The organism is Pseudoalteromonas sp. 2CM37A, assembly GCF_023161885.1.
Taxonomy (GTDB): Bacteria; Pseudomonadota; Gammaproteobacteria; order Enterobacterales; family Alteromonadaceae; genus Pseudoalteromonas; species Pseudoalteromonas atlantica.
This window is the reverse complement of the sequence record NZ_JALNTJ010000005.1, coordinates 173,015-230,685: the sequence shown is the minus strand read 5'-3', so window position 1 is coordinate 230,685 and position 57,671 is coordinate 173,015. Positions and strand designations below refer to the sequence as shown.

Genomic DNA, 57,671 nt, shown 5'->3' with positions numbered 1-57,671 from the left:
GCGTTGCAGTGCCTGATGCCAGTAAAATGGCATCGGCTGCTTGCATGGCTAGTTTTGACTGACCATCGAGTAGGTTTACATTTAAATTTGGTGCAGTGGCATTTAAAATTTCACTAAATTGCGCTTTGCGTTTTTCGTTAACCAGCGGTACCACTATTTTAAGGTCTGGGTTTTGCGCTTGTAACTGCGCAGCTGTATTTATATAGGTTTCGCTGAGTAAGCCTACTTCTGAGCCACGGCTACCTGGCAGTAAAGCCAGTACTTTGTCGTCGGTATTTAGGCCAAGTTCTTGGCGAGCTTGGCTATCGTCGTGCTCAAGCGCTATATCGTCAGCTAAGGTGTGTCCTACAAATGTACACGGTACTTGGTGCTTATCGTAAAATTCTTTTTCAAATGGCAGCAAAGCAAGCACTAAATTTGTGGCAGCACTAATGGTATGAATGCGTTTTTCGCGCCACGCCCAAACCGACGGGCTTACGTATTGAATGGTTTTAATACCGGCATCTTTTAAAGGCTTTTCTACGCGTAGATTAAAATCGGGCGCATCAATACCAATAAATACATCGGGTGGGTTATCTTTAAAGTGCTGCACCAGCTGCTTACGTATTTTAAGTAAACGCGGCAAACGCCCTAATACTTCAACCAGCCCCATTACCGAGAGCTCGTCCATGTCGTAAAGCGTTTTACAGCCTTGCGCCTGCATTTTTGGCCCTGCAATGCCTTCAAATATGGCATCTGGAAAGTGCGTTTTAAGTGCTTTAATTAAGCCTTCGCCTAAAATATCGCCCGACAGCTCACCTGCCACAATACCAATACGTAGTTGTTTTTTCTCTTTATTCATTCGACTTTATTTATCAGGCGTTCATAGCGGTTAGTTTACCGTGTTTTAATGTTTGGTTAAACGCTTTAAATTAACGATTATTTGTAACTAATTTAGTACCAAACGATTGTTTGTATTTCATACTGATGTAGCATGGTGAATATATATTAACTTTTTCTAATATGTTTATTGACAAAAATTGTGCAAACGTAAATAATATTCCAAACTTTCAGTAATTACTGAAAGTTCATTAATTTTAACTTTGCCAATTATTAATTGCCTTGTTAACCCGTCACCCTCAAGGAGCCAAAAATGATAGATGAAACCTTTGTGGATCTATCGCGATTACAGTTTGCTGTTACCGCACTCTTCCATTTCTTATTCGTACCTTTAACCATAGGTATGACCTGGATTTTAGTTATTATGGAATCGGTTTATGTTATGACCGGTCGCGAAATTTATCGTGATATGGCTAAATTTTGGGGAAAGTTATTTGGTATTAACTTTGCTATTGGGGTGGCAACGGGCCTGACCATGGAGTTTGAGTTTGGTACTAACTGGTCTTATTACTCGCATTACGTAGGCGATGTATTTGGTGCCCCGCTCGCTATTGAAGGCTTAATGGCGTTCTTTTTAGAGTCGACCTTTGTGGGTATGTTCTTTTTAGGCTGGGATAGGTTAACTAAGCGCCAACATTTGGGCGCTACATTTTTAATGGCGCTAGGTACTAATATGTCGGCGCTGTGGATTTTGATTGCTAATGGTTGGATGCAAAATCCGGTAGGGGCAGAATTTAACTATCAAACTATGCGTATGGAAATGACCAGCTTTGCAGAGCTTGTATTTAACCCTGTGGCGCAGGTTAAGTTTATTCATACGGTATCGGCAGGTTACGTAGCCGCTTCTATGTTTGTACTGGGCATTAGTAGCTGGTACATATTAAAAGGCCGTGATTTAGCCTTTGCTAAGCGCTCGTTCTCGGTGGCATCGGGCTTTGGTTTAGCATCCATATTGTGTGTCATTTTATTAGGTGACGAATCAGGCTACGAAGTAGGCGAAGTTCAAAAAGTAAAACTTGCCACCATAGAAGCTGAGTGGCATACCGAAGAAGCACCCGCTGCGTTTACCGCGCTTGGTTTTCCTGACTCAGATGAGCAGGTAACGCATGCAGCAGTAAAAATACCTTACGCACTGGGTATTATTGCTACCCGCTCTTTAGATGAGCAAGTTGTTGGTATTTCTGATTTAGAGAAAAAACACGAGGTACGCATTCGTAACGGCATGATAGCGTACGAATACCTCCAAAAGCTAAGAAATGGCGATGACAGCGAAGAAAACATAGCTAAATTTGATTCTCTTAAAGCCGATTTAGGTTATGGCTTGCTGCTTAAGCGCTATACCCCCAATGTGGTAGATGCCACAGAGGAGCACATTCAAATGGCAGTTAAAGACTCGTTCCCTAAAGTGGGGCCTATGTTTTGGTCATTTAGGATAATGGTGGCCTGTGGTGTAGCTATGCTGGCCGTGTTTGTATTGGCATTTTATTACAACGCACACCGTATCATCGAGCAAAAACGTTGGCTACTTTGGGCTGCAGTATTAAGTATTCCACTACCATGGATTGCAATAGAATTTGGTTGGATCGTTGCTGAATATGGTCGCCAGCCTTGGGCTATATCAGAAATATTACCGACCTTTTTAGCCACCTCGTCACTGACGGTAAACGATATTTTAATTAGCTTAACTGGGTTTATTATTTTTTACACTGGCCTTGCCATTGTAGAAGGTTGGTTAATGGTGCGCTTTATTAAACAAGGCCCAAGCTCGTTACATACAGGTAAGTATCACTTTGAGTTGCCAAACAAAGCAGATAAAGACGCAGGAGAGCAATTATGATTTTTGATTATGAAACATTAAAAATGCTGTGGTGGTTGCTCATTGGCGTACTGCTAATAGGCTTTGCAATTACCGATGGCATGGATATGGGCGTAGCGATGCTGCTTCGCCTAGTTGGTAAAACAGACTCAGAGCGCCGCACGGTAATCAACACCATTGGCGCCCACTGGGACGGTAACCAAGTATGGTTTATTACCGCAGGCGGCGCTTTATTTGCAGCGTGGCCTATGGTGTATGCCGCTGCATTTTCGGGCTTTTACTTTGCTATGATGCTGGTCTTGTTTGCGTTATTTTTTAGACCTTTAGGTTTTGATTACCGCTCAAAAATAGACTCTAAACGCTGGCGTAATAACTGGGATTGGGGCTTGTTTGCAGGCAGCGCCATTCCGGCTTTAGTATTTGGTGTGGCATTTGGTAACTTATTTTTAGGTGTACCGTTTAATATTGATAACTTACTGCGTGTAAGTTACCAAGGCTCGTTTTTTGGCTTACTCAACCCATTTGGCCTACTGGCAGGTTTAATTAGTATCACTATGTTAATTGCCCATGCAGGCATGTGGCTACAACTGCGCACAGCAGATGCCGTTGCAGCGCGCTCAGCGCAATATGGCCGCTACGCATTAGTGGTATTTATTGTACTGTTTGCGGCTGCGGGTTTTTGGGTGGCAAACATAAATGGCTACCAAATTGTTTCTATGCCTGATACGCAAAGCCATGCAGATCCGTTGGCAAAAGTTGTAAGCACAGCGCAAGGTGCGTGGCTTAATAATTACAGCGAGCGCCCATGGACAATGACCTTCCCTATTTTAGGCTTTGTTATGGCACTCAGTGCTTTACTGTTCTCTAAACTAAACAAGCCAGCACTTGGGCTTATTTCAACCAGCATTATGTTAATTGGCGTTATTATGACGGCGGGTGTGTCGCTGTTCCCATTTATTATGCCATCTGTTAATAACCCAGATATTAGCTTAACTATTTGGGATGCGGTGTCGAGCCACAGAACGCTTAATATTATGTTTGTTGCTGTTGTTATATTTATTCCGTTAATTTTGGCCTACACCACCTGGTGTTACGTAAAAATGTGGCGCAGAGTAACGGTAGACGAAATTGAAAACAACACGCACGGTAGCTACTAAGGAGACTAAATTATGTGGTATTTCGCTTGGATTTTAGGTGTACTTTTAGCCTGTACCTTAGGTGTTATAAATGTAATGTGGTACGAGTTTCATCAAAATAAAAACAGCATAGCTGATGATGAACAACCGATGCACGATTTACTAAACGAAGCTAACAACACAAAAGATGACGACTAATCCCCGACCAAATCGCGCGCAGCAGCAATCTCTGCGCGCTTTTTTAAAACGGCAAAGTAAGCCTGCGGGTGCATGGTTAAAGTTAAGTATTGCACTGGGCACATTTAACGCTATTTTAATGATTGCAGGCGCCTATTTACTGGCACAAACTATTCATAATGTGATGTTTGAAGGCGCAAGCCTTAACCAAGTAACCCATTTACTTTGGCCACTTGCGGGTATTATTTTACTCAGAGCCCTGTTTTTAGCTATCAGTGAAAGGCTCAGTGCTTATGCGGCACTTAAAATAAAGTCGGCTATGCGCCAAACCTTATTAACCAAATTAACGCAACTTGGCCCAAGTTATATTGAACAACACGGCCAAGGAGCCACGCTTAACACCGTGCACGATGGCGTTGAAGCACTGCACGACTACTACGCTAAATACTTGCCAGGCGTTGCTTATAGCGCGCTTATTCCGCTGGCAATATTGGTGGTTATTTTTCCAACCGACTATAAAGCAGGCTTAATATTTTTATTAACCGCCCCGCTTATTCCGTTTTTTATGATTTTGGTGGGCTCAAAGGCCGAGGCGTTAAATCAAAAAAGATGGCAGCAACTGGCCGTACTAGGTAATTACTTTTTTGACCGCGTACAAGGTTTAACACAACTTAAATTGTTTAACGCAACGCAAAAAGAGCTTAAACAAATAGCCAAAATTTCTGATGACTTTAGGCATGCTACGCTCGGTGTTTTAAAAATTGCCTTTTTATCATCATTTGCGCTGGAATTTTTAGCCACAATTAGTGTGGCACTGGTAGCGGTAATCATTGGTTTTAGACTGTTTTTTGGCACGCTTGATTTTGCAACCGGCTTTGTTGTTTTACTACTTGCCCCAGAATTTTACTTACCCCTGCGCCAATTAGGCAGCCACTACCATGCCCGTTTGCAAGGTATAAGCGCAGCGGCCGATATGGTCACTATTTTGAATGCCCCACTTCCTGAGCAATCACTGCAACATGAAACAAAGTTTGAGGAGCATATAAGCTCAATAAACATAAACAACTTAAACTTTACCTACCCAAGCAGTAACGAAGGCATAAAAAATATAAACCTTACGCTACCCGCTAAAGGGTTAGTGGCAGTAGTAGGTGCTAGTGGCTCAGGTAAAAGTACTTTATTTGATTGTTTATTAGGATTTCATCCGCAGGTGATTGAACAAATAAGCATTAATAATAAACCACTTGATGCTACAAGCATGAGTACATTACAAAACGCAATTGCGTGGATCCCACAAACCCCAACGCTTTTTTATCAAAGCATTAGCGATAACATAAAAATAGCCAAGCCAGCCGCTACGCAACTAGAGCTTGAGCAAGCGGCACACCAAGCGGGCGCCTTAGATTTTATAAAGACGTTAGAGAATGGGTTCGACACCCTGATAGGTGAGCAAGGTGAAGGGCTCTCTGGCGGTCAAAAGCAGCGTATAGCCCTTGCACGGGCGTTTTTAAAACAAGCGCCTATTTTAGTGCTTGACGAACCGACAGCCCACCTTGATAGCCAAACCGAGCAGCTTATTCAGCAGGCTATAAATAATTACGCTAAAAACCACTTAGTGTTGGTCATTGCCCACCGCCTAAATACGGTGAAAAACGCAAGCAATATCCTTGTTATGCAAAATGGCGAAATAGCACAGCAAGGGACTTACAGCCAACTTGAGCAGCAACAAGGCGCATTTAAATCACTCCTTAATTTACAAGCGCAAGGAGCAAACAATGACTAATTTTATTAGGCTATTAAAGCTTTGCCGCCCCCATTATAAAGCCATGCTACTGGGTACTTTTTTAGCGACGTTAACGTTACTTGCAAACGTGGGCTTATTAGCTATATCGGGGTGGTTTTTAGCCTCAATGGCGGCAGCAGGTATCGCAGGCGTACAAATGAATTACTTTACACCTGCAGGAACCATTCGATTTTTAGCGATTGTACGAACTGCATCACGCTATGGTGAGCGCTTAGTAACACATAACGCGACGTTTTTATTGCTTAGTGAAATACGTGTTAATATGTTTGCCACGCTAAGTAAGCTAAACAATGTAGATTTAGCAATGAGCCGCAGCGCCGATTTAGTTAACCGCTTACAAAATGATGTGGATGCGCTTGATAAGTTTTACTTAAACATATTACTGCCAATGCTGGTAGCGATGTTGAGTGTGCCCATAATTATGGTGTTTATGACGGCTTATAACGCCAACGTTGCGCTTATTTGTTTTATGGGCATTTTACTAATTGGTATTGTTTTACCTGCGCTGTTAAGTGCTAAATTAAATAAAAATAGCCATAAAGAAACACAGCTCAGTGCACAACTTAGAGCAGAGCTTTCTGACACCCTAACCGGCCTTAGAGAGCTGAGTATTTATCAGGCACGTGCTGGGCAAATTTCAAAATGTAATGAACTAAACGAGCAATATAACCAACAACTTTATAGTCGCCATAAAGCACTCGCAAATAGCGACGGTTTAAGTTTGCTGGTTGTGCAGCTAGCTATGCTTGGCGCCATAGTCACTATTGTGCCTTTGGTTTACAGCGGCGCTATGGTCAATGTTGAGCTTGCTATGTTAAGCCTATTTGTATTAGCAAGCTTTGAAACTGTATTGCTGTTGCCCAATGCATTTATAGAGCTGCCCACTGTACTCAAAGCCGCTGAGCGACTATTTACACTGGAAGATAAAGTCACAGCGCAAGAAGCTAATAGCGCTGAGTTAATTGAGATGCAGTTTGATAAAAACAATACAACTTTGGCGCTTAATAACATTGGCTATAAATACCAGGAGCACAGTGCTTTAACTAATATCAGCTTTACCCTTAAAGCACAGCAAAAAGTAGCGATTGTAGGCAGAAGCGGCAGTGGTAAAAGCACCTTGGTTAATTTACTTACCGGTTTATGGCCAGTGCAGCAAGGCAGTATTAGGCTAAGCGATGAAAATAACGCAGAAGAACTCCACGCACTAAGCAGCAACACCCGCGCAAGCGTTATTAATATACTCGCGCAGCAGCATCATATTTTTGATGGCACATTAAGTGAAAACTTACGCTATGCAAAGCCAAGCGCCACAAAAGAAGAAATGCTTGAAGCCATTAACCTTGCACAGCTAAAACCTTGGCTTAATGAGCTACAAGATGGTTTAAAAACTCGTTTAGGCACAGGGGGGAGAAGTGTTTCTCAGGGCCAATCAAGGCGCATAGCCATTGCGCAAGCTTTATTACAAAACCCAGCCATTTTAGTCCTTGATGAGCCTACTGAAGGGCTTGATAACCAATCTAAGCAAACGGTAATGAGCGCTATTATGCAGGTAATGAGTAACGCAAGCGTACTTACCATTACCCACGACCCTGCTCTTTTAGCGCAAATGGATAACATTATTTGGCTAGAAAATGGCAGCCTTGTAGCGCAAGGCACTCATAAAGAGCTTAGCGAAACATATACCGATTATGTTGCCTTAACGACTCGGTTTTAAATAACTTGAACTCTGGTTAAGAGATTTACTACCCAACTGAATATTAATGAAACTTAATCCTGCTTTTCTCTAGCTAGAAATTTTAAGTGGAAACAAGGCGAATTTACGCGTCGATAGCTAGCCTATTGCAAGAAAATTCAACGCAGTTAGCGCTAAAAATAGCTGCTTGAGATAGATATATTATCCAGAGATCAAGTTAATCATTTAAAACGCTGATTGATACATCTATAACGCCGACTTTAGGGTCGGCAATTTTTTTAAACATACCTAACGATAAATCAATAACCCGCCCTCTAACGTACGGGCCTCTATCGTTTATTCTCACGATCACCGATTTGTTATTTGCCAAGTTTGTAACCTTCACTTTTGTACCAAAGGGTAATTCTAAATGCGCAGCAGTGGATGCATTTTGGCTAAATGTTTCGCCGTTTGCTGTTGTGCGACCATGGTATTTATTAGCGTAATAAGAGGCTTTACCTAACTGAGTACGCTCGCCATTAGCAGAGGTAACTATAGGTTGGCTGCTACACGCAGCTAAAATTGATAAAAAACTGAGGGTAAAAATTAACTTAGTAAAAGACATAGATGCGCTTTAATTATAAAAATTCGCGCAAAGGTTAACCTTACGTGGCTGAGTGTGTACTGAATTAAAATATTTTATAGGCAATAAAAAACCACCGTCGATTACTCTTAGGTGGTTTTTTTAAAAGCATAAAGCGCTTATCTTACGATACCGCGCTCAGAGCTTTTCACAAAATCAATCATGGTTTGTACTGCAGGATACTTAGCGGCATCTTCACTAAGTGAGGCAATCGCTTCGTCTACACTTAAGCTCTTACGATAAAACGCTTTATAAGCACGGCGTACAGCCATAATTTCGTCGCTTTCAAAGCCACGACGCTTCATACCTTCTTTATTGGTCGCAGCAGGGCCTGCTGGCATACCAATGGTGGTTACAAACGGCGGTACGTCTTTATTAACGCCTGAGTACATGCCAATAAATGCGTGATCACCAATTTTACAAAATTGATGCACACCTGAGTTACCACCTAAAATAACCCAATCGCCTACATGCACGTGGCCTGCAACGCTTGCGTTATTAGCAAATATAACGTTATTACCAATTACGGCATCGTGAGCAACGTGGGTATACGCCATAAATAAGTTATTGCTACCAATTTTAGTCACACCTTGGTCTTGAATAGTACCACGGTGAATGGTTGCACACTCACGTATAACGTTGTTATCGCCCATAATAAGAGTGGTTGGTTCGTTGTTATATTTTTTGTCTTGGCAGGCTTCGCCTACTGACGCAAATTGAAAAATATGATTGCCAGAACCAATAGTAGATGGCCCTTTAATAACAACGTGAGACTCAATAATACAGTCATCACCGATCACAACATCATTGCCAATATAGCTATATGGACCAACTGAGACATTGTTGCCTAGTTTAGCGCCAGGTTCGATTATTGCTGTAGAATGGATCACTATTAAAACTCTCTTCTCGCACACATAATTTCGGCACTACATACAACCTTGCCGTCGACTCTTGCTTCAGCGGCAAATTTCCATATATTGCGACGCTCTTTTAAAAACTCTACATGCAAATGCAGTGTATCGCCCGGTATAACTGGCTGTTTAAAACGTGCGTTATCGACTGCAGCAAATAAGTAAAGCTCGTTATCGCTACGGTTTTCTACTGTTTTAAATCCTAATAAACCGGTGGCTTGCGCCATGGCTTCTAATATTAGCACACCAGGGAAAATTGGCTGATTTGGAAAGTGGCCAGTAAAAATAGGCTCGTTAACCGATACATTTTTAATCGCATGCAGTGACTCACCAGGCGTAAAGTCAATTACACGATCAATTAAAAGCATCGGGTAGCGGTGTGGTAATAAACTTAAAATTTCTTGAATATCAAGGCTATTTAATTCGTTTGCCAAAATAGCATCCTTATTAGTGTTCAACGTTATGACTTAGCCAATGCTTCAAGCGCTTTAAGACGTGATTTCATGTCTGAAAGATTACGCAAGTGGGCAATTGATTTACGCCATTCTTTATTAGTTGTATGGGGCATACCAGATGAGTAAATACCCGGCTCGGTGATCGATTTAGTCACCATACTCATGCCGGTAATTATAACACCATCACATACTGACATGTGACCATTAATTGCGGTCATGCCACCTATTTGGCAGTTTTTACCAATGGTTACACTACCTGCTAGTACAGTACAGCCTGCAATTGCAGTACCCGAGTTAACTTCAACGTTGTGTGCTATTTGACATTGGTTATCGATGATCACATTACTATGAATAATCGTGTTATCGAGTGCGCCACGGTCAATTGTTGTGCTTGCGCCCACTTCAACCTTGTCGCCGATAATCACAGAGCCTAGCTGAGGAATTTTAACCCACTGTCCGCGCTCGTTTGCATAGCCAAATCCATCACTGCCAACCACACTGTTTGCTTGAAATAAACAATCAGCGCCAATTTCAACATCGTGATAAATAGTCACACTCGGCCAAAGCTTTGTGCCAGAACCTATTTTAACACGTTCACCGATGAAACTGTTCGGACCAATTTGTGCGTTATCACCAATTACAGCACCGGCTTCTATAACTACATTTGCGCCAATAGCAGCACTTGAACTTACCGTTGCACTTGGGTGAATAGTCGCACTAGCGTGTATACCTTGCTGCGCCGCTTGCGGGGTTGTATCCATAAATTGTGCAAGCTTTGCGTAGCTCACATACGGATTTCCAACAATGATTTTTGCGCCACTAAAATACGGTGCATCGGCTTTGCTAAGAATAACAGCGCTGGCTTGTGTGGTTTCAAGCTGCGTACGATATTTTGAGTTCGCTAAAAATGCAATATGCCCAGAACGGGCATTTGCAAGTGTAGCTATTTTTGTAATTTCTAAAGCGCCATCACCTTGAAGTTCGGCGCCTAGAAGTTCCGCAATGTGCGAAAGCGTATAATTTTGCATAGAGTGATTATTTCTTACTAACTGCTGATACAACTTTGCTTGAAAGATCAGTTACTTCTTTAGGGTTAAAGTAAATAGTAGTGTCTTTAACTTTAACTTCATCGAAGTCGCCATCTTTAGCAATTTCTTCAATTGTTTTAATAATTAAACCCTGAACTTTAGCAAGCTCTTGGTTTTGACGTGCTTTGATTTCTTGCTCTAAAGGACGACCTTTTTCAGCAAGGTTTTGTTGCATGCCTTGGATTTTATCACGTAGTGCATCTTTTTGAGCTTGGCTCATTGTAGTGCTTTCACGCTTAAATTTTTCTGCTTCAAAGCGAATGTCGCCTTGTAGTTTTTCAAGCTCTTGACGACGCTCAGCAAACTCAGTTTGTAAAGACTGCTCAATTTTAGCCATTTGAGGAATTTGCTTGTAGATCTCTTGCATATCAACAATGCCTACTTTGTGGGCAAATGCACTTGCAGAGGTGCCCATCATCAATGTTGCTAACACGGCTACTGCTGTTGATTTAAATAATTTTTTCACAAAAAACTCCTTTAGAAAGTGTTACTAATATTAAAGCTGATGGTCTTTGTATCGTCATCTTCTTCTTTTTGCAATGGATACGCAAAACTAATCAGCATTGGACCCATTGGAGAGATCCATTGTAAAGATAAACCGGTTGATACCCTAAAGCGCATTGGATCAGAGTAATCATCTAACTTAGCACGCTCATCTGGCGCTAAGTTTTGGAAACGGTCAACGTTAAATTCAGTATCCCATACGTTGGCAGCATCTACAAAGAAACTGGTACGTACAGAGCTGGTGTTTTCTTCATCTAAGAACGGCGTAGGTACAATTAGCTCCATACCTGCAACCGCTTTTGCATTACCACCAATACGCCCTTGTGGTACTAAAATATCAAACTCATCAGAGCCACCAATGCTACCTGTTGTAGTACCATCAGCACCTGGCGTACCAGGGATTGATAAAGGAACACGTGATACCGCACGCGGTAATATTGTATTACGGTCAAAGCCACGTAGTTCCATTTCTGTTATACGGAAGTACTCTTGGAATGGCAGTGTTTGCTCATAACCGTTTGTTGAGCCATAACCATTACCGTAACCTAGCGCTGCACGTGTTGAGAACACCCAACGGTGGTCATTCGATATTGGCCAGTAAAAACGCGAATCGTAGTTCAGTTTAAAATACTGAAGATCAGAGTTAGGCGTTGTGGCTGTTAAATTTAATGTTTGGCGCGAACCCGCTGTTGGGAATAAACCACGGTTAACTGTGATACGCGACCAACCAACACTTAGCTCATATTTAGTAAAGTCAAAGCCAGCATCTGGGTTTTCTTCATCTAAGAAGGTTTCGCGTAGTACACGTGTTTGTTCGTACTCGGCAATTTCTGAAAGTTCTTCTTGAATCCAACGTACGCCAAAGTTAACACGGTTTACCGCATCAATTGGGAAACCAATATTAGTGCCAATGCCGTAACTTGTTGATTTATAATCTACTAAGCTAAACTTACTGGCATCGTAGTTGTTGTAAAAAATACTGCTGCCTTGCGATACACCATCTGGCGTAAAGTAAGGGTCGGTGTACGACAAGCTAATGCTTTCAGAACCAGTAGAGGTATTTAAGTTTAAGCCAATTTGATTACCCGTACCTAAAAAGTTAGATTCGGTCACACCAATATTAAACTGAAGCCCTGCGTATGATCCATACGCTAAGCCCGCGTTAAAGCTACCGGCCGATTGCTCTTTTACTGTAAAATCTACGTCTACTTGGTCATCTACACCTGGTACTGGTACTACGTTAAAATCAACAGTTTCCATGTACGGTAAACGTTGAATTTGCAGCTTTGAGCGCTCAAGGTTTTGATTAGATAACCATGCACCTTCAAGTTGTGTCATTTCGCGGCGAAGTACTTCATCAGCTGTATTTTGGTTACCACCAACGATGATACGACGTACGTACACACGCTTGCCCGGATTTACCGACAGCGTAAGTTGCACTTCTTGTTTTTCATCATCAATTTCTGGAATTGTGCGTACTTCGGCATTGGCATAACCAAAGCGCGCTAAGTAGCTTTTGATAAATTCTTCAGATGAGGTCACCACTGAGCCATTGTAAAGCTCGCCGGCGCGAAGTGGGATAACGCTTTTGATTAGCTCTTCTCGGCCAAGTAAATCACCGATAAAGTCAAAACCTTTAACTGTGTACTTAACACCTTCTGTTAAGTTAGCAGTTACATACACAGATTCGCGCTCAGGACTTACTGATACTTGCGTAGAGTCAATATTAAAACGTAAGTAACCGCGGTCTAAGTAAAAGCTGCGAATTTTTTCTAAATCGCCTTCAATGGTTTGTTTTTGGTAACGGTCGCTACCCATAAACTGCCACCACGGTAAATCTTGTTGCGATTCAGCAAGCTTTAAAAGCTCTTCGTTAGAGAATAATTCGTTACCCACTAAGTTGATTTGACGAATAGAGGCGGCTTCGCCTTCGTCAAATTCTAGCTTAAGCTTTACACGGTTACGTGGCAGCTTAGTTACGCTAATATCAACGGTGGCATTGTATTTACCAATACTGTGGAAAAACTCAACCAACCCTTTTTCGATATTATCGATAACGGTTTTATCAAGCGGTTCACCTTGGCGAATATCTTGCTGATCGAGTGATTCGTTAAGCTGCTCGTCTTTTATATCTTTATTGCCTTCAAACTCAATAAAGCTAATAGTAGGACGCTCAGTCACTTTAAAAATAACGTTATTACCATCGCGTAACGCTTTGATGTTGTCAAAGTGACCTGAACGATAAAGTGACTTTATTGTTTTTGAAATCGTATAGTCATCAACGTTATCGCCCACATTGATAGGAACATGCGTTAGTGCTGCACCAAGTGCTACACGTTGCAAACCTTCAATTTTTAAATCTTCAACAATAAAGGAGTTTTGGCCCAGGGCTGCAAAACTTGCACCCAATAAACTTGAAACTGCCAAATGTTTTTTTATAGCCATTTTATTATCTTTATCCTTTACAACTGTATTACCGCTTAACATCAAAACTAATAATTAGTGATGCTTACAATCGTGTTCTAATTAGTAATTGTCACGCTGTAACTACAAACGCGATACATCATTGAACAAAGCGAAACATGTTAAAAATATGAGCAGCAAGGCGCCCACTTTAAAACCAAATTCTTGTGTCTTTTCAGAGACCGGCTTTTTACGGAAAAGTTCAATTATGTAATACATTAAGTGTCCACCATCAAGCACTGGCAGAGGTAATAAATTAAATACACCCAAGTTAACGCTTATTAGCGCTAAAAAGCTTAAAAAGGAGACTAGCCCGTAGCTTACGCTAGTTCCTGCACCAACTGCAATGCCCACAGGGCCACTTAAATTTTTAACCGAAACCTGACCTGTAATTAAATTACCAATCATGTCAAAGCTAAGCGTTATAAGGCGCCAGGTCTCTTGGGTACCACGAGCAATACTATCAAGCGGACCAAAGCTTCGGGTTTCAACATAGCCCTCAGGCCAAGGTTGAACAACCGGCGCAACACCTAAAAACCCTTGTTCAATACCGTGCTCATTAATGCGCGATTTAGGCGTTACTGTTACGCTATTTATACTATCTTGTCTTTTTACACTAAATTGTAAAGATTTGTTAGCCGATTGCGTAATAAGATTAACTAATTGCTGCCAATCGCTTATTGTTTCACCATTTACAGCGATAATCGTATCGTTAATCTGCAAATTAGCCAGTTCGGCTGCTGAATTTTTAGTAATAGCCGCAATGGTTAATGTGGCTTGCGGTCTAAACGGTACAATACCCAACGAACTCAGTGGCGGCACGTCTTGCTGATCGAGCTTCCAACCCTCTACGTTAAGCATTTTTGTTTGCTCTTGGTAGTTTTCGTTACGCACTACTACGGGCACGCTTTGCTCACCTAAGCTCGACATAAGTGCAAAAGTTGCATCTTGCCAGGTGGCAATCGTATCATCACCAATTTTAATAATTTGTTCAGAGGGCATAATGCCCGCCTGCTCTGCTCTGCTACCTTCGGTAATGCTACCCACTACAGGTTTTACCGATTGCACGCCCACCATGTACATAGCCGCCAACGCCACAATAGCAAATAAAAAATTAGCTAGCGGGCCGGCTGCCACTATGGCTATACGGGCCTGAACCGATTTAGCGTTAAATGACAAATGGCGCTCATTTTCTGGCACTTCATCCACGCGTTCATCAAGCATTTTAACGTAGCCACCCAGCGGAATAGCGGCAATTACGTATTCTGTATTGTATTTATCGTGCCACTTTAAAAGCGGTTTACCAAAACCAATCGAAAAGCGCAGCACTTTAACACCCATTTTACGGGCCACCCAAAAGTGCCCATATTCATGAATAGCAACTAAAATGCCGAGCGCTAAAATAAACGAGCCAAGATTCCAAAAAAAATCTAACATATTAATGAGTCACTTTTGTTATTAGGTCCGCTGCACGTTGGCGGGCTTGTTGGTCACACGCTAATATTTCATCTAGGCTTTGTACGTTAGTGAATGTGGCCGCATCAAGCGTTTGTGCATTAATTTTATAAATGTCAGTAAAGCCAATTTGGCCTTTTAAAAATGCCGCAACCGCTATTTCGTTTGCTGCATTTACCGTTGTGGTTGCGCCTTGCCCTGCGCTGCACGCATCAATAGCGAGTTGTAAATTTGGATAACGCGCAAAATCAGGCTTTGTGAACGAAAAATCACAAATATCCGAAAAGTTGAGTGGTTTTACACCGGCGTTAATTCGATCTGGGTAAGCGAGTGCATGTGCAATAGGCGTGCGCATATCGGGGTTACCCATTTGCGCTAAAATGGAGCCATCGTGGTATTGCACCATAGAATGAATAATACTTTGCGGGTGGATCACCACATCAATATCGCTGGTGTCACAATTAAACAGCCATTTAGCTTCGATAAATTCAAGCCCTTTGTTCATCATGGTGGCTGAATCTACCGATATTTTTTGCCCCATAGACCAATTAGGGTGAGCGACGGCTTCACTAACCGTAACCTCTTTTAAGGTATTTATATCGCGCGTTAAAAATGGCCCACCAGAGCCGGTAAGCAATATTTTACTTACGCCATGCTCTTGTAAATTTTGATCAGCGTTTGCGTTTTGAAGTGAATGAGGTAAGCACTGAAAAATAGCGTTATGCTCGCTATCAATAGGCAACAACGTGGCTTTATGCTGTTTTACTTTATCAATAAACAACTGCCCTGACATAACCAACGATTCTTTATTGGCAAGCAGTACTTTTTTACCTGCTTCAACGGCGCTTAGTGTAGGCAGTAAACCGGCAGCGCCAACAATAGCTGACATGACGGTATCGACATCGGGATGCGCACATAAATCGCTCATAGCCTGCTGTGAATGCATTACTAAGGTTTGGCATGGCGTATTATTTAAATACGATGATAATTGCTCTGCAGCGCTTTGTGTGGCCATAACCGCATATAACGGTTCGTGCTCAATACATAGCTCAGCCATTTTTTTTGCATTGTGGCCTGCAGTGAGGGCAAACACGTTAAATAGCGCTTTATTTCGCGCTATAACATCCAATGTACTTAACCCAATTGAACCTGTAGCGCCTAAAATAACAAGTTGTTGCTGTTGGCTCATAAACTCAAGGTCCATGCATAGCACATTACAAACATTGGGGCTGCTGCGGTTAAGCTGTCAATTCTATCTAAAATACCGCCGTGGCCGGGTAAACAGCGACCACTGTCTTTTAGGCCGGCTTCACGTTTAAACATGCTTTCAAGTAAATCACCGACAGCCGAAAATAAAGCTATAAAGGCGGTCATTACGGCATAAATAGGCCATACAGCAAAATCCACACCGGTAAAATGACAAAAAGCTAAAACAAATATAATTGATGCAACCACACCGCCTGCTAGGCCTTCGATGGTTTTATTTGGGCTCACCTTTGGCATGAGCTTGTGCTTACCAAAACTTTTACCTGTAAAATAAGCCCCTACATCTGCACTCCATACAATACCAAGTACCACTAAAATCAGTACCGAGCCAAAGTGCGTAGATTCAGCGTATTGCGCGCTACGTAAGGTATTGAGTGCAAGCCAAAGTGGAATTAAAGTAAGCAGCCCGGCAATGCCGCGCATTACCAAGCCTTCGTTCCATGCTTTGGCCATGGCTGGGTAGCGCCAAATTAAATAACTGGCCACAATCCACCAAGCAAACGAGAGCGTAAATAAGTAATTTGCATCCCCGACCAGCTGGCCGTTTTGCCATAGTGATTCAATCGGCCAATGTAAATTTAGCAGCGCCAATAACGCGCCAATTAACACCACAAACGCACCACGTTTTAATTTTGTGCATAGGCCCATAAAAGCAGACCACTCCCACGCGCCAAGTAAAACAATAATACCGGCAAAATAACTAAACAATGTTAGTGGAGTATAAAAAACCAAGGCTAGCGCTAACGGCGCTAATACAACCGAGGTTAAAATTCGTTGTTTTAACAAAATAGTGACCCTTATTCTATTTTAGGTATGCGCGAGTAATTGTTTTATTTGTTCACCCGTACAACCAAAACGTCGCTCTCTGGCAACGTAACACGCAATGGCCTCAGCAAATGCTGCTTCGTTAAAATCAGGCCAAAGAGTTTCGGTAAAGTAAAGTTCCGCATAAGCAGCTTGCCATAGTAAAAAATTACTAATACGAACATCACCACCCGTGCGAATTAGTAAATCCGGCTCCGCTTGGTCTGCCATGCTCATATGCTGTGCTAAGCGCTCTTCTGTAACATCCTCTGCCTTGAGTCGTCCGCTAGCAACTTGTAGTGCAAGTTGCTTAGCGGCATTTGCCATATCCCATCTACCGCCATAATTAGCGGCCACGTTTAAATGCAAGCCAGTGTTATCTGCTGTTAGCTCATGCGCAGCATATACTTTGCTACGTAAACTTTCAGAGAATCGTGATAAATCTCCAATAATGGTCAGTTTTACATTATTTTTATGAAGCTTTTTAACTTCCTTTGTTAAAACAAACAAAAAAAGCTCCATTAACGTATTTACTTCGTCCTCGGGGCGGCGCCAGTTTTCACTACTAAAAGCAAATAAGGTTAACGATTGTATCCCTAATTTAGTACAAAACTGAACAGATTGACGAACTGCGTCCACGCCTTTTTTATGCCCGAACACACGAGGTCTATTTCTAGCTTGCGCCCAACGCCCGTTACCATCCATGATGATGGCAACATGTTTAGGTAAACATTGCTGTGAAATTGTATCAGCGTCTAGAACCATAAATATTGAGTATTCCATAAAAAAACGCCGCCTAGTATACCCTAGACGGCGTTTCAAAACTAATATATTTCATAACCTGCATTGAGGTCATTTAGCTGTTTAGATTTCCATCAACTCAGCTTCTTTCGCTGTTAATTGTGCATCCATTTCTTTGATAAATTTATCTGTAAGCTTTTGAATTGTATCTTCTGCTTGACGCGCTTCATCTTCAGAAATTTCTTTATCTTTTAATAAAGATTTTACATCGCCATTAGCGTCACGACGAATGTTACGCACAGCAACACGGCCGCTTTCTACTTCGCCACGTACAATTTTAATTAAATCTTTACGACGCTCTTCTGTAAGCGGAGGAAGTGGTACGCGAATTACTGTACCAGCAGACATAGGGTTTAAACCTAAGTCAGACGCCATAATTGCTTTTTCTACAGCTTGCGCTAAAGACTTGTCGAATACGCCAATAGCCAGCGTACGAGAGTCTTCAATCGTTACATTAGCCACTTGGTTAAGCGGTGTATCAGCACCGTAGTACGATACCATAATGCCGTCTAAAATTGCTGGGTGAGCACGACCTGTACGAATTTTTGATAGTTGACTACCTAGTGCTGCTACACTTTTTTGCATGCGCTCTTGCGCATCTTTTTGAATATCGTTAATCACGGTTTAATCCTAATTATTTGATTACTTCATCTGAGGCTTGTGAAGAGATAAGTGTGCCTTCTTCTTCACCCATAATTACGCGTTTTAAGGCGCCTGATTTATTCATGTTAAATACGCTCAATGGCATATTATGATCGCGAGCGAGTGTAAACGCCGCTAAATCCATTACTTTTAGTTCTTTATCAATAATTTCATTGTAGCTTAAGTGACGGTAAAGCGTGGCTTCTGGGTTTTTAACCGGATCATCACTAAATACGCCATCAACTTTAGTCGCTTTAATTACAGTGTCGGCTTCAATTTCAATACCGCGTAAACACGCAGCAGAATCGGTAGTGAAGAACGGGTTACCCGTACCTGCTGCAAAAATAACAACGCGGCCAGATTTTAATAAGCTAATTGCCTCAGCCCAGTTGTATGCATCACATACACCGTTTAGAGGGATTGCCGACATTAAACGACAATTAACAAATGCACGGTGTAGTGCATCACGCATTGCAAGGCCGTTCATTACGGTTGCAAGCATACCCATGTGGTCACCAACTACGCGGTTCATGCCAGCTTCTGCTAGTGAACCGCCACGTAAAAAGTTACCACCACCGATAACCAAACCCACTTCTACGTCGAGTTCTACCAGCTCTTTAATTTCTTGGGCCATACGATCTAGCACTTTTGGGTCGATGCCGAAGCCTTCGTCTCCCATTAAAGCTTCACCACTTAATTTGAGAAGAACACGTCTAAAAATAGGTTTACGATTGATAGTCATAGTATTGGGGCCAACTTTTTATTAAATTATGGGTAAAAAATAACCGCGCTTATGATAAACATAAAAGCGCGGTTATTTTAAAGAATTTCTAAGCGTGACGCAAAAGCAAATAGTACTTTAATGGCATCTAATTTCCTTATGCATCACAAATAGTTAATCTTACTCGCCTTTTGCAGCTGCAATTTGAGCAGCAACTTCAGCAGCAAAATCTTCTTCTTTCTTCTCGATACCTTCACCAACTTCTACACGTGCGAAGCTAGTAACTGTTGCGTTTTTCTCTTTAAGAATTTCGCCAACAGATTTTTTAGGCTCCATGATGAAAGCTTGACCAGTAAGAGAAACCTCACCAGTAAATTTCTTCATGCGGCCAACAACCATTTTTTCAGCGATTTCAGCAGGCTTGCCTTCGTTCATCGCGATGTCGATTTGAACTTGCTTTTCTTTTTCTACAACGTCAGCAGGTACATCTTCAGGCGTTAAGTACTCTGGGTTTGAAGCAGCAACGTGCATTGCAATGTGCTTAAGTGTTTCTTCATCAGCAACACCTGCAACAACAACACCAATACGCTCACCGTGACGGTATTCAACAAGTGTTTCACCAGTGATGTACTGAAGACGACGTACGTTAATGTTTTCACCAATTTTAGTTACTAGTTCAACACGGTCTTCTTCAAACTTAGCTTGTAAGTCTTCGATAGTGATTGTTTCAGCGATAGCAGCGTCAGCAACTTTGTTAGCAAACGCTAAGAAGCTTTCGTCTTTTGCTACGAAGTCAGTTTGACAGTTAACTTCTACTAGTACTGCAACACCATCGTTTTGCTTGATGATGATAGTACCTTCAGCAGCAATGTTACCTGCTTTCTTAGCAGCCTTTGCAGCACCGCTCTTACGCATGTTTTCAATCGCTAACTCGATGTCGCCATCAGTTTCAGTTAACGCTTTTTTACAATCCATCATGCCAGCGCCAGTACGCTCGCGTAATTCTTTAACTAGGGCAGTAGTTACAGCCATTAGTAAATCCTCAAATCTGAAATCAGGTATTAGATAAGCGGGTAAACCGCTCTACAAGAATAGCAAGTCTTCACCTTAAAAAGATGAAGACTTGATGACAGCTAATTACTCAGCTTCTACAAAGTCGTCTTTCTCAGCTTGAGCAACGATGTTGTTCTCACGACCTTCAGTGATAGCAGCTGCAACAGAGCTAGTGTAAAGGTTGATTGCACGGATAGCATCATCGTTACCAGGTACGATGTAATCAACACCGTCTGGGTTAGAGTTAGTATCAACGATTGCAACAACTGGAATACCTAGGTTGTTTGCTTCACGGATAGCAATGTGCTCGTGATCAGCATCGATAACGAAGATAGCGTCTGGAAGGCCACCCATGTTTTTGATACCGCCAAGGCTCTTTTCAAGCTTTTCCATTTCGCGAGTAAGCATTAACGCTTCTTTCTTAGTTAACTTCTCGAAAGTACCGTCTTGGCTTTGAGCTTCAAGGTCTTTAAGACGCTTGATTGACTGACGAACTGTTTTCCAGTTAGTTAACATACCACCTAACCAGCGGTGGTTAACGAAGAACTGGTCGCTTTGTAAAGCAGCTTCTTTAACTGCTTCGCTTGCTGCGCGCTTAGTACCAACGAAAAGAACTTTACCTTTGTTTGCAGCAGCACTTGATAAAAACTTAAGTGCGTCGTTGAACATTGGTACTGTTTGCTCAAGGTTGATGATATGTACACGGTTACGTGCGCCGAAGATGAAAGGCTTCATCTTAGGGTTCCAGTAACGTGCTTGGTGACCAAAGTGAACACCAGCTTGAAGCATATCGCGCATTGAAACGTTTGCCATTTTGTAATTCCTCTATGTAGTTTAGGGTTAGGCCTCCACATATCCCATAGCACCAACACCGAAGTATTTAAACTTCAAATGCACCCAAGTGTATGTGACGATACGTGTGTGTGTTAAAATAAAATTGTGTTTGCCTTAAATACAAAAAATCATTTAAGAATTTATTTGTAAAAAGACGGCGCGCTTTATACCATATTAAAATTAAATACTCAACGTCGCGTGCAAAATTTGTGCGACGATAAATGTTAAAAAACGCAACTTTGGAGCCTCAATGAGCGCTGTGATCAAGACCCCTGAAGAAATTGAAAAAATGCGTGTAGCCGGGCGTTTAGCGGCAGACGTACTTGAAATGATTGAACCACATGTAGTGCCAGGTGTGACTACTGATGAGCTAAATACAATTTGTCATGATTATATTGTAAATGTGCAAGATGCTATCCCTGCGCCACTAAATTACCACGGTTTTCCTAAGTCGGTATGTACCTCTGTAAATCATGTAATTTGCCACGGTATTCCAAATGACAAACCGCTAAAAGATGGCGATAGCGTCAACATTGATGTAACCGTAATTAAAGACGGTTACCACGGCGACACCTCAAAGATGTTTCATGTAGGTACGCCTAACATTCAAGGTAAACGCCTTGCACAAGTAACGCAAGAAAGCTTATACCTTGCCATTAAAATGGTAAAACCAGGTGTGCGTTTAGGCGATATTGGTGAAGCAATTCAAAAATACGCAGAGAGCTTTAACTACTCAATTGTACGTGAATACTGCGGCCACGGTATTGGTAGCGAATTTCATGAAGAGCCTCAAGTAATGCACTACGGTAAAGCAGGTACTGGCGAAACACTTAAAGCTGGTATGTGTTTAACAATAGAGCCAATGGTTAACGCAGGTAAGCGCCAGTGTAAACTTTTAAAAGATGAGTGGACTGTAGTTACACGCGACCGCAGTTTGTCTGCACAGTGGGAACACACCCTATTAGTGACTGAAAATGGTGTTGAAATTTTAACGCTGCGATCAGATGATACTATCGACAGGATTATCGAACACTAATAAAAACCGAGCCGCTTGATAAAAGTATTTAACCTCTAATCGGGTTAATATATTTAATAACATACTGAATTATATGTAATATTTAATTTATTTTTCCCAAGTTGGAGATTTTCAGTGAAAACAAATCGAATTGACGCGCCAAATAGCGAGCCTATTTGCAAGTGGATTCAACACTGTTAACACTGAAAATAGCCGCTGGGGATAGACTTATTACTTCACATTCAGGTTATTTATCAATGCTAACGGTTCAATAAGGAGCCAGCCCACGTGGCATTACCCAACAAAGTAAAAAAGTTGCTTAGCGATGCTGAGCAACTGAGCGATTATCGCGATTGTTCTAGCTATTTTTATAAGTGGTTACATAACGAATTTTCTAAGCAACCAGTTGGTAATTTAATTAATGCCCGGGCTGAGTTTATAGACCGCCTGCTAATTAAACTGTTTCATGTTTACGATTTAGCTCACGAGCCTGATCTTGCCCTTATTGCCGTGGGCGGGTACGGCCGTGGCGAGCTACACCCCTACTCCGACATTGACTTTTTATTGCTTGTTACGCAGCCGCCTAGCGAGCAAATATGCGAAAAAATAGGCCAGTTTGTTACCATGCTATGGGATCTCAATTTAGAGATAGGCCACAGTGTGCGTACCATTGAACAAGCCATAGAGCAAAAACGTGAAGACGTTACCTTTGCCACCAGCTTGCTCGAAAGTAGGCTCATTTTTGGTAATCACATTGAGTTTGAAAAACTCAAAACGCATATTATAGAAACCCCTGTTTGGCGCTCAGGCGAGTTTTTTGTAGCCAAAGTGCAAGAGCAAAACCTACGCCATAAAAAGTGCCACGGTACTGCTTACAACCTAGAGCCAAACATAAAAGAAAACCCCGGTGGTCTTCGCGATTTACAAACCATTATTTGGGTTGCTAAAAAGCACTTTAGAGCCGAAACCCTACAAGAGCTAATTAGCCACGGCTACTTAACGCATGAAGAGTTTCAGGAGCTTTCGGAGTGCCTAGAAAACCTTTGGAATATTCGCTTTGCACTGCATTTAGCCGCTGGGCGCTCAGAAAACCGTTTGTTGTTTGACCATCAACCACACACAGCTGAAATACTTGGCTTTGGTAGCGATGGTAAAGCTTCGGTTGAGCGTATGATGAAACGCTTATTTAGAATAATGAGCCGCGTACGCGAGCTTAATCAAATGCTGCTATCGTACTTTGAAGAAAGTATTATGCCAGAGAGCAGCGAAGCGCCAGTGATTGAGTTAGACAAAGACTTTGAACGCGTTGGGCACCAAATTAGGGTAAAAAACCCATCGGTATTTTTTAGACGCGATCAACTTTTTGTTTTGTTTGAGCATATTGCCGACAACCCCGAAATTACCCATATTTACCCAAGTACTATTCGTACCATTAGGCAAGTACGCAGGCGCCTATTAGGTGACTTACAAGATTACGCAGCGTGTCGCGAGGCATTTATGCGTATTGTAAAACACCCTAACGGCATGGGCCGCGCATTCACGCTCATGCACAAACACGGCATGTTGGCCGCGTATTTACCGCAGTGGCGTAATATATTTGGGCAAATGCAATTTGACTTATTTCATGCCTACACAGTAGATGAGCACACCCATAAATTAATCAATAATATTTACCAATATTTTGATAAATCTAAAGTGAGCGAGTTTCCTATTTGTAGCGAAATAGTAACCCGTATGGATAAGCCAGAGCTGCTTTATTTAGCGGGTATTTTTCATGATATTGCTAAAGGGCGTGGCGGCGATCACTCAGAGCTAGGCTCAGTGGATGCCATTGCTTTTTCTAAATTACATGGCTTCCCATCATCTGATGGCAAGCTTATATCGTGGCTAGTTGGTAACCATTTACTTATGTCGGTCACTGCGCAGCGTAAAGACATAAATGACCCAGGTGTTATTAAAGACTTTGCCTCACGTGTAAAAACAGAGCGCCAACTCGATTACCTCTATTGTTTAACCGTTGCCGATATACGCGCAACCAACGACAACTTATGGAATGATTGGAAAAACACCCTACTACGCGAGTTATACTTGCATACTCAGCGTGCATTACGCCTAGGGCTTGAAAACCCAATGGATCAACGCGACCAAATACGCGATAAAAAACACCAAGCTAAACAGCGCTTACTTAATTTGGGCTACCTAGAAAACCAAATTGATTTAATTTGGAGCCGCTTTAAAGCCAATTACTTTACTGCCTTTAGCGAGCAGCAAATATCATGGCAAACCGAGCACCTATTAAAATGCGCAGACTTAAGCCTACCCAGTGTCATTGTTTCTGATAAAGCAATGCATGGTGGCACGCAAGTGTTTGCTTATAGCCCATATTCTGGGCCGTTATTCGCTCGTTTAGTTAGCGTAATTGGTTCTAAAAAGGCGCAAATACAACACGCTCAAGTGCTTACTACCAAAGATGGCTACGCCCTATTTAACTTTGTAATACTTGAAGTGAGCGGCGACCCTATTGCAAGTAGCCGTGCTCAGTCAATTAAACGTGGACTTGAGCAAGCACTTAGCGAACCACGTAAAAAAATACGCTTTAAAAAGAATCGCTCGCAACGATTTAAAGACTTTAATATTAAACCTAAAATAGTGCTGCGCCCTCATGCCCGTAAAGATCGCAGCCTAATAGAAATTCAAGCTGTTGATATACCTGGTTTACTTACTAAAATTGCCGAAGTTTTCCAAGCGCATTTATTACACATTCACGCAGCCCGTATTACAACGGTAGGTGAACGTGCAGAGGATTTCTTTGTCGTATCAAATAACGAATACCAAGCGCTGACTGATGAAGAGCAAGCCAAAATTCATCAGGCATTACGTAAAAAATTCAACGCCGAAACAGAATAAGGACACACCATGTCAGATTTAAAAACCATGATAGAAAACGCCTGGGATAACCGCGATAGCATTAGCCCAAGCAGTGTATCTAGCGATGTAAAACAAGCGATTATTGACGCACTAGAGCTTCTTGATAGCGGTGCAGCCCGTGTTGCTGAAAAAATATCAGGCGAATGGGTCGTACACCAATGGCTTAAAAAAGCCGTTTTATTATCGTTCCGTATTCGCGATAACCAACCAATGAACGACGGCGTAAACCAGTTTTACGATAAAGTACCGCTTAAATTTAGCGACTACACACCGGAGCAATTTCAGCAAGGTGGCATGCGCGTAGTACCAAATGCTGTAGCACGTAAAGGCAGCTTTGTAGGTAAAAACGTCGTACTTATGCCATCGTATGTGAACATTGGCGCCTACGTTGATGAAGGCACCATGGTTGATACATGGGCAACTGTTGGCTCGTGTGCACAAATTGGTAAGAACGTACACTTATCTGGCGGCGTGGGCATAGGCGGCGTTTTAGAGCCACTACAAGCTAACCCTACCATCATTGAAGACAACTGCTTTATTGGCGCACGCTCTGAAATTGTTGAAGGTGTAGTAGTAGAGGAAGGCGCTGTTATTTCAATGGGCGTTTACATTAGCCAAAGCACCCGTATTTACGACCGTGAAACCGGCGAAATTCACTACGGCCGCGTACCAGCAGGCGCTGTAGTTGTGCCAGGTGCATTACCATCAAAAGATGGCACTCACAGCCTATACGCTGCAATCATAGTAAAAAAGGTAGATCAACAAACACGTGAAAAGGTAGGTATCAACGCCCTACTACGCTCAATTGATGATTAAAAGAAGCGATAAGCTTTTAGCTGTAAGCCCTAAGCTGATTGGTGTTAAACGTAGGTTGGATTGAGTGAAACGAAACCCAACGACACATTAAAGCTTAGTGTTTTAGCAAAATTTAGAAAGCTCTAAGCCCTTTGGGTTTAGAGCTTTTTTGTTTAGATTAGAGTTTATCTCTTAAATAGCTAAACCGTTGGCTTTCTCTGTGCTCAACTCAACCTTAATTCAAAGCAATATACGTATACAAAACAAACGACTGAATTAGCCAACACACCCAAGATATAATAAGGTAGTAAAGCATACTTGAAAGTTAGCAATTAATATTAAGGATTAATATGACAAAAACTGCTTTACGCTCAACTATTTTGCTACCGGTATTTTTGCCCGCGGTATTTATTATTCTGCTTTTGGTCATTGGTACAAGTAGCAACCCTGAACTGGCAGGGCAAGCATTCAGTGTCGCCCTCAAGTGGATAACAGAAACCTTTGGCTGGTTTTATATGTTATCAGTTGCCATCTTCTTAGTTTTCATCGTTTGTGTTGCCGCCTCCAGCTGGGGAAATATCAAGCTGGGTCCTGATCATGCGCAACCCCAATACAGCTTTGGTGAATGGTTTGCCATGCTATTTTCGGCCGGTTACGGAGTCGCATTACTTTATTTTAGTGTAGCAGAACCCGTGCTCCATTATGCATCTCCGCCGGCAGGCGCCGCAGAAACCGTTAATGCCGCTAAGCAGGCTATGCAAATTGCATTTTTTCATTGGGGTTTTCATATATGGGCAATTTATGGGATTGTTGGTTTAGTACTTGCTTACTTTGCATTTCGCCACGGTCTTCCGCTGTCTATTCGCTCAGCCTTGTATCCACTTATTGGTGATAAAATATATGGCCCTATTGGGCACACTGTTGATGTGTTTGCCATATTAGGCACGCTATTTGGTATTGCCACAACGTTAGGGCTTTCGGTTACTCAAATTAATGCCGGGTTGCACTACTTATGGCCAAGCATCCCTATTAATACCACGGTACAAATTACCGCTATTGTTATTATTACCGCAGCGGCAACGCTTTCTGTGGTGGCAGGTATGGATAAAGGCGTGAAGCGTTTATCTATAATAAACATGACACTCGCCGTATCATTAATGGCCTTTGTGTTTTTTATTGGCCCGACTATTCATATTCTTGAATCGTTTTTACAAAATACCGGCAGCTACCTCAGTGGTATTGTTGAGCGTACTTTTAATTTACAAGCCTATAGCCGTAGTGATTGGATTGGTAACTGGACCCTATTTATATTTGGCTGGACTATAGCGTGGGCACCCTTTGTTGGTATGTTTATCGCTAAAATTAGCCGCGGCAGAACCATTAGGCAATTTGTTGTGGGCGTGATGCTAGTTCCGACTATTTTTACCTTTTTATGGTTTTCTGTATTTGGCGATACCGCGCTAAATTTAATAATGAATGAAGGGTTTAATACTTTGATAACCGATGTTCAAGCAAACCATGCCGTTGCGCTATTTCAATTATTTGAAGTGCTACCGTTATCGTTTATTATTTCGCTACTAACGGTTATCTTAATTATTACCTTTTTTGTAACCTCATCTGACTCGGGCTCGTTAGTTATTGACTCCCTCGCCTCTGGCGGGAGTATTGATACGCCTGCATGGCAACGGGTGTTTTGGGCTGTGCTTGAGGGCGCTGTGGCTGCTGTTTTATTAGTAGCAGGTGGGCTAAGTGCACTACAAACTATGACAATAGCCAGTGCCCTACCCTTTGCTGTTATTATGCTTATTGCAACCGCGGGGCTTTGGCGCGCACTTACCATTGAAGGCCATCGCGATACGAGCTTACAAGCACATGCGCTCAATAGCCGTAATGTTAACCTATCTCATTGGAAGCGCCGGTTAGCCGCTATGGTTAATTATCCGAATAAGGAAAAAGTGCATACCTTCATCAGTAGTGTGGTGGTAAAAGCAATGCAAGCTGTTCAAGCAGAATTAAAAGCGCGCCAGTGGCATGCCGAGGTAGATTTTGATACTGACTTAGGCCGCGCCCATTTAACCGTACTACGCCATGAACATGTTGATTTTGTGTATGACATTCGTCTTACTGAGCACCCAATGCCAAGCTTTGCCTATACAGAGCTAAAACCGGATGTTGATAACTCCGAGATGTATTACAAGGCAGATGTTTTCTTACGCCGAGGTGGGCTATCTTACGATGTGTATGGCTACAGTGAAGATGATATTGTGAAGGACATTCTTGACCAATTTGAGAATTACTTGCACTTTTTAGGTAACAGCCCAGGGGAACTTCCGTGGGATATGGCCGAACACGATGACATGTTAAATAGCGACAAACCTTAAATAAGGGTTTTAATTAACAGCGCAATTTTGATGCAATAAAAAAGGCACTTAAAAGTGCCTTTTTAATCTGCTCAATTAATTTTTTAATTACAGCGCGTTAAATACGTCGTCTGTTTTAGCTGCGCAAATAAAATCGTTTTTGTGCAGGCCTTTAATTGAATGGCTCCACCACGTTACGGTTACTTTGCCCCATTCGGTTAATAAACCTGGGTGATGGCCTTCATCTTCTGCCATATCACCTACTTTATTGGTAAACGCCATAGCTTGCTTAAAGTTTTTAAACTTATAAACACGCTCAAGTTGCATAATGCCGTCGCGTACCTCTGGTACCCAGTCTGGAATTTTTGTAATAAGTTGGGCAAGCTCTTCCTCAGATACTTTTGGCGCATCTACGTGACAGGCTTCGCATTTTTGTTCACTTAATGAAGACATTTTAAATCCTTACTTTAGCGTTTCTTTTTAAATTAAAGTTAACCGGCTAATTTTTCTTTAGGTGGAAATTTTGGGTCGTGCAAACCAAGTGCTTTAGCTTGCTCAACCAAAGTCATAATATCCATTTGTGATATATCAAACAGATCATGAATCGAATTTATGGTGTAGTACTGTGGTTGCATAATATCAATGCGGTACGGCGTACGCAGCACATCAATTACGCTCATAGGCGTTATCTCTGGTGTATCTGAATACACGTACTGGGTTTCACCTGGGCTTGATAATATACCACCGCCGTATATACGCAGGCCGTTTTCGGTTTGCATTAAACCAAACTCAACCGTAAACCAATACATACGTGCAAGGTATACACGATCTTTTTTCTGCGCTGCATACCCTAATTGGCCGTATTTGTGTGTGAATTCGGCAAAGTCAGGGTTTGTTAGCATAGCGCAGTGGCCAAATATTTCATGGAAAATGTCAGGCTCTTGCAGGTAGTCAAACTCTTCTCGGCTACGAATAAACGTCGCTACCGGAAATTGTTTGTTTGCCAATAACCTAAAAAATTCATCAAAATCGATAAGCGCAGGTACAGGCGCTACTTGCCAACCGGTGGTGGCAAGAAGCACTTCGTTAAGCTCGCTTAATTGCGGGATACGATCGTGTGGTAGGTTTATTTTTTTAAGCCCATCCATGTACTCATCACAAGCTTTGCCTTCTATGCACGCAAGTTGGCGCGTAACAAGCTCAGACCAAATTTTGTTTTCTTCTTCGCTCCAATGAATAACACCGTTTTCATCAGGTGTTTTAGAGGTGTATTTACTTGCTTTAGCCATAATAACCTTCTTGGGGTTGAGCCCAAATGTGTGTCAGTGTGATACTCAAGATTAGTGAATATCTAATGCAGCCATACTATGCAAAAGTGAAGAAAAGTTTAATAGTTAGACGGATATCTACATTTAGCACGATCCCCTAAAATGTATAGTTAAAATTACACCACCGGCATTAATATTATACAACCACTAAATTAAAGGCGTTAAGAGCAAATTAAACTGTACACAAATAAATACATCTAACAAATTAATGTAAAAGCTTGGTTTAAGTCGTCAATAATATCGTTAACATCTTCAAGCCCTACAGAGAGTCTTATTAAGCCATCACTTATGCCTGCGGCTGCTCGCTCCTCGGGTGTGTAAGGGGAATGCGTCATTGATGCGGGGTGCTGAATAAGCGTTTCGGCATCACCTAAACTTACAGCAAGTGTGCAAAGCTTCATGCTATCTATAAACTGCGCTCCTTGAGCAAGGCTGCCTTTAATTTCAAATGCAATAACGCCGCCTGCGGCTTTCATTTGCTTGCCTATATATTTGTTGCCAGGGTGCGATTTAAGCCCAGGGTAATAAACAATATTAACCTGTGGGTGCGCCTCTAAATATTCGGCAACCGTTTGCGCGCTTTGGCAATGGCGCTCCATGCGTATGGCTAAAGTTTTTATTCCGCGATTAATAAGCCATGCATCGTGCGGGCTTATGGTGGCACCAATATCTTTAAGTACCGTCATTTTTATTAAGGTAATGTGCTCATGCGTTCCACACACAAGCCCAGCTACTACATCGCCATGGCCGTTTAAGTACTTAGTGGCACTGTGCACAATAATATCTATGCCGTACTGCTTAGGTGATTGCAGCAGTGGCGTTAAAAAGGTGTTGTCGACCACACTAATTAAATTATGTTGCTTAGCGAGCGCGCCAATTAAGGCTAAATCAATGACTGCCATTGTGGGGTTGATTGGCGTTTCTACAAATATCATTTTTGAATTAGGTTTTATAGCAGCGCGAAGCTCGCCCTCGTTGGTCATATCAACAAAAGTAACTTCTATTCCCCAGCGCGGTAACATGTGAGCAAAAAACGCAAAAGTACATCCATACAATGCACTTGATGCAATTAAATGATCGCCCTGCGATAAAAAGCTTAATACCGACGCCGATACAGCGCCCATACCTGTGGCGGTAGCAGCAGCAGCTTCGCAGCCCTCTAACTGTGCTACTTTTTGCTCAAGTTCGGTGGTGGTTGGGTTACCTAGGCGGGTGTAAATATAACCGGGCTCATCGCCTGCAAAACGCGCGGCACCTTGTGCTGCATTTTCAAAATGAAAGGTAGAGGTTTGATACAAAGGCGACGTGAGTGCGCCATGCGGATCGTTTGCTTTTTGCGGGCCATGAATACATTGGGTATTAATATGCTGCTTGCTCATTGTGTGCTCTCGTTTTTTATTATGTGTGTCAATTACATAAATAAAACGCACCGCAGTTTAAATCACAAGCATGCCGGATGCTCAGATGGCTATTTGTGCAAAAACCGCTCAGCGCGGTTTTGTACACAAATATTGCCACTGCTACTTTAGGACGTTGGCTCGGCCTTTTTACGGCTCATAATTTTGCTGGCAATACTTTGCACTGTGCCTTTTAACAAGCTGCGTTTGTTTTCAAGCCGTGGTAATGGGCGGCTAAGCTCCATTGCTTTGTAACCAATACGTGCTGTAAATATACCGGCGCTTACACCTTGCGCTGCACGCCCCGAAAGCTTACCTAAAAGCTCAGCACTGAGTGCTGTGGCTGCTAAATCAGATACAAGCTCAGCACTGCCTACAAACATAACTTGCTTTATTAGCATACGGTAGAGCTTAATGCGGCTTGCGTAACCAAAACCAATGCCATAAATTTTACCAATTTGCTCTATTAACTTAGTACCGCGCCAAAGCACCGCCATCATGTCCACCAGCGCAAGGGGGCTTAAGGCAACAAGCAACGCTGACTCTGTCGCAAAGCGGTTTATAAGCTTTTTAGCTTGCGTGTCTTGCGTTATAAGCAAGCTATTTGCGTAAAGGGTCATTATTTCCTTATCGCTATGATGGGTAGCCACTTGGTTTTTAAACGCATCGAAGTTGTCGAGCTGTTGGTGCTTATTTAGTTTTTCAAGCCAGGGTAATGCGCCGCCTACTTGCTCACTATTTAAGAGTCTGTCGGCTTCTTGGCGGTGTAACTGATTACGCTTTAAACTGCGCAGCATTCTGTATTCGCGCCATAGCATGCGCCCAATTAGCAACACACCGCTTACCACCGCAGTTAAATAAACACCGCCTAAAATGACCGACTGCTGAAACGCAAACACTAACGAATACGCAAATTCTAAAAGCACTAACACTAAAAAGCTTACAGCAAACACCCCTTTAAGCGTTTGCCATTTAGACTTTTTATATACCGGCTCTAGGTCTATTTCTTCATCAAGAAGTTCATCTTCAGGCTCTTCAATGTATTCACTTTGACCCTGGGTAATTATTTTTGCAGGAGCAAGCGTCGCCTCAACCTGTTCATCAGCTTGGCTATCAATTCGCCTACCTGCTTGAAAAGTTTGCTGTGTGTCGTTCATGATAATTTGTCTCCTAACAAGTACTGCATCACATGATCAAGGCGAATATGCTTAAGTTGCTTATCGGGGTTTGGCATAGGCGCAAACGATAAAAACTCAAAGCCCTGCGCTGGCCACTCATTTTTATTAAGCATGCGCTTTGGTGGCTGTGGGGGTAAATAAGTAAGCCAATCTTGCTCGTTAAGTGGTTTGCCATAAATGCAATCAAGCGTTTGGCCTTTATCGGCCACTTGGCGCGGCTGCGTTGCTGCAATTGACGACATTGCCATGGTTTCTATTTGTACGCCATCAAACTTTAAGTGATTACTTTGCTCATGCACTAATGAGTCAAGTAGTAGTGCTAAATCTTTATGGTGCTTTGCACTTATATGATCTGACTTATTTGCAGCAAACAGTATTTTATCTATGTTGGGTTTAAATAAACGCTTAAAAAATCCCGACTCGCCGTAATTAAAGTGTGCGAGTAATTGGTTTATTACACTACTTTGCTCTTGGAGTGTTTCGTGGCCTTCATTTAAAGCGCTGAGTACGTCTACCAACACAATTTGGCGGTCAAAGTGTTTAAAGTGCTCATTATAAAATGGCTTAACCACCTCTTTTACATAGGCGTTAAAGCGCTTAATTAAATGCGCTAAGTTAGAGCCTGCCACTACCTCATCACTTTTTATATGCTGCGCATTTACCGGAAAAAACAACAAAAGCGGCGCACCTTGTAAGTCACCAGGCATAAGCATGCGCCCAGGTTGTAACATGGCAAGCTTAGTATCTTTTTTAAGGCCCACCAGCATACTTTGATAAAGCGCCGCAATGTGTGCAAGCAAGCCTTCATCTACAGGCGCATTTAAATCAAGCTGTTCAAGCGCGTTTAAAAATTCAGTAGAGGTATTCACACGCGGGTGCTGTAGTAACAGCGGGTATTGTTGCTCGCACCACTGACTATAGCTTTGCTCAAGCATAGGTAAATCAAGTAGCCATTCACCTGGGTAGTCAATAATATCTAAATACAGCGTAGATTGCGGCGAAAAATGCCCACGTAACCCTGATGCGCTTTGGTATTTAATCGCTAAACGCAGGGTATTAATACGCTCGGTTGATGCAGGCCATGTAGGCATCCCATCAGTTGGGAGCAAGGCATTAAGTGCACGCGGATAGTCAAACGTAGGGACTTTTAACGCCTCTTGCGGCACCACTTTGGTGGCTATATGGCGGTGCTCTCGCATTACATCAAAAAACGGTAAGTTTTTATCATCGCTTTGTGTTGTAAGGTGCTTAACAAGTGCGGTAATAAACGCGGTTTTACCACTGCCACTTAGACCGGTTACGGCCAATTTTACGTGTTGATCTAAACTGCGATGAAGGGCTTTTTGGGCTGAACCTTTAATACTTTTAAAGGTTTTTTTGGCAAATGAAGTGCTACTCATAATGGGCTAGCACTTCATTGATGCTGTTAATCACCGAACAAAGTGCTATTAAATCCTTTAAAGTTTGTTGATTTCACGGCTAACCGTAAACTCGCTTGAAGTAACATGGCGCTCCATATCTTGAAGACGCGTGTCTATTCGCGTTAAACGCTCTTTTAAGTCTTGCAATGCGCGGCGCGGTGGCTCGCCTTTTTGCCATACTTTAAATTTAACTTCTAGCGGATCGTCAGTTTTAGTTGAGCTACTAGTATGTATAGTTGTGGGGTCTTTTTTATCTAAAATAAACCACGCTGCAATATACGCTACCACAAATAATGGGCCACCCGTTAGCAGTACCGCACTAACAAAAATAATGCGAACTAACCATAACTCCATATTAAAGTAGTCACTTAATCCCGCACATACACCGGCGATTTTACCGCGCTGTGGGTCTCTTAATAATTCGCGTTTGGCACTCATACTTTGCGTCTCCATTGTGGTGACTCTTGATCGAGTAATGCTTCAAGGGTTTCTACTCTATCAGCCATTTTTTCGGCCTTGTGGGCAAGTTCCAATAACTGGCGATGTTCATGCTCACTTAACCCTTGGCTCACTTGCTTTTTGCTACGGTAGTGCAAAATTAACCACAGTGGCGCAACAAAAATCATGAACAAGATAAATGGTGCAATTAGTATCTCTGGATCAAACATAATCCTCTCCTGACAATCCGTAATCGATGTTTTAAGCAGTGGGGCACTTTAAGTACCCCTTTATAAGTTATTTATCAGCTAGCTTCTTTTTAAGTTCGGCAAGCTCATCATCTATCTTTTCATTTTTTTGTAGGTCGGCAATTTCATCTGCAAGCGACTTTTTACCTAAATCGTAAGACTCTATTTGAGATTCTAGTCCATCAATTTTAGTTTCGTAGCGCTCAAAGCGATTAAGTGCATCTTCTACTTTAGAGCTATCAAGGGCTTTTTTCACTTCAAGGCGCGACTCAGCCGAACGTTGACGTAAAATAATTGCCTTTTGACGTGCTTTAGCATCGGCTAGCTTTTCTTGTAGAGTAGTGACTTCTTGCTGAAGTTTCTCAATATGAGACTCTACATGCTCAAGCTCAGACTCTACTGCTGCGACTGCTTCTGCCGATTTTTGCTTTTCAAGTAACGCTGAGCGCGCTAAATCGTCGCGGTCTTTACTTAATGCAAGCTCTGCTTTGTCTTGCCAATCGCTTACTTGTGCTTTTAGTGTGTCTACACGACGTACTAATTCTTTTTTCTCAGCCAGTGTTTTCGCTGACGTAGAGCGCACCTCTACCAATGTGTCTTCCATCTCTTGGATAATAAGACGAACCATTTTTTCTGGGTCTTCTGCTTTATCTAAAATGGCATTGATATTAGAATTAACAATGTCTGCAAAACGCGAAAAAATTCCCATAACATTTACCTCTGTAATATAAACTTAGTTGGTCTGCTGTAACTAGTATCAATATGCTTGCCAACTTTTTAAAATCTAAAATACACTTTATTTTCATTAAGTTAAACTAAATATACAAATTCCTTTAGTTATCCCTGATTATGAAATACACTAACTGTTAGCAAAAATGACCAAGAGTTAGGAAAAATGAGCCAATATCGCCAACAGGATAATTTACTCGGCCAATCTGATAGCTTTTTAGCTGTACTTGATCAGGTATCGCAGTTAGCTAATTTAGATAAGCCAGTGCTTATTATTGGCGAGCGAGGAACCGGTAAAGAGCTTATAGCCGCCCGTTTACACTTTTTATCAAAGCGTTGGGATCAAAACTACGTAAAGCTTAACTGTGCAGCCCTTAACGAAAACCTCCTCGAAAGCGAATTATTTGGTCATGAAAGTGGGGCTTTTACCGGAGCAAGTAAACGTCACGAAGGTCGCTTTGAGCGCGCTAACAGCGGTACCTTATTTTTAGATGAGCTGGCTAATACATCGGCCATGGTACAAGAAAAGCTTCTGCGCGTTATAGAATACGGTGAATTTGAGCGGGTTGGTGGTAAACACACCGTAAAGGTAGATACTCGTTTAGTGTGTGCCACCAACGAAGATTTACCCCACCTTGCTGAACAGGGCGAATTTAGAAGTGACTTACTTGACCGCTTAGCCTTTGATGTAATTACCCTGCCACCACTGCGCGAACGTCAAGACGATATTATGCTACTCGCTGAGCAATTTGCCATGAATATGGCACGCGATTTAGAGTGGGAGTTATTTAGTGGCTTTACCCGCAGCGCCACCGAAACCCTGCTAAATTACGATTGGCCGGGTAATATACGCGAGCTTAAAAATGTAGTTGAGCGAAGTTTGTATCGTCATGGTAATGAACATATTCCCGTTCACCAGATTATTTTAGACCCATTTGAAAGCCGTTTTAGACCCAAAGCTCGCATTAAAGCTGCTATTGCAACACCGGTTGCCCCGGCTGAGCCTACAACACTAGCCACACCTGTTAGCGAGCTTAGTAACGAGCTTAGCGCCCCAATTGAATTTCCGTGTAGCTTAAAAGAGCGCTCTAACGAATTTGAAATTAATATGATTAATAAAGCCCTTGAGCATAGCCAATTTAATCAAAAGAAAACTGCAGAAGTACTCGGTTTAACGTATCATCAATTACGTGGTTATCTTAAAAAATACAATTTATTAGAAGATAAATAGTTAGAGGTTATGCGAGTGCATAAAATACTACTTGTTTTACTAGCCAGCACCTTAACAGGCTGCTTTGATAGTAAAGAAGAAATTATAGAAGAGAAAAACCAAGGCCTCGTTTATTGCGCCGAAGCGAACCCTGTGTCGTTTAATCCGCAAGTAACAACCACTGGCTCAACTATTGATATTATTGCTAATCAGTTATTTGACCGTTTAATTAGTATTGACCCCGTTACTGCAGATTTTAAAAGTGAGCTGGCAACCGATTGGAAAATTAGCAACGATGGAAAGTCGGTTACCTTTACGCTGCGTAAAGGCGTAAAATTTCATTCTACCTCGTACTTTACCCCTACTCGCGATTTTAATGCTGATGATGTTATTTTTACCTTTAGCCGATTATTTGACGTGTACAACCCGTACCATTTTGTAGGCGATGCAAACTACCCGTATTTTCAAAGTGTGGGGCTCGATCAGCTTATTCGTAAAATTGTGCGCGTGTCTGACTATCAAGTGCGCTTTGAGCTATTTCACCCAGAAAGCAGTTTTTTAACGAACATGGCCACCGACTTTGCCGTGGTGCTGTCGCAAGAATACGCAATGCAATTAAAAGCGCGAGATCAAACTAATTTATTCGATCAGTACCCTATTGGCACAGGCCCCTACATTTATAAAGAGTACAGACGCGATCACTTAGTGCGCTTTTACCGCAACCCACTTTATTGGAAGCACGATGTTGCCCTTGAACAGCTGGTTTACGACATTACGACAAACGGCACTACGCGCATAGCAAAAATGCTCACTAAAGAGTGCGATGTAACCGCCCACCCAAGTAGCGCACAACTGAGTATTTTAGCGCAACGAGACGATATAAACGTTGAAAAAGAAACCAATTTAAATATTGGTTATTGGGCCTTTAATACTGAGCGCGCCCCTTTTGATGACATTAGAGTACGCAGAGCCCTTGCGCATGCAATTGATATAGACAAAATAATGCAAGCCGTTTATTACGGTAATGGTATACGCGCGCAATCTATTTTACCGCCGACCTCGTGGGGCTTTGAACCACAAGAAAACATGCCTATGTTTGACCCAGAGCTGGCTAAAAAACTGCTCATAGAAGCGGGGTTACCGAATGGCTTTGATATGACCATTTGGGCAATGCCAGTGAGCCGAATTTATAACCCTAATGCCCGTAAAATGGCTGAGCTGATGCAGAGCGATTTACGCAAAATAGGTGTTAATGTGAGTATTGTTGAGTACGAGTGGAATACTTTTATTCAGCGTATAGGTGAGCACCGCCATGATAGCGTATTACTCGGCTGGGCTGCCGATACCCCCGATCCAGATAACTTTTTTAGCCCATTGCTAAGCTGCACCGCCACTTTTAGCGGTAAAAACCCAGCCAATTGGTGTAACCCGCAGTTTGACTTATTGCTTACCCAAGCGCTCGACACCACCGATTTAAGCTTACGCAAACAGTATTACGATCAGGTTCAAGCGCTCATTATTGATCAGCTTCCGTTAGTGCCTATTGCTCATGGTATGCGTTTTCAAGCAAATAGTGCCGATGTAGAAGGGATAACCCTTGGCCCATTTGGGGCGATTTCACTCGCAAATGCGAGGAAAAAATAATGATACTAGATTATATATTACGCCGCCTTGGCTTGTTTTTGTTCATGATTTTAATGCTAAGCATATTTACCTTTTCGCTTAGCTACTTGTTCCCAGGGGATCCGCTTAGCAACCTAAGTGGTATTCCTAGCGGTAATTTTTCTCAGCACAGTGAGCTTGAAGATAAATACATGTATGACAGCAACTACGTTATGCAGTATTTAGCGTTTTTAGGGCGTATATTTCAAGGTGACTGGGGCGTGTCGTTTGCCTCGGGAGATAACGTTTTTCAGCACATTTTAGATTTAATTCCAGCAACTTTAGAGCTGTGTGTTTATGCGCTTATTGTATCGGTTGTGGTAGGCGTACCAGCGGGCATTTTGGCCTCAGCATATACACGCCGTTGGCCAGATAAATTAATTAGCTCTACCACCATGATTGGTTACTCTATTCCGGTTTTTTGGTTAGCGCTGTTACTTATTATGATTTTTTCGCTCAAACTGGGCTGGTTTCCTATGTCGGGTAGAATGGGATTACTATTTGAAATACCGCCTAATACCGGGTTTATATTAATCGATATTATGCTCGCAGGCTTCCCCTACAAAGGTGAAGCATTTATAGATGCACTGCATCACTTAACACTGCCAACCATAGTACTGGCCATGTTTCCTACCACTGTTTTAGTGCGCTTTACCCGCGACTCTATGCTTAAAGTAATGGATCAAAGCTTTATAAAAACGGCCAGGGCAAAAGGCCTTAATCGCCGCCAATTAATTATGCATCATGCGCTGCGCAATGCGCTATTGCCGGTAATAAAACAAATAGGACTGCAATTTAGTACGCTTATTACGCTTGCCATGATAACCGAAGTTATTTTTTCTTGGCCGGGTATTGGCCGTTGGCTAATCGATAGTATTTACCAACGAGACTACCCTGCTATTCAAGGCGGTTTAATGGCGGTGTCTATGTTTGTTATTATTGCCACTATTGTTGCCGAGCTTACATATACTCTGTTCGACCCAATTTCGCGGAATCAGGCACATGGTAAAGTTTAAATTATTTTCTGAAGAGTCGAATAAATCGCCGCTGGCGCGTTTTTGGCGCAAATTTAAAAACAATCACCCCGCCTTGGTGGGATTATGGATTTTTATGGCGTTTGCGCTATTGGCCGCCAGTGCGCCCTTTTTAGCGCCGTATGGAGTTAACCAGCAACATAGCGATGCTTTACTTATACCGCCATCATGGCGAGAAATGGGTGATGTGCGCTTTATTTTGGGCACCGATGATTTAGGACGCGATGTACTCTCGCGCTTAATGAATGGCGCAACCTACACGTTTGGCTTATCGGTGGTGGCTGCATTTATTACCACCATTATTGGTGTGCTTGTTGGCACTTTTGCCGGCATTAGCCGCGGCCTTCGTTCAAGCTTTTTAAATCACTTGCTTGATATCACGCTCTCTATTCCGTCTTTGCTATTGGCGATTATTATTATTGCAGTGCTTGGGCCGGGCTTAATGAATACAGTGTGGGCCATTATACTGGCGTTATTACCGCAATTTATTCACTCTATTCGTAATTTAATTGTTGATGAGCTAAGTAAAGACTACATTACCGCTTTTAAGCTTGATGGTGCCTCTAACTGGCATATTTTGTCGCGGGGTATTTTTCCTAATATTTATGAGCACATTGTGGTTATTTTTACCACCGCGCTTTCTACTGCTATTTTAGATATTGCTGCCTTAGGCTTTTTAAAACTTGGTGCACAGCCCCCTACAACCGAATGGGGCGCCATACTGGCTGAGAATTTAGGCCTTATATATTTAGCACCTTGGACCGTTGCGCTACCGGGTGTATTATTATTTTTAGCGGTTTTGTCTACCAATTTAGTAGGTGATGGCCTACGAAAAGTGCTTAAAGCACGTAAGGCTGATTAAATGCAATTACTCGACGTTAGAAATTTAACCATAGAGCTGCGTACCTCTGAAACGGTGATTCGCGCTGTAGACAGAGTCAGCTTTAGCCTAAAAGAAGGCGAAGTACATGGCTTGGTGGGTGAGTCGGGCTCAGGTAAAAGCTTAATAGCCAAAGCCATTGTTGGGGTACTTAACGAACGCTGGCATATAACAGCCGATAGAATGCATTGGCGCGGTGTTGATTTAATGCGCTTAACCCCAGAGCAACGAAGAAAAACAGTCAGCCAAGACATTGCGATGATTTACCAAGACCCTAGCCGCTGCCTTGACCCAACCGCTAAAATATTTGACCAAATAGCCGAAACACTGCCTGAAACATCCACTAAAGGCTTTTTTTTAAAGCGCAATAGAGAACGTAAAGACCGCGTAAAAGCACTTATCCATAAAGTGGGTATTAAAAACCACGATGCTGTGCTTGATAGTTACCCGCACGAGCTCTCAGAAGGCGTGTGCCAAAAGGTCATGATTGCCATGGCCATAGCGCGCACTCCTAAGCTACTAATTGCTGATGAGCCGACTACAGCGCTTGAAAGCACCACCCGTGCACAGGTATTTAGGTTGCTAAAAAGCTTAAATCAATTAAAAAATATGTCTATTTTGATGATTTCTCATGAGCTTGAAGAAATAGCCGACTGGTCGCACGGTATTCATGTTTTATATTGTGGGCAAATGGTTGAAGCCGGCCCTACACAACGTATTTTTCGCCAGCCTCGCCACCCTTACACGCAAGCGTTATTAAAAAGCTTACCCAATTATGAGCAAGGCTTAGCACACAAAGAACCCTTTTATGCACTTAAAGGCACTATCCCTACTTTGCAACATTTACCTATAGGTTGTCGATTAGGCCCACGCTGCCCTCAAGCACAAAAAGAATGTGTAATTACCCCTGCACTTACTAAGCACCATGGGCACAGCTATGCGTGTCATTTTCCGCTTATTAAGGAGATGAAGTAATGCAACCGGTATTAAAAGTACAAGCGCTTTGTAAAACCTTTAACATACGTGCCGGTTTATTTAGCCGCAAAAAATTTGAGGTACTAAAAAATATCTCTTTTTGTGTGGGCAAAGGCGAAACAATCGCAGTAATCGGTGAAACCGGTGCGGGTAAAAGTACACTCGCTAAATTACTCGCAGGGGCCGATAGCGCTGACAGTGGGCAAATTTTATTAGAAAGTAACATTATTGAAGATGACGGCGTGCGCGATGATCAATGTCGACATATCCGCATGATATTCCAAGACTCCGCTGCCTCGCTCAACCCAGGTCTCACCATAGGTGATATGCTAGATGATTGCTTGCAGTATAATACCGATTCAGACCAACTAGCTCGCCAAGAAAAAATAGATGCCACGCTTTCTAAAGTGGGACTGCTAATCGATCATCAACATTATTACCCTCACATGTTTAGTGTAGGCCAATTGCAGCGTGTAGCGTTGGCGCGGGCGCTCATTTTAGACCCTAAAGTGGTGGTGCTTGATGAAGCGCTATCGGCTTTAGATCCCTCCGTCCGTGCGCAAACAGTTAACTTATTACTTAAGCTGCAAAAAGAAACCGGTTTAACTTATGTACTCATTACGCACCATTTAAGTTTAGTGCGCCATATCAGCGATCAGCTAGTGGTGCTTGAAAAAGGTGAGGTAGTAGAATATGGGCGTACCGAAGAGGTGTTTCAAAATCCGCAATCAAAAGTAACACAGCGCCTAATTTGCTGTTAATACAAAGCTTATATTTATAAGCAATACTGCCTAATCATTTTACTAAGCACATTGAAGTTATAAAAAAGGCGCGTTACTTATAAAGTAACGCGCCTTTTTTTAATGTATCGCGATTATTTTGCTGCTTGCTCTACCACAGGTAGATTTAGCTCAGCTTTAGCCTTTAAAGACTCAATAAACGCTAAGTAGTTTTTGTTAGCTTGCGCCATAGTAATGTTTTGCTGTACTTGCGGGTCGATATTTGCGGTTACTTGCGCATCGCTTACCGATTTAAGTGCAACAATTGCCGCATCACCGTTGTTTAAATCAACCACGTCTGTGCTTGGTGTATCATTAGGACGAGGCATTTTAAACGCTTGCGTTACAATAGCAGGCGAAACCGTATAGCTTTGACGCGTTAAGCTCGCTTCTTCACGTACCGTTAGGTTTTGCTCACTCGCCACATCGCTTAGCGTTTTACCCGCTTGAACTTGTGCAAATAACTCACGTGCTTTTTCTTTAGCAAGTGTTGATGCTTTTTCATTAACTAAACGTGTTTTGATTTGCTCACTCACTTGCGCAAGCGGTTTAGTTGCAGATGGCTCGTATTTATTTACACGTACTACAATAACGTGCTCATCACCTAGCTCAATCACTTCTGAGTTTACTTTATCTTCAAGTAATTCTACTGAGAACAACTGAGAAATTACCGCAGGTGTATTAAGTGGCTCTGGCAATGCATTACGTGCAACAAGTGGCGTGGTTTTAACTTCAACGTCTGCCACTTCTGCAGCATCGTCTAAACGGTCAGAAATCTCAAATGCTAAGGCACCCATTTCTGTTTGCTTTTCGTAAAACGCATCTACTTTTTCAGTTTGCTCAAGCTCTGCACGTAAGTCGGCTTTTACGTCGTCATACGCTTTTACTTGCTCTGGCTGTAAGTCAGTAAGTTTAATGATGTGATAACCAAACTCTGATGCTACAACTTCTGAAATATCGCCTTTGTTTTGAAGCGCAAATGCAGCATCTTCAAAAGCTGGGTCCATTACATCGCGCTCAATCCACTCTAGGTCGCCGCCCATTTCGCCACTCACAACATCATCAGATGATGACTCTGCAAGCTGTGCAAAATCAGCACCTTGCTCTAACTGCTCATGTAATGCGTTGGCTTTTTCAAGCGCGGCATCATCATCTTCGCTGTTATCAATTAAAATGTGCGATACACGGCGTTTTTCAGGCTCGATGTATTGTGCTTTATTTTGCTCATAATACGCTTTTACGTCGTCTTCTGTTACCGACTCTACGGTGATATCTTGTGCTTTAAGCTCAATGTAATCAACCGATACACGCTCTGGCGATAAAAATTGTGATGCGTTTAGCTCGTAGTAATCAGCAATTTCTTGCTCAGATACGTCTACGTTTGCTTGTAACGCTTCTTTGCTTAACACAAGGTAGTCTATGCTACGCGTTTGCTGCTGCAGGGCTGCAGCGCGTTTAAGCTCGTTTTCAAGTGCAAACTCAGTACCAGCAACCGCAGACACTAATTGGCTGCGTGTCATGTCTTTACGTAAGTACTCACGAAAAGCATCTGGTTGAAAGTTCATTTGACGAATTACTTGTAGGTAACGGTCGTTATTAAATTTTTCACCAATTTGAAAGTAAGGTAGTTCTAAAATTGTTTTACGTACGCTGTCGTCGCTTACGCGAAGGCCTAAATCTGCCGCTAATTGTGATTGCAATTCTTGTTGTACTAAGCGGTCAATTACACCTTGACGAATTTGCGCCATGTAATTTGGATCTGCACTGATTTGTGCAAAGTATTCGCCAAATTGTTGCTCTAAACGGCTACGTTCGTTTTGATAAGCACGATTAAATTCGGTTTGGCTAATTTTAATTCCATTTACTTCAGCAACGGGTTGTTCTGGGGTTTGACCTAAGTAACTACCGATCCCTGCTAAGGCAAAAGATAAAATCACCGCGCCTAAAATTATTTTGGCTACAGGACCCTGTGAGCCCTCTCTGATTTTCTCAAGCATTTGTTTATCTCTTATTGATCAAGGTATTTTACCTTGTCATATGTAAAAAAAGCGTATCTTACCAGATACGCTTTTTCACTTGAAGTAACTGGCGGTGAAGTTACTTAATTCATCGATTAGGATAATTAAGTTTATATACACTCGCCATAACTAATCTGTATTTAAACAGTGATTAGTTTACTGCGTCTTTCAGCGCTTTACCGGCTTTGAAAGAAGGAATATTTGCCGCAGCGATTTGGATAGTTTCACCAGTTTGTGGGTTACGGCCTGAACGAGCAGCACGCTCGCGTACTGAGAAAGTACCAAAACCTACAAGTGCAACTGAATCGCCATCTTTAAGCGCTCCAGATACAGACTCGATGAATGAATCTAGTGCACGACCTGCAGCCGCTTTAGAAATGTCAGCGTCAGCTGCGATTTGATCGATTAATTGAGATTTATTCACAATATCATCCTCTTTCATTGTTATTATCAAGAGCGATTGTTTTTTAAACTAACATCACTTTTTTGAAAATTTTAGAGCAAACTTTTAATGCTCACATGATTATATTTTTCTTAAGCCTAGGCCCCATAAGGGCTAGGCTCGAAAACCAGTGCTTAACTTATCATACCGATTAGATTTGAAAAGCCCTTTAAAGCACTTTTTTTGGGTTTTTTATTGGTTTTTCGGTGTTTCGACTGAAAAACTCTCAACAGGATGCACTAAAGCTAACTTTAATACTTCATCAATCCATGTAACTGGGTGAACATCTAAGCCTGCCAGTACGTTATCTGGGATCTCTTTTAAGTCACGTTCGTTAATTTTAGGAATGATGACTGTTTTAATTCCACCACGGTGTGCAGCAAGTAGTTTCTCTTTTAAACCACCAATAGGCAGTACTTCACCGCGCAGTGTTATTTCACCTGTCATTGCTACATCGGCTTTAACGGGGTTACCTGTTAAGCTCGATACTAAACCCGTCACCATTGCTGCACCGGCACTTGGGCCATCTTTAGGGGTCGCGCCCTCTGGTACATGCACATGAATGTCGCGTTTTTCGTAAAAATCGTTATTAATACGGAACGTATCAGCACGATTACGAACCACCGTCATGGCCGCTTGTATCGACTCTTGCATTACATCGCCCAGTGAGCCTGTGTAGCTTAGTTTGCCTTTACCTGGCACAGCTGCACATTCAATGGTCAGTAAATCGCCGCCTACTTCGGTCCACGCTAAGCCTGTTACCTGACCAATGCGGTCGCCGTCTTCAGCTTTACCGTAGTCGTAGCGCTGTACACCTAAAAACTCTTCTAGGTTATCTTGATTGATAGTGACTGTTTTAGTCTCTTTATCAAGTAAGATATTTTTAACGGCTTTACGACATAGTTTAGATACTTCGCGCTCTAAATTACGTACGCCCGCTTCACGCGTGTAGTAACGAATAATGCCAATAATTGCACTGTCTTCTATTACTAGCTCAGAAGGTTTTAAACCATTGCGTTTAACTTGCTTAGTAATTAAGTGCTCTTTTGCAATGTTTAGCTTTTCATCTTCGGTGTAACCCGATAAGCGAATAACTTCCATTCTGTCCAATAATGGACCAGGAATATTAAAGCTGTTTGATGTTGCTACAAACATTACATCCGATAAATCGTAATCAACTTCTAAGTAGTGATCAGCAAAGTGGCTGTTTTGCTCCGGATCTAGCACCTCTAATAGTGCTGAAGCTGGGTCGCCGCGCATATCTGATGACATTTTGTCGATTTCATCTAACAAGAATAATGGGTTTTTAACGCCCACTTTTGTCATGTTTTGAATCAGCTTACCTGGCATAGAGCCAATGTAAGTACGACGATGACCACGAATTTCAGCTTCGTCACGTACGCCACCTAATGCCATACGAACATATTTACGACCCGTAGAGCGTGCAATAGACTGCCCGAGTGACGTTTTACCTACACCCGGTGGTCCCACTAAACATAAAATAGGCCCTTTGAGCTTATTGGTACGTTGTTGCACCGCGAGGTATTCAATTATGCGTTCTTTAACTTTATCTAAGCCGTGGTGATCGCTATCAAGAATTTTTTGCGCGCCTGCTAAGTCTTTTTTCACTTTAGAGCGTTTTTTCCATGGTACGTTAATTAACGTATCAATGTATGAACGCACTACAGTGGCCTCTGCAGACATTGGCGACATCATTTTAAGCTTATTAAGCTCAGCTGATGCTTTTTCTTTCGCTTCTTCTGGCATACCTGATTCTTCAATACGCTTTTTAAGCGCTTCAAATTCGTCAGGTACATCATCAAGCTCACCAAGTTCTTTTTGAATGGCTTTCATTTGCTCGTTGAGGTAGTACTCGCGCTGAGATTTTTCCATCTGCTTTTTCACGCGGGTACGAATTTTTTTCTCAACTTGCAATAAGTCTATTTCACCTTCCATCAGTGCCATTAAGTATTCTAAGCGCTCTGTAACGCTTGAAATTTCTAACACTTTTTGTTTTTCAGGCACTTTTAAGGGCATATGCGCTGCCATTGTATCGGCAAGGCGTGCTGGCTCATCAATACCTGAAACAGAGGTTAATACCTCAGGTGGAATTTTTTTATTAAGTTTTACATAGCCTTCAAACTGGCTAACAGCGCTGCGGATGAAAATATCTTGCTCTTGCTCATCCACTGAATCAGATTCGATGAACTGAGCATTCGCTACAAAAAACTCAGCGTTATCTACAAATTCTTCAATTTGTGCGCGCTGCGTACCTTCAACTAAAACTTTAACTGTACCGTCTGGTAACTTTAATAACTGAAGTACAGTAGCAATAGTACCGATACGGTAAATATCGTCTTGCTCAGGTTCGTCTATAGTTGCATCTTTTTGTGCAACCAAGAAAATTTGTTTGTCTTTATCCATTGCCGCTTCGAGGCATTTTATTGATTTTTCACGGCCTACAAAAAGCGGGATCACCATGTGCGGATATACCACAACATCGCGCAGTGCTAACACTGGGATTTCGACTCGATCGGTTCTCTCAAGCGTCATTATAGTTTCTCTTCGCACTTCATTTATTTAAAAGATTACTCAAGTATATGGGGATAATCTAATTAAAGTTCAACAATTTTCCCCAACTCGTTCAAATTAATTATAAAAAAAGGAGCCTAAGGCTCCTTTTTTATACAAATAGCTTAAAAACTACTCTGATGCAGCTTTATCTTGATTATTGTTTTCATAAATCAAGATTGGGTCAGATTCACCTTTAATCACGGTTTCATCTATAACCACTTTGCTTACATCATCCATTGATGGCAGCTCATACATAGTATCAAGCAGTACGCCTTCAACAATTGAGCGAAGTCCGCGAGCACCTGTTTTACGCTCCATTGCTTTGTGAGCAATAGCGCTTAGTGCATCATCACGGAACTCTAATTCAACGTCTTCCATACCAAACAATACAGAGAACTGTTTAGTAATGGCGTTTTTAGGTTCACTTAATATTTGTACAAGTGCCGCTTCATCAAGCTCAGTTAATGTAGCAACAACAGGTAAACGACCAATAAACTCAGGAATTAAGCCGTACTTAACTAAATCTTCTGGCTCTACGTCTTTAAATGTTTCGCTTAAAGAGCGGCTCGACGCTGACTCTTTAACGTTAACACCAAAGCCAATTCCGGTATTTTTATGGCTACGCTGTTCGATTACTTTATCTAAGCCTGCAAATGCACCACCACAGATAAATAAAATCTTAGAGGTATCAACCTGTAAAAACTCTTGCTGCGGGTGCTTACGACCACCTTGTGGTGGTACTGAGGCAACCGTGCCTTCAATTAGTTTAAGCAGCGCTTGTTGTACGCCCTCACCCGAAACGTCACGTGTAATAGATGGGTTATCTGATTTACGCGAAATTTTGTCAATTTCATCAATGTAAACAATACCACGTTGCGCTTTTTCTACGTCGTAGTCACATTTTTGTAGCAGTTTTTGAATGATGTTTTCTACATCTTCACCTACATAACCGGCTTCGGTTAGTGTAGTTGCATCTGCCATAGTAAACGGTACATCAAGTAAACGCGCAAGTGTTTCTGCTAGTAATGTTTTACCACTACCTGTAGGGCCAATAAGCAAAATGTTACTTTTACCTAGTTCTACTTCTTGCTTTGTAGATTGGTTGCGTAGGCGCTTGTAGTGATTGTATACCGCTACAGACAATACTTTTTTAGCATGGTCTTGACCAATTACGTAGTCATCTAAGTGATTACGAATTTCTTTTGGCACAGGTAGTTTATCAGACGAATTATGCTTAGGAGCAATGTCTTTGATTTCTTCCCTGATAATATCGTTACACAGCTCTACACATTCATCACAAATGTATACTGAAGGACCTGCAATTAATTTACGCACTTCGTGTTGGCTTTTGCCACAAAAAGAGCAGTATAACAATTTATTACTTTTGTCGCCGTCTGTAGGAGTGTCAGACATTCAGCTACCTCTTTTATACGTTGGCTGCCAAATAAGGTTGGCAACTATTTCAAATTCGCTTTTAACTATACCAAAATTTACTGGTTTTCGCATAGTAACTCAAAGTGGCAAGCAATTATTTGCTTGCCTACACGCTTACTTGCTTTCGCGATTTGTAAACACTGAGTCAACCAGGCCGTAATCTACAGCTTGTGATGCACTCATAAAGTTATCACGGTCAGTATCGCGTGAAATAACATCTAATGGCTGGCCTGTATGCTCTGCCATTAAGCGGTTAAGTTTGTCTTTAATAGACAGAATTTCTTTTGCGTGTATTTCAAAGTCAGATGCTTGACCTTGGAAACCACCTAACGGTTGGTGAATCATTACACGTGAGTTTGGTAAACAAAAACGCTTACCTTTAGCGCCAGCAGTAAGCAAAAATGCGCCCATGCTTGCCGCTTGGCCAACACAAATTGTACTTACATCTGGTTTGATGAAGTTCATAGTATCGTAAATTGCCATACCAGCGGTTACCGAACCACCTGGTGAATTAATATATAAAAAGATATCTTTTTCAGGGTTCTCTGATTCTAAAAATAGCATTTGCGCTAAAATTAGGTTTGCCATGTTGTCTTCAACTTGGCCCGTTAAAAAGATAATTCGCTCTTTTAATAGACGCGAATAAATGTCATACGAGCGCTCACCTTTAGCTGTTTGTTCAACAACCATAGGGACTAATGCATTTAGGGGATCTGTCATACCAGTGTTCATACTTTTTTAATTCCTTATGCGCTTATGCTTTTTCTTACTAAAGGAAGCATAGTTATCATTTTTCGCAAATTATGGGGCACAAACTAAAATGGCCCGGGCACACTGCATAAACAGAGTAACACGAGCCATTTAATCGTTAGCGAGCGCTTAAGTCAATGACTTATTAAGCACCTTGCTGAGGATTCATGATGTCATCAAATGCTTTTTCAACGTCAGACACGTTTGCTTTAGCTAAAATAGCTTCAACAGCTTGCTCTTCCATTGCAACATTACGCATTTGCTGCATAAGTTGATCATTTGCTTTGTAGTATTCTACTACTTCAGTTGGATCTTCGTAAGCAGATGCAACTGTAGCAATTAATGCTTCAACTTTTTCATCATCAACTTTGATATCGTTTGCTTTAATCACTTCACCTAGTAATAGGCCAGTTTTAACGCGAGTTACAGCTTGCTCGTGGAACAATTCAGCTGGAAGCTCAGGCATGTTTTTAGCGTCGCCACCAAAACGTTGAGCTGCTTGCTGACGTAGTGCGTCAACTTCTTGATCAATAAGTGCTTTAGGCACTTCGATTTCGTTGTTTTCTAAAAGACCTTTAATCGCTTGGTCTTTCACGTTAGCTTTAACCGCTTGGTCTAGCTCGCGTGTCATGTTCTTTTTAACTTCTTCTTTAAGCGCGTCTACGCCGCCTTCGGTAACACCGAACTTAGTTGCAAACTCTTCGCTTAATTCAGGTAGCTCTTGTGCTTCAACTTTTTTCACTGTGATAGTGAATTGAGCCGCTTTACCTTTCAGGTTTTCAGCGTGGTAATCTTCAGGGAAAGTTACATCAGCAACTACTTCTTCGCCTGCTTTTTTACCAACGATGTTGTCTTCAAAACCTGGGATCATACGACCTTGGCCAAGCTCAAGTGGGAAGTCTTCAGCTTTGCCGCCTTCAAACTCTTCACCGTCGATAGTACCTACGAAATCAACTGTTACACGGTCGTTTTCGCCAGCAGCTGCGTCAACATCAGCCCAAGAAGCGTGTTGCTTACGAAGTGTTTCTAGCATGTTTGCTAAATCTTCGTCAGTTACTGTTACTGCTGGTTTTTCTACTGCAATTTTGTCTAAACCTTGAACTTCAACTTCAGGGTATACTTCAAACGTTGCTGTAAACTCTAAATCTTTACCTGCTTCAAGTGATTTAGGTGCAAATGATGGTGCGCCAGCAGGGTTAATTTTTTCAGCAACAATTGCTTCAATGTAGTTACGCTGCATTACTTCGCCAGCTACTTCTTGACGAACCGCAGGTCCAAAACGCTTGTTAATTACTGAAACTGGTACTTTACCAGCACGGAAGCCATCGATACGCTGCGTTTTTGACAGTTGTTGTAAGCGTTTTTTTACTTCGGTCTCAACGTTCTCTGCAGGAACGGTGATGGTCAGACGGCGCTCAAGGCCTTGAGTCGTCTCAACAGAAACTTGCATGATTTACCTCAATATTCAATTTTGGCGACTGTTCGCCTTCCTTACAAACAAAGTAATCTTCATGAGTCTTGATAAATTTTAAAGCGATTTTTCACTAAAAAGCATCCGTCACTACCATGAGATCCCATTGCTGCTCTGCCCTTCGGGCACTATGTTAAACAATAGACGCGGCATTATAACCTAATAATTATGATAGTCGAGTGTAGGGGGCAATTATTTGGACTAGTTTAGCTACGATCGAGACCAACTGCGTAAAAAACAGACTAACTGGTTCGTTAAAGCGATATTTTAGTAGGAAGTAAATAGAAGTTATTGTTGAGTGATTACTCGTTTACTTTCTTTAAGGTTAAGAAAGTGGTCGGCGATGCAGGATTTGAACCTGCGACCCCTTGGACCCAAACCAAGTGCGCTACCAAACTGCGCTAATCGCCGATAATAGTGTTGAATACTTAAATGTTGAATTTAAGACCACTTATGAGAAAGTGGTCGGCGATGCAGGATTTGAACCTGCGACCCCTTGGACCCAAACCAAGTGCGCTACCAAACTGCGCTAATCGCCGATACTCGAAGTAAATTGGGGTGACTGATGGGGCTCGAACCCACGACAACCGGAATCACAATCCGGGGCTCTACCAACTGAGCTACAATCACCACGGTATTTACTTTGTTTTCAAATGGCGCACCCGGAAGGATTCGAACCTTCGACCAACGCCTTAGAAGGGCGTTGCTCTATCCAGCTGAGCTACGGGCGCATCGAAAACTTCATAGTTTGCCTGTAAGCTATTCTATTATAAAAATAAAAGAAGTGGTCGGCGATGCAGGATTTGAACCTGCGACCCCTTGGACCCAAACCAAGTGCGCTACCAAACTGCGCTAATCGCCGATGCTTACGATTGCCTGCGAGTGACCTCGTTGACAACGGGGTGCATAATAGTGATTTGCCTGGGAGAGGTCAAACGTTTTTTGCATAAAATAAATCAATCGGTCATTTTTAGTTCATAATGGTTAAATATTGCAAAACTAAGCTGAAATTTAGACGCTTTTTTTGAAAACACCGGTTTATAACCTAAAAGCAACTTGGCGCTTCGGGCCTTTTCTGCGAAAATAGCCTGCATATTAAAAAAGCATTAATAAAATTAATTTTTTGCATACACCCCTCTTTATATGCAGATGCTTTTAAAATATAAGTATCGAAGTTTATTTAACCCCAATTAAAGGTCCCCCATGACGGCAAACATCATTGATGGTAAGGCAATCGCAAAACAAGTACGTAGTGCAGTGGCTGAGCGCGTAAGCGAACGCGTTGCAAACGGTTTACGTGCACCCGGTTTAGCAGTAGTACTGGTAGGGCTTGACCCTGCAAGCCAAGTTTACGTTGGCTCCAAGCGTAAAGCGTGTGAAGAAGTAGGATTTATTTCAAAGTCATTTGATTTACCTGCGCAAACCAGCGAAGAAGAACTACTAGCATTAATTGATGAGCTAAATAACGATGGCGAAGTAGATGGTATTTTGGTGCAACTACCGCTACCTGAAGGCCTAGATGCAGAAAAGATTTTAGAACGTATTACACCACATAAAGATGTAGACGGTTTTCACCCTTACAATATTGGCCGCTTAGCGCAACGTATGCCGGCGCTGCGCCCATGTACACCCAAAGGGATTATTACCTTATTAGATTCAACGGGCGTGCGTTACAAAGGGATGCATGCGGTAGTTGTTGGTGCCTCTAATATTGTTGGCCGCCCTATGTCGCTTGAGTTATTACTTGCCGGTTGTACTACAACGGTATGTCACAAATTTACACAAGACTTAGAAACCCATGTGCGCCGCGCAGACTTATTAGTAGTGGCCGTAGGTAAACCTGAATTTATACCTGGTGAGTGGGTAAAAGAAGGTGCGATTGTGATTGATGTAGGTATTAACCGTTTAGATACAGGCAAGTTAGTGGGCGATGTTCAGTACAGTGTTGCAGAGCAAAAAGCTGATTTTATTACTCCTGTACCGGGTGGCGTTGGCCCAATGACTGTAGCAAGTTTAATTGAAAATACCCTCGAAGCATGTGAAAAATACCACAGTTAATTTAATGCCTTAGCATTAAAAAAGGGTTGCCAACTGGCAACCCTTTTTAGTTTAAAAGCTACTTTAACGCATTTACGCTTTACGCCATGTTGTTTTACCTGCTGAGTCTTCAAGCACGACACCGAGTGCATTAAGTGCATCACGTGCTTCATCTGCAGCGGCCCAATCTTTGTTTGCGCGCGCTTCATTACGTTTTACAATCAGCGCTTCGATAGTGGCCACTTCATCATCATCTTGCCCGCCTTGCAAAAACGATTCAGGTGCTTGCTGGGCAACACCAAGTACTTCACCTATGCTGCGTAGCACAAATGCTAATTGCCCTGCTTGCTGTGTATCGGTGTCTTTAACACGGTTTAGCTCTTTAGCCAGTTCAAATAAAACCGGTAACGCCTCTGGTGTATTAAAATCATCATTCATGGCTTTTCTAAATTTAGCCACGTACTCATTGTTTTCAATATCGCACGTTATTGGCTCAACACCACGAAGTGCTGTGTAAATACGTTCAAGCGATGAACGTGCTTGATCTAAATTCTCTTGCGAGTAATTTAGCTGGCTACGGTAATGCCCAGAGATTAAAAAGTAACGAACTGATTCAGCGTCATATGTTTTTAGTACCTCACGCACAGTAAAAAAGTTGTCTAATGATTTAGACATTTTTTCTTTATTTACTTGTACCATGCCTGTATGGATCCACGTATTTACATACTTACCATTGTTTGCACAGCATGATTGCGCAATTTCGTTTTCGTGATGCGGAAACTGTAAATCAGAGCCGCCACCGTGAATATCAAAATGCTCGCCTAAATGCTTTGAGCTCATTGCTGAACATTCTATATGCCAACCCGGACGCCCTTCTCCCCACGGAGATGACCATGAAGGTTCGCCTGCTTTTGCTTTTTTCCACAATACAAAATCAAGTGGATCGTCTTTATCCTGTGCAACCTCTACGCGAGAGCCTGCTTGGAGCATACTTAAATCTTGCTGCGATAGTGCGCCGTACTGCTCAAACGTAGAAACATCAAAAAGCACGTCGCCGTCGTTTGCTACGTACGCATGGCCTTTTGCAATTAAGCGCTCAACCATTTCGATAATTTCATCCATATGGTTTGTAACCGTAGGTTCAATATCTGGGCGCAGCATGTTTAGGCTATCAAAGTCTTCGTGCATGGCTTGGGTCATACGCAAAGTTAGCTCATTAATTGACTCGCCATTTTCGTTTGCGCGTTTGATTATTTTGTCATCTACGTCGGTAATATTACGTACGTATTTTAAGTCGTAACCAAGGTGGCGAAGGTAGCGGACAATAACATCAAACCCGACAAATGTACGCGCATGACCGATATGACAAAAATCATAAATGGTGATACCACACACATACATGTCGATTTTGCCTTCGACCATAGGTTTAAACTGCTCTTTTTGTCGCGTGAGTGTGTTGTATATTTGTACCATTTACTTTTAGTCCTTGACTGTTTGCTGAGTTGGCTATGTTAACACTTGAAAAGCCCCCGCTCTAGCGCTTTTTATACCCAAACCACCTCAATGCGCGTGTTTAAGTTGGAATCAAAACCAATTTTGGCGAGGTCTTGATTGTGTGTAATAGAGGTTCTGTTGTTAAAATTAATAACACTGTAAAAATCAGTTTTAAACCACTCTGTTTATTGCTTAACAGGCTCTTGTTCTGTGCGTGGTTATATATTGAGAGAAAATACCACAACGGCAAAATACCGCCTCGATATTAACCCCCTGTAAAACGCACAAGTATATACCTTGGGCAGCATTGGTTATATTGAACAAGCACTTTGTTTATCTTAGTTAACTAAGATAAAATAGCGCGACTAATTAAACCAGATATAGGAAACCACATGGTTGTTCTACACACTAACTTTGGTGACATCACCATTAAAATGTTTGAGCAAGAAGCTCCAAACACAGTTAAAAACTTTTTAGAGTACGCAAACTCAGGTTTTTACAACGGCACTATTTTTCACCGCGTAATTGACGGCTTTATGGTGCAAGGCGGTGGATTTGTACCTGGTATGGAACAAAAAGACGTTAACGACCCAATTCAAAACGAAGCAAATAATGGCTTATCTAATAAAGTAGGTACATTAGCAATGGCGCGTACGCCTGATCCACATTCAGCAACAGCCCAATTTTTTATTAACGTTAACGACAACGACTTTTTAAACCACAGCAGCGAAACTTCGCAAGGCTGGGGTTACTGTGTATTTGCTGAAGTAGTTGAAGGCATGGACGTAGTAAATAAAATTAAAGGTGTAGCAACAGGCAGCGCTGGTTTTCACCAAGACGTACCGCTTGAAAATGTAATCATCGAAAACGTTACTGTAAGCTAAACGTTTACTCATATACTGAGTAATTAAGCGGGCATGGTACATTATGTATGCGCCCGCTTTTATTTAACCTAACTAGATGCCTCTATGACTTCTCAAACCTACTTTATTGCAGACTTACACCTAAGTGAAAACCGCCCAGATATTAGCGAGGCCTTTTATCGCTTTATAAATACGCACATTATTGGTAAGCCCGTAGATGCACTGTATATTTTAGGTGATTTTTTTGAAGTATGGGTTGGGGATGACTACGTAACAGAATTGGCTAGTGAGGTAGCAAAGCATTTAAAAGCCGTTAAAGATGGCGGTACACCAGTGTACTTTATACACGGTAATCGCGATTTTATTATGCGTGAGCAATACGCTAAACGCGCAGGTATGGTATTGCTAAACGAGCAAACGGTTATAGATTTATATGGCACTCCCACTGTTATTTTGCACGGTGATGAAATGTGTACCCAAGATATTGAGTATCAAAAGTTTCGTAAAAAAAGTCGCGGTTGGTGGTGGCCTAAATTAATGTTAGCAATGCCACTATGGTACAGAAAAAAAATTGCTCGCAATGCCAGAGAAAAAAGCAAATTAAGCCAAGCCGACAAACCCATAGAAATTTTAGACGTAGTAGATGACGCCGTACTAGCGATGTTTGCCAAGTATAATGTAAGCAACATGATACACGGCCACACCCACCGCCCTAACGTACACACTTACTCTGTAGGTAAGCAAACACTAACACGCACTGTGCTTGGTGATTGGTATACTCAAGGCTCATATTTAGTGGTTACTCCGCAAGGTCAAAAACTCATTAATACGCCCTTCGCATAATCTCAAATCCTGACTATTATTTAAGTACTTTTTGGTAATAGGATAAGGATATATGTATAAAGCTATTTATTGTTTGGTGCTTTGTTGCATTTTTTCCAAAGGGTATGCCTCAGAAAATTGGCAGCTCGTCGCCGAAAACTCCCCACCCTATATTGGTGAGCGCTTAATTGATAACGGCTGGGTTACTGCCTTAACTAAAGCGGCCTTAGCTAATCAAAATATTAATAACGACATCGAGTTTACCAGCTGGAACAGGGCGCTGGAGCTTACCAAAATAAATAAAAAAGATGCAATTTTAGGCGCTTTTTATACAAAGTCGCGTACTGATCTTTTTTATTATTCTCGCCCACTTGCTAACGTATACGTTGGACTATTTAAGCTCAAAGACAGACAAATAAACTATGACGGCAGTATGGACTCTTTACAGCCATACAGTATTTGTAAAGGCGTTGGCTACGCAGTAAGTGAAGTTTTTTCTGAAAGTAATGGCCTGGCCGTAACCTCAACTCGCGGGTTAATTAACAGTTTATATATGCTTCAAAAAGGACGAATAGACTTAGTAGCAGGCACTAAAGAAGTGGGTGAATACTGGTTAAAAAACACCGAAAAACTTAATGAACCCGGCGCGCCACAAGTTGAATATATTTCGCCCGATTTAGAGCATCATCAACTGCATGTTATGTTTCCAAAGTCTGACCCTGATGCAAAACAAAAAAGAGACGCGCTTGAACAAGGCTTTTCTACTATTTTATACAATGGCACCGCAAAAGAGCTATTAGTAAAACATGGCTTTTCTCAAAGCACGGCGCTTGAGCTCATAGACTTTATAGAAAGAAGTAGCACACCTAACTAACCGGTGTGCTTGAAGAGCTAAATAACACTGCTTTAATTAGTAACTAGTGCAGGAGCGCCACTGTGAAATTTAAAGTCTTCATCAGGGCTAGTGATCAAATCAGCCTCAATTTTACCAAAAAAGTCGACTCGCTCAGTAATATCAAAATCAGCAATTTCTTGTGCCAGTGTTAAGTAATCTTGATAATGGCGCGCCTCAGAGCGAAGCAATGAAATATAAAAATCGCCTAAGCGTTTATCAACATGTGGAGCAAGTGCAGCAAAACGCTCACATGAGCGAGCCTCAATATAAGCACCTACAATTAGTTTATCGACTAATGCATTAGGCTCAAACGTTTTAACGTTACGTAGCATCCCTTTAGCGTAACGACACGGTGTAATACTGCGGTACTCTACTCCATACTCGTCCATTATTTCGAGCACTTGATAAAAGTGATGTAATTCTTCTTTTATTAGCATCACCATTTTATCTATTAAATCTTGCCCGTAAGGTGAGTTAGACTTTGGGATAATAGATTTTGTAAGTTTATTTTTAGCTGCTAAATCACGCCAATTACCTTCGCGTTTATAAATAAGTGTTTCAAAGGGCTTTAGCCATTCAAGTAATGCATCGCTGCTGTCTTTATCTACCGCGTACTTACGAATTAAAAACATTGCACTTTGCGCTGCTTTTAACTCACAAATTAAGTGATCGATTAAGATAATCGATAAATTTTCTTTTTTTACTGCCTCAATAACCCATTCATTTGGAGTTTCGCACAATAAAAAATTATTAATAGGGGCTAAAAGTTCGCTATGTGGCACAGGGCTGCTCGTTACTTCAAATAATAAAAAGCCATTTTAACACGAAAAATAACGAAGAATAAAACGAGCTAAAACAACCTCTTTAAAATGTTAATAAGCAGTTAACTTGACTTTGTATATGAACTACACCATAAATATAGGTACTGTATAAAAAACAAACTAACTAAAACTAAATTATAACCAACAGTAATACGTTCCTTTTATGGAGTACCGCTATGATACTGAACCACCTGTGGGGCATTTATGCTCATCCACTCGAAGAATGGCAAACAATAGATAACCGCCACGAAAGCCTGACTTATAGCCTGTCGCATATTTTACTTATTGCATTATTTCCATCGATTATGGGGTATTACTCATCGGTGTATTTAGGCTGGAGTATTGGTGCGGGCAACCCAGTATTTTTAACACATGAAAGCGCACTGCTAATTGCCGTGGCTATGTATGGTGCGTTAATAGCCGGTGTGTTTGCACTGGCCTATTTAGCCCATTGGATGGCCGTTACATTTGGTGCTAAACCTACCTTTACACAAACGCTTGAACTTGCCGCTTATACTGCTACACCCGTGTTTATGTCGGCCTTAGCCG

General features: G+C 41.9%; 51 protein-coding genes and 5 tRNA genes (2 of these 56 running past the window's edge). 20 read left to right on the top strand and 36 right to left on the bottom strand.

Annotated features, from left to right (window positions below):
• Positions 1-841: the 5' portion of a lipid-A-disaccharide synthase gene (gene lpxB, locus MTF68_RS13465; RefSeq protein ID WP_054983468.1), read on the bottom strand. It extends 317 nt beyond the left edge of the window; only the first 841 of its 1,158 coding nucleotides appear in the window; the start codon lies at positions 839-841; its stop codon lies off the left edge, out of view.
• 291 nt (positions 842-1,132) lie between these two features.
• Between lpxB and MTF68_RS13460 the strand changes: the two genes are divergently transcribed.
• The 5 genes from MTF68_RS13460 to cydC are packed head-to-tail and all read left to right on the top strand — an operon-like array spanning position 1,133 to position 7,526.
• Complete coding sequence (locus tag MTF68_RS13460; RefSeq protein WP_096739323.1) at positions 1,133-2,716, top strand: cytochrome ubiquinol oxidase subunit I; 1,584 nt, start codon at positions 1,133-1,135, stop codon at positions 2,714-2,716.
• Positions 2,713-3,852 (top strand): cytochrome d ubiquinol oxidase subunit II, encoded by a 1,140-nt coding sequence (cydB, locus tag MTF68_RS13455; protein ID WP_096739322.1) that lies wholly within the window; start codon positions 2,713-2,715, stop codon positions 3,850-3,852. Before MTF68_RS13460 ends, cydB begins: the two co-directional genes overlap by 4 nt.
• Before the next feature lie 12 nt (positions 3,853-3,864).
• Positions 3,865-4,029: a cytochrome bd-I oxidase subunit CydX gene (cydX, locus tag MTF68_RS13450; RefSeq protein ID WP_004586934.1), complete on the top strand. Its 165-nt coding sequence runs from the start codon at positions 3,865-3,867 to the stop codon at positions 4,027-4,029.
• On the top strand, positions 4,019-5,791 hold the full coding sequence (gene cydD, locus MTF68_RS13445) for a thiol reductant ABC exporter subunit CydD (protein WP_096739321.1): 1,773 nt from the start codon (positions 4,019-4,021) through the stop codon (positions 5,789-5,791). The genes cydX and cydD overlap by 11 nt, the downstream gene beginning before the upstream one ends.
• Positions 5,784-7,526 (top strand): thiol reductant ABC exporter subunit CydC, encoded by a 1,743-nt coding sequence (cydC, locus tag MTF68_RS13440; protein WP_096739320.1) that lies wholly within the window; start codon positions 5,784-5,786, stop codon positions 7,524-7,526. The genes cydD and cydC overlap by 8 nt, the downstream gene beginning before the upstream one ends.
• A 196-nt stretch (positions 7,527-7,722) precedes the next feature.
• Here cydC and MTF68_RS13435 read toward each other — a convergent pair whose 3' ends face one another.
• The 14 genes from MTF68_RS13435 to rpsB all read right to left on the bottom strand — a co-directional run bounded on the left by MTF68_RS13435 (position 7,723) and on the right by rpsB (position 21,103).
• A complete protein-coding gene (locus tag MTF68_RS13435) occupies positions 7,723-8,109 on the bottom strand; it encodes a septal ring lytic transglycosylase RlpA family protein (protein WP_024033818.1) in 387 nt (128 codons plus the stop codon).
• Between the two features lie 137 nt (positions 8,110-8,246).
• The gene (gene lpxA, locus MTF68_RS13430) at positions 8,247-9,017 is read right to left on the bottom strand and encodes an acyl-ACP--UDP-N-acetylglucosamine O-acyltransferase (RefSeq protein ID WP_029773689.1); all 771 of its coding nucleotides are present in this window, start codon (positions 9,015-9,017) and stop codon (positions 8,247-8,249) included.
• Between the two features lie 2 nt (positions 9,018-9,019).
• Positions 9,020-9,472, bottom strand: a complete 453-nt coding sequence (gene fabZ, locus MTF68_RS13425; RefSeq protein ID WP_055253107.1) for a 3-hydroxyacyl-ACP dehydratase FabZ — start codon at positions 9,470-9,472, stop codon at positions 9,020-9,022.
• Between the two features lie 26 nt (positions 9,473-9,498).
• The gene (gene lpxD / locus MTF68_RS13420; RefSeq protein WP_248462760.1) at positions 9,499-10,521 is read right to left on the bottom strand and encodes a UDP-3-O-(3-hydroxymyristoyl)glucosamine N-acyltransferase; all 1,023 of its coding nucleotides are present in this window, start codon (positions 10,519-10,521) and stop codon (positions 9,499-9,501) included.
• A gap of 7 nt (positions 10,522-10,528) precedes the next feature.
• Complete coding sequence (locus MTF68_RS13415; RefSeq protein ID WP_004586927.1) at positions 10,529-11,047, bottom strand: OmpH family outer membrane protein; 519 nt, start codon at positions 11,045-11,047, stop codon at positions 10,529-10,531.
• An 11-nt stretch (positions 11,048-11,058) separates the two neighbouring features.
• Positions 11,059-13,530 (bottom strand): outer membrane protein assembly factor BamA, encoded by a 2,472-nt coding sequence (gene bamA, locus MTF68_RS13410; protein ID WP_054983479.1) that lies wholly within the window; start codon positions 13,528-13,530, stop codon positions 11,059-11,061.
• Positions 13,531-13,632: 102 nt separating this feature from the next.
• On the bottom strand, positions 13,633-14,985 hold the full coding sequence (rseP, locus tag MTF68_RS13405) for a sigma E protease regulator RseP (protein ID WP_248450650.1): 1,353 nt from the start codon (positions 14,983-14,985) through the stop codon (positions 13,633-13,635).
• A 1-nt stretch (position 14,986) separates the two neighbouring features.
• Positions 14,987-16,192 carry a 1-deoxy-D-xylulose-5-phosphate reductoisomerase gene (ispC, locus tag MTF68_RS13400; protein ID WP_029773686.1) on the bottom strand — a complete coding sequence of 402 codons (1,206 nt, stop codon included), beginning with the start codon at positions 16,190-16,192 and terminating at the stop codon, positions 14,987-14,989.
• On the bottom strand, positions 16,189-17,055 hold the full coding sequence (locus MTF68_RS13395) for a phosphatidate cytidylyltransferase (RefSeq protein ID WP_004586923.1): 867 nt from the start codon (positions 17,053-17,055) through the stop codon (positions 16,189-16,191). The genes ispC and MTF68_RS13395 overlap by 4 nt, the downstream gene beginning before the upstream one ends.
• Positions 17,056-17,076: 21 nt before the next feature.
• Entirely contained in the window at positions 17,077-17,856 is a 780-nt protein-coding gene (locus tag MTF68_RS13390) for an isoprenyl transferase (RefSeq protein WP_096041411.1), read from the bottom strand.
• Positions 17,857-17,937: 81 nt separating this feature from the next.
• Entirely contained in the window at positions 17,938-18,495 is a 558-nt protein-coding gene (frr, locus tag MTF68_RS13385) for a ribosome recycling factor (RefSeq protein WP_004586921.1), read from the bottom strand.
• 13 nt (positions 18,496-18,508) lie between these two features.
• Positions 18,509-19,258, bottom strand: a complete 750-nt coding sequence (gene pyrH / locus MTF68_RS13380; protein WP_039972186.1) for a UMP kinase — start codon at positions 19,256-19,258, stop codon at positions 18,509-18,511.
• Between the two features lie 159 nt (positions 19,259-19,417).
• Positions 19,418-20,269, bottom strand: a complete 852-nt coding sequence (tsf, locus tag MTF68_RS13375; RefSeq protein ID WP_004586919.1) for a translation elongation factor Ts — start codon at positions 20,267-20,269, stop codon at positions 19,418-19,420.
• Positions 20,270-20,374: 105 nt separating this feature from the next.
• Positions 20,375-21,103, bottom strand: coding sequence for a 30S ribosomal protein S2 (gene rpsB, locus MTF68_RS13370; protein WP_004586918.1), 729 nt, complete (start codon positions 21,101-21,103; stop codon positions 20,375-20,377).
• A 238-nt stretch (positions 21,104-21,341) separates the two neighbouring features.
• On the opposite strand from rpsB, the gene map reads away from it, so the two are divergent.
• The 4 genes from map (at position 21,342) to MTF68_RS13350 (ending at position 28,243) form a co-directional block, all read left to right on the top strand.
• The gene (map, locus tag MTF68_RS13365) at positions 21,342-22,160 is read left to right on the top strand and encodes a type I methionyl aminopeptidase (RefSeq protein WP_223230592.1); all 819 of its coding nucleotides are present in this window, start codon (positions 21,342-21,344) and stop codon (positions 22,158-22,160) included.
• A gap of 267 nt (positions 22,161-22,427) precedes the next feature.
• The gene (gene glnD, locus MTF68_RS13360) at positions 22,428-25,046 is read left to right on the top strand and encodes a [protein-PII] uridylyltransferase (RefSeq protein ID WP_024033810.1); all 2,619 of its coding nucleotides are present in this window, start codon (positions 22,428-22,430) and stop codon (positions 25,044-25,046) included.
• A 9-nt stretch (positions 25,047-25,055) separates the two neighbouring features.
• Positions 25,056-25,883, top strand: a complete 828-nt coding sequence (gene dapD, locus MTF68_RS13355) for a 2,3,4,5-tetrahydropyridine-2,6-dicarboxylate N-succinyltransferase (protein ID WP_024033809.1) — start codon at positions 25,056-25,058, stop codon at positions 25,881-25,883.
• Positions 25,884-26,212: 329 nt separating this feature from the next.
• Positions 26,213-28,243, top strand: coding sequence for a BCCT family transporter (locus MTF68_RS13350; protein ID WP_248462758.1), 2,031 nt, complete (start codon positions 26,213-26,215; stop codon positions 28,241-28,243).
• Between the two features lie 87 nt (positions 28,244-28,330).
• Here the strand turns inward: MTF68_RS13350 and MTF68_RS13345 are convergent, their stop codons facing one another.
• The 8 genes from MTF68_RS13345 to pspA all read right to left on the bottom strand — a co-directional run bounded on the left by MTF68_RS13345 (position 28,331) and on the right by pspA (position 34,941).
• Positions 28,331-28,675: a 4a-hydroxytetrahydrobiopterin dehydratase gene (locus MTF68_RS13345; RefSeq protein WP_004586913.1), complete on the bottom strand. Its 345-nt coding sequence runs from the start codon at positions 28,673-28,675 to the stop codon at positions 28,331-28,333.
• Between the two features lie 38 nt (positions 28,676-28,713).
• A complete protein-coding gene (gene phhA / locus MTF68_RS13340; RefSeq protein WP_029774298.1) occupies positions 28,714-29,511 on the bottom strand; it encodes a phenylalanine 4-monooxygenase in 798 nt (265 codons plus the stop codon).
• 236 nt (positions 29,512-29,747) lie between these two features.
• A complete protein-coding gene (gene megL, locus MTF68_RS13335) occupies positions 29,748-30,929 on the bottom strand; it encodes a methionine gamma-lyase (RefSeq protein ID WP_248462756.1) in 1,182 nt (393 codons plus the stop codon).
• A 146-nt stretch (positions 30,930-31,075) separates the two neighbouring features.
• On the bottom strand, positions 31,076-32,104 hold the full coding sequence (locus MTF68_RS13330) for a TIGR01620 family protein (RefSeq protein WP_096739313.1): 1,029 nt from the start codon (positions 32,102-32,104) through the stop codon (positions 31,076-31,078).
• On the bottom strand, positions 32,101-33,525 hold the full coding sequence (locus tag MTF68_RS13325; RefSeq protein ID WP_248450642.1) for a YcjX family protein: 1,425 nt from the start codon (positions 33,523-33,525) through the stop codon (positions 32,101-32,103). Before MTF68_RS13325 ends, MTF68_RS13330 begins: the two co-directional genes overlap by 4 nt.
• 57 nt (positions 33,526-33,582) lie before the next feature.
• A complete protein-coding gene (gene pspC / locus MTF68_RS13320) occupies positions 33,583-33,984 on the bottom strand; it encodes an envelope stress response membrane protein PspC (RefSeq protein WP_004586908.1) in 402 nt (133 codons plus the stop codon).
• Positions 33,981-34,214, bottom strand: coding sequence for an envelope stress response membrane protein PspB (gene pspB, locus MTF68_RS13315; protein WP_004586907.1), 234 nt, complete (start codon positions 34,212-34,214; stop codon positions 33,981-33,983). Before pspB ends, pspC begins: the two co-directional genes overlap by 4 nt.
• Positions 34,215-34,281: 67 nt before the next feature.
• Positions 34,282-34,941: a phage shock protein PspA gene (pspA, locus tag MTF68_RS13310; RefSeq protein WP_004586906.1), complete on the bottom strand. Its 660-nt coding sequence runs from the start codon at positions 34,939-34,941 to the stop codon at positions 34,282-34,284.
• A 186-nt stretch (positions 34,942-35,127) separates the two neighbouring features.
• Here pspA and pspF point away from each other — a divergent pair, with 186 nt between their 5' ends.
• Genes pspF through MTF68_RS13280 form a run of 6 tightly spaced genes read left to right on the top strand, consistent with a single transcriptional unit; the run spans position 35,128 to position 41,483 of the window.
• Entirely contained in the window at positions 35,128-36,192 is a 1,065-nt protein-coding gene (gene pspF / locus MTF68_RS13305; protein ID WP_248462753.1) for a phage shock protein operon transcriptional activator, read from the top strand.
• A 15-nt stretch (positions 36,193-36,207) separates the two neighbouring features.
• A complete protein-coding gene (locus MTF68_RS13300; RefSeq protein ID WP_096739311.1) occupies positions 36,208-37,815 on the top strand; it encodes an ABC transporter substrate-binding protein in 1,608 nt (535 codons plus the stop codon).
• Positions 37,815-38,849 carry an ABC transporter permease subunit gene (locus tag MTF68_RS13295; RefSeq protein ID WP_004586903.1) on the top strand — a complete coding sequence of 345 codons (1,035 nt, stop codon included), beginning with the start codon at positions 37,815-37,817 and terminating at the stop codon, positions 38,847-38,849. The genes MTF68_RS13300 and MTF68_RS13295 overlap by 1 nt, the downstream gene beginning before the upstream one ends.
• Positions 38,836-39,729, top strand: a complete 894-nt coding sequence (locus MTF68_RS13290; RefSeq protein ID WP_004586902.1) for an ABC transporter permease subunit — start codon at positions 38,836-38,838, stop codon at positions 39,727-39,729. Before MTF68_RS13295 ends, MTF68_RS13290 begins: the two co-directional genes overlap by 14 nt.
• A complete protein-coding gene (locus MTF68_RS13285; RefSeq protein WP_004586901.1) occupies positions 39,730-40,722 on the top strand; it encodes an oligopeptide/dipeptide ABC transporter ATP-binding protein in 993 nt (330 codons plus the stop codon).
• Positions 40,722-41,483, top strand: coding sequence for an ATP-binding cassette domain-containing protein (locus tag MTF68_RS13280; protein WP_004586900.1), 762 nt, complete (start codon positions 40,722-40,724; stop codon positions 41,481-41,483). The genes MTF68_RS13285 and MTF68_RS13280 overlap by 1 nt, the downstream gene beginning before the upstream one ends.
• Positions 41,484-41,596: 113 nt before the next feature.
• On the opposite strand, the gene MTF68_RS13275 is transcribed toward MTF68_RS13280, so the two are convergent.
• The 11 genes from MTF68_RS13275 to MTF68_RS13225 all read right to left on the bottom strand — a co-directional run bounded on the left by MTF68_RS13275 (position 41,597) and on the right by MTF68_RS13225 (position 51,052).
• Positions 41,597-43,498, bottom strand: coding sequence for a SurA N-terminal domain-containing protein (locus MTF68_RS13275; RefSeq protein ID WP_248462752.1), 1,902 nt, complete (start codon positions 43,496-43,498; stop codon positions 41,597-41,599).
• 172 nt (positions 43,499-43,670) lie between these two features.
• A complete protein-coding gene (locus tag MTF68_RS13270; RefSeq protein ID WP_286247754.1) occupies positions 43,671-43,970 on the bottom strand; it encodes an HU family DNA-binding protein in 300 nt (99 codons plus the stop codon).
• A gap of 183 nt (positions 43,971-44,153) precedes the next feature.
• Positions 44,154-46,514: an endopeptidase La gene (gene lon / locus MTF68_RS13265; protein WP_248462751.1), complete on the bottom strand. Its 2,361-nt coding sequence runs from the start codon at positions 46,512-46,514 to the stop codon at positions 44,154-44,156.
• Between the two features lie 150 nt (positions 46,515-46,664).
• Positions 46,665-47,948 carry an ATP-dependent protease ATP-binding subunit ClpX gene (gene clpX / locus MTF68_RS13260; RefSeq protein ID WP_004586896.1) on the bottom strand — a complete coding sequence of 428 codons (1,284 nt, stop codon included), beginning with the start codon at positions 47,946-47,948 and terminating at the stop codon, positions 46,665-46,667.
• 135 nt (positions 47,949-48,083) lie between these two features.
• Entirely contained in the window at positions 48,084-48,701 is a 618-nt protein-coding gene (gene clpP, locus MTF68_RS13255) for an ATP-dependent Clp endopeptidase proteolytic subunit ClpP (RefSeq protein ID WP_024033798.1), read from the bottom strand.
• A gap of 163 nt (positions 48,702-48,864) precedes the next feature.
• Positions 48,865-50,169 (bottom strand): trigger factor, encoded by a 1,305-nt coding sequence (tig, locus tag MTF68_RS13250; RefSeq protein WP_004586894.1) that lies wholly within the window; start codon positions 50,167-50,169, stop codon positions 48,865-48,867.
• 355 nt (positions 50,170-50,524) lie between these two features.
• Positions 50,525-50,601: transfer RNA gene (locus tag MTF68_RS13245), tRNA-Pro, on the bottom strand.
• Between the two features lie 51 nt (positions 50,602-50,652).
• Positions 50,653-50,729, bottom strand: a tRNA-Pro gene (locus MTF68_RS13240).
• A gap of 15 nt (positions 50,730-50,744) precedes the next feature.
• A tRNA-His gene (locus MTF68_RS13235) sits at positions 50,745-50,820 on the bottom strand.
• A gap of 24 nt (positions 50,821-50,844) precedes the next feature.
• Positions 50,845-50,921: transfer RNA gene (locus MTF68_RS13230), tRNA-Arg, on the bottom strand.
• Positions 50,922-50,975: 54 nt separating this feature from the next.
• Positions 50,976-51,052: transfer RNA gene (locus tag MTF68_RS13225), tRNA-Pro, on the bottom strand.
• A 341-nt stretch (positions 51,053-51,393) separates the two neighbouring features.
• On the opposite strand from MTF68_RS13225, the gene folD reads away from it, so the two are divergent.
• A complete protein-coding gene (gene folD / locus MTF68_RS13220) occupies positions 51,394-52,248 on the top strand; it encodes a bifunctional methylenetetrahydrofolate dehydrogenase/methenyltetrahydrofolate cyclohydrolase FolD (RefSeq protein WP_029772557.1) in 855 nt (284 codons plus the stop codon).
• Positions 52,249-52,320: 72 nt separating this feature from the next.
• Here the strand turns inward: folD and cysS are convergent, their stop codons facing one another.
• Complete coding sequence (gene cysS / locus MTF68_RS13215; RefSeq protein ID WP_029772558.1) at positions 52,321-53,700, bottom strand: cysteine--tRNA ligase; 1,380 nt, start codon at positions 53,698-53,700, stop codon at positions 52,321-52,323.
• A 413-nt stretch (positions 53,701-54,113) separates the two neighbouring features.
• Here cysS and MTF68_RS13210 point away from each other — a divergent pair, with 413 nt between their 5' ends.
• The 3 genes from MTF68_RS13210 (at position 54,114) to MTF68_RS13200 (ending at position 56,280) form a co-directional block, all read left to right on the top strand.
• Positions 54,114-54,605, top strand: a complete 492-nt coding sequence (locus tag MTF68_RS13210; protein WP_024032242.1) for a peptidylprolyl isomerase — start codon at positions 54,114-54,116, stop codon at positions 54,603-54,605.
• 84 nt (positions 54,606-54,689) lie between these two features.
• Entirely contained in the window at positions 54,690-55,427 is a 738-nt protein-coding gene (locus MTF68_RS13205) for a UDP-2,3-diacylglucosamine diphosphatase (RefSeq protein WP_004586890.1), read from the top strand.
• A 52-nt stretch (positions 55,428-55,479) separates the two neighbouring features.
• Positions 55,480-56,280, top strand: coding sequence for a transporter substrate-binding domain-containing protein (locus MTF68_RS13200; RefSeq protein ID WP_004586889.1), 801 nt, complete (start codon positions 55,480-55,482; stop codon positions 56,278-56,280).
• 32 nt (positions 56,281-56,312) lie between these two features.
• Here the strand turns inward: MTF68_RS13200 and miaE are convergent, their stop codons facing one another.
• Entirely contained in the window at positions 56,313-57,083 is a 771-nt protein-coding gene (miaE, locus tag MTF68_RS13195; RefSeq protein WP_004586888.1) for a tRNA isopentenyl-2-thiomethyl-A-37 hydroxylase MiaE, read from the bottom strand.
• A 215-nt stretch (positions 57,084-57,298) separates the two neighbouring features.
• Here miaE and MTF68_RS13190 point away from each other — a divergent pair, with 215 nt between their 5' ends.
• Positions 57,299-57,671: the 5' portion of a Yip1 family protein gene (locus MTF68_RS13190; RefSeq protein WP_004586887.1), read on the top strand. It continues 227 nt past the right edge of the window; 373 of the gene's 600 nt are visible here — the first part of the coding sequence; it begins with the start codon at positions 57,299-57,301; its stop codon lies off the right edge, out of view.

Bases quoted from the DNA above. Each gene is read 5' to 3' on its own strand.
- MTF68_RS13460 (WP_096739323.1), top strand. From the start codon at position 1,133: ATGATAGATGAAACCTTTGTGGATCTATCGCGATTACAGTTTGCTGTT.
- cydB (WP_096739322.1), top strand. From the start codon at position 2,713: ATGATTTTTGATTATGAAACATTAAAAATGCTGTGGTGGTTGCTCATT.
- cydX (WP_004586934.1), top strand. From the start codon at position 3,865: ATGTGGTATTTCGCTTGGATTTTAGGTGTACTTTTAGCCTGTACCTTA.
- cydD (WP_096739321.1), top strand. From the start codon at position 4,019: ATGACGACTAATCCCCGACCAAATCGCGCGCAGCAGCAATCTCTGCGC.
- cydC (WP_096739320.1), top strand. From the start codon at position 5,784: ATGACTAATTTTATTAGGCTATTAAAGCTTTGCCGCCCCCATTATAAA.
- MTF68_RS13435 (WP_024033818.1), bottom strand. From the start codon at position 8,109: ATGTCTTTTACTAAGTTAATTTTTACCCTCAGTTTTTTATCAATTTTA.
- lpxD (WP_248462760.1), bottom strand. From the start codon at position 10,521: ATGCAAAATTATACGCTTTCGCACATTGCGGAACTTCTAGGCGCCGAA.
- bamA (WP_054983479.1), bottom strand. From the start codon at position 13,530: ATGGCTATAAAAAAACATTTGGCAGTTTCAAGTTTATTGGGTGCAAGT.
- rseP (WP_248450650.1), bottom strand. From the start codon at position 14,985: ATGTTAGATTTTTTTTGGAATCTTGGCTCGTTTATTTTAGCGCTCGGC.
- ispC (WP_029773686.1), bottom strand. From the start codon at position 16,192: ATGAGCCAACAGCAACAACTTGTTATTTTAGGCGCTACAGGTTCAATT.
- MTF68_RS13390 (WP_096041411.1), bottom strand. From the start codon at position 17,856: ATGGAATACTCAATATTTATGGTTCTAGACGCTGATACAATTTCACAG.
- pyrH (WP_039972186.1), bottom strand. From the start codon at position 19,258: ATGACTATCAATCGTAAACCTATTTTTAGACGTGTTCTTCTCAAATTA.
- tsf (WP_004586919.1), bottom strand. From the start codon at position 20,269: ATGGCTGTAACTACTGCCCTAGTTAAAGAATTACGCGAGCGTACTGGC.
- rpsB (WP_004586918.1), bottom strand. From the start codon at position 21,103: ATGGCAAACGTTTCAATGCGCGATATGCTTCAAGCTGGTGTTCACTTT.
- dapD (WP_024033809.1), top strand. From the start codon at position 25,056: ATGTCAGATTTAAAAACCATGATAGAAAACGCCTGGGATAACCGCGAT.
- MTF68_RS13350 (WP_248462758.1), top strand. From the start codon at position 26,213: ATGACAAAAACTGCTTTACGCTCAACTATTTTGCTACCGGTATTTTTG.
- MTF68_RS13345 (WP_004586913.1), bottom strand. From the start codon at position 28,675: ATGTCTTCATTAAGTGAACAAAAATGCGAAGCCTGTCACGTAGATGCG.
- phhA (WP_029774298.1), bottom strand. From the start codon at position 29,511: ATGGCTAAAGCAAGTAAATACACCTCTAAAACACCTGATGAAAACGGT.
- megL (WP_248462756.1), bottom strand. From the start codon at position 30,929: ATGAGCAAGCAGCATATTAATACCCAATGTATTCATGGCCCGCAAAAA.
- MTF68_RS13330 (WP_096739313.1), bottom strand. From the start codon at position 32,104: ATGAACGACACACAGCAAACTTTTCAAGCAGGTAGGCGAATTGATAGC.
- MTF68_RS13325 (WP_248450642.1), bottom strand. From the start codon at position 33,525: ATGAGTAGCACTTCATTTGCCAAAAAAACCTTTAAAAGTATTAAAGGT.
- pspC (WP_004586908.1), bottom strand. From the start codon at position 33,984: ATGAGTGCCAAACGCGAATTATTAAGAGACCCACAGCGCGGTAAAATC.
- pspB (WP_004586907.1), bottom strand. From the start codon at position 34,214: ATGTTTGATCCAGAGATACTAATTGCACCATTTATCTTGTTCATGATT.
- pspA (WP_004586906.1), bottom strand. From the start codon at position 34,941: ATGGGAATTTTTTCGCGTTTTGCAGACATTGTTAATTCTAATATCAAT.
- pspF (WP_248462753.1), top strand. From the start codon at position 35,128: ATGAGCCAATATCGCCAACAGGATAATTTACTCGGCCAATCTGATAGC.
- MTF68_RS13295 (WP_004586903.1), top strand. From the start codon at position 37,815: ATGATACTAGATTATATATTACGCCGCCTTGGCTTGTTTTTGTTCATG.
- MTF68_RS13290 (WP_004586902.1), top strand. From the start codon at position 38,836: ATGGTAAAGTTTAAATTATTTTCTGAAGAGTCGAATAAATCGCCGCTG.
- MTF68_RS13285 (WP_004586901.1), top strand. From the start codon at position 39,730: ATGCAATTACTCGACGTTAGAAATTTAACCATAGAGCTGCGTACCTCT.
- MTF68_RS13280 (WP_004586900.1), top strand. From the start codon at position 40,722: ATGCAACCGGTATTAAAAGTACAAGCGCTTTGTAAAACCTTTAACATA.
- MTF68_RS13275 (WP_248462752.1), bottom strand. From the start codon at position 43,498: ATGCTTGAGAAAATCAGAGAGGGCTCACAGGGTCCTGTAGCCAAAATA.
- lon (WP_248462751.1), bottom strand. From the start codon at position 46,514: ATGACGCTTGAGAGAACCGATCGAGTCGAAATCCCAGTGTTAGCACTG.
- clpX (WP_004586896.1), bottom strand. From the start codon at position 47,948: ATGTCTGACACTCCTACAGACGGCGACAAAAGTAATAAATTGTTATAC.
- clpP (WP_024033798.1), bottom strand. From the start codon at position 48,701: ATGAACACTGGTATGACAGATCCCCTAAATGCATTAGTCCCTATGGTT.
- tig (WP_004586894.1), bottom strand. From the start codon at position 50,169: ATGCAAGTTTCTGTTGAGACGACTCAAGGCCTTGAGCGCCGTCTGACC.
- folD (WP_029772557.1), top strand. From the start codon at position 51,394: ATGACGGCAAACATCATTGATGGTAAGGCAATCGCAAAACAAGTACGT.
- cysS (WP_029772558.1), bottom strand. From the start codon at position 53,700: ATGGTACAAATATACAACACACTCACGCGACAAAAAGAGCAGTTTAAA.
- MTF68_RS13210 (WP_024032242.1), top strand. From the start codon at position 54,114: ATGGTTGTTCTACACACTAACTTTGGTGACATCACCATTAAAATGTTT.
- MTF68_RS13205 (WP_004586890.1), top strand. From the start codon at position 54,690: ATGACTTCTCAAACCTACTTTATTGCAGACTTACACCTAAGTGAAAAC.
- MTF68_RS13200 (WP_004586889.1), top strand. From the start codon at position 55,480: ATGTATAAAGCTATTTATTGTTTGGTGCTTTGTTGCATTTTTTCCAAA.